Below are 57671 nucleotides of genomic sequence, written 5' to 3' on the forward strand. Positions count from 1 at the left end.
CCTTGGTTCTGTTGGTGGTTGACGTTCTTGGTTACACCCTGGGCGGTTCGCGTCCCCCGGGGCGCCCCCCCCCCCGCGCGGGGGCGGGCCCGGGGGGGGCGGCCCCCCGCGGGGCCCCGCCCGGTCGTCAGCTGTAGATGCCGAACTCCCAGAGGGAGTAGCCCCACGCCGTGCCCCGCTGGGTGAGGTTGAGCTTCACATAGCGGGCGGTCTGCGCGAGGTCGAGGTCGTCGGCGTCCCCGTCACCGGTGGTCGTGGTGTACACCGACCGCCAGGAGTTGCCGTCGTCCGAGACCAGCACCTCGTAGGACTTGGCGTACGCCGGGTCCCACACCAGCTGGAGGTGGCGGAACGACTTCCGCTCGCCCAGGTCGACCTGGATGGACTGCGGGTCGCTCCAGTCACTGGCCCACCGGGTGTCGAGGCGTCCGTCGACCGCCATCGCCGCGGTGCAGGGGCAGCCGCTGCTGCCGGCCTGGGCGGAGGAGGCGGTGGCCGGGCGGCCGAGCGCGATGTTGGTGCCGCTGACCGGGGGCACCACGACCTTCACCGACTTGGTCTCGATGCCGGCGTTGCCGTGACCGTCCTCGGCCTGGATGTACACCTTCCACACACCGAGCCGCGCGGGCGCGGTCACCGCGAAGGTGCCGTTGCCGGTGGACCGCCAGGCGGCCTCCACCAGGGCCTTGTCGCCGGTCGCGTAGTTGCCGCTCAGGTAGATCTTGTACGTGACCGGGTCGTTGTCCGGGTCCCGGACGTCGGCCCGGACGGTGAACTCCTTGCCCGCGGGGGCGCCGCCGGCGTTCTGCACCGTCATGTTGCTGATGACGGGCGGGGTGTTGTCACCGGCGGTGGAGCCGCTGTACGCCTTCTTCAGCGCGTAGTAGGAGAGCCGCTTCTTGCCGTCCGGCACCACGTTGAACCAGACGCCGCCGAAGTCGTGCTCGGTGCCGTAGTGGAAGAAGGTGGCGCCCAGCGCGACACCCTGGTGGCCGGTGACGCAGTTCCACGCCTTGGTGTACCCCTCGGCCTTCTGTACGTCGGTGGGCTCGTCCGGAATGCCGTTGGCGTCGTCCGGGACCTCCCACTCACCGGCCGGGCCGCCCTCGGTGATGATGTAGGGCTTGGTGTAGCCGCCGGACTCCCAGGCGGTGCGGACCGAGCAGATGTCTCCGTAGGAGTTCATCGAGTAGAGGTCCAGGTCGGGGGCGTTGCGCTTGTAGTAGGGCCAGGCACCGGTCCAGGCGTCGGTGGACGTCACCGGGTGGTCCGGGTCGATGGTGTGGATCTTCTTCGCGACGTCGTTGACGAAGCTGGTGTAGGCGTTGCGCTGCTTCTCCAGCTCGTCACCGCTGTAGCAGTTCTGGAGGCCGAGCACCGACTCGTTGCCCACGTTCCACATGAGCACACCGGGGTGGCTCTTGTACGTGTCCACCCACTTGGCGAACTCGGTCAGCGACGAGGACTTGTAGGCGTCGTCGGTCAGGTAGTTGACGCAGCCGCCGCTGCCCGGACCGCCGCCGGGCTGCAGCCAGAAACCGCTGACCACGCGGATGCCGTTGGCCGCCGCCGCGTCGAGCAGCGGCTTGGAGGTGCCGTCGGTGCCCCAGGTGCGGATGGTGTTGACGCCCATGGACTTCAGGTCGGGCATGTAGCGTGCCGCGTCGTTGACGGACGGGCCCCAGGTCAGTCCCTTGACCTGGTACGGCTTGCCGTCGACGGTGAGCTGCCAGTTGCCCTGCGAACCGGTGACGCGGACGGCTCCGCCGGTGCCGGGGTCGGGGTTCGTGGAGCCGGTGGTGCCGTACACCTGGAACTCCCACAGGGAGTAGCCGTAGCCGCCGGCGCGGGCGGTGCCGTGCATCCTGACGTAGCGGCCGGACCCGCTGACCGCGAGGTCGTCGGTGCCGCCGTCGCCGTTGGTGACGGTCTTCAGGGTGCGCCAGTCGGAGCCGTTGTCGGAAGCCTGGATCTCGTACGCCTTGCCGAAGGCGGACTCCCAGGTCAGGACGACCCTGCTGAGGTCGGCCTTGGCGCCCAGGTCCACCTGGAGCCACTGGGGGTCGCTCCACTGGCTGGCCCAGCGGGTGCCGGTGAGGTTGCCGTCCACGGCGGCCGAGGCCGCGTATCCGGCGCCCTCGGACGAGGACGCGGTGGCGGTCTTCCCCTGCGACAAAAGGGATTCCGCGGCCCGGGCGCCCGGCGCGGTCAGCATGACCAGCGACGAGGCGACGAGGGCGAGAAGGGTGATCAGCAGCGTGCCCGCGCGGGGTCTCGCGGGCAGGGCTGAACCGGCTCTGTGCACATTCTCTCCTGGCGGAAGAGTGCGGGACGGGGATCCCGCGGTGGGTTGGGAGAGCGCTCTCCCAGGAGAGTGACGTGTACTCGTCCGGCTGTCAACGATCAGGACACGCCGGGTTCACGGAAATGTGCTCAAGGGGTTACGGAACGAGGTTCCGCCCGGTCTCGACGGGGTGGTGCTCGGGGCGGCCGCCCACCCCTGCGGCCCGCGCCGCCGCGTGCAGCGAGCGCAGGGCCAGCAGGAGGAACCCGATGTCATCGAGGTAGACCGGGTCCGGCAGCAGGTCGACCGGCGAGACGGTGTACAGCACCGCCGCCCAGACGAGCGCCTTGTTGCGCAGCGGGACACCGGCGTCCACCAGCAGCTTCCTGGCCTTCAGGACCCGCACCAGGAGGACGCCGGCGACGGCCAGCATGAGCAGCGCGAGGGCCGCGCCGACGATGATCCAAGCCTTGGTGTCCATGCTTCATCCTGCCCTATCCGGAGCGTTGCGTCCGCTGCCGGTTGCGGCGCTTCAGGGCGCGGCGCTCGTTCTCGCCGAGCCCGCCCCACACCCCGGCGTCCTGGTTGTTCTCCAGGGCCCACCGCAGGCATTCCTGCTGTACGGGGCAGTGCCGGCACACCGCCTTGGCCTCCTCGACCTGGACGAGCGCCGGGCCGGTGCTTCCGATGGGGAAGAACAGGTCCGGGTCCTCGTCGCGGCAGGCCGCGTGCATGCGCCAGTTCTCCATGGACTCTCACTCCTGACGGTCGTGTGCGTCGCGTTTGCCTCGGTACGCTGCGGGTGACCGCCATTTCACCCGCGAAACCCCGTCGGCCCCTTCCTTCGCGTCCTCTTCACGTCCCGCGAAGCTGCGGGGGCGGCGGCTGAGGGGCGATCATGGGAGACGGCGGGCCTGCGTCGGGCACGGTGACGGCTGGGAAGGATCGTCCGTGGGCGGCACTGATGACATGCGGATCGGCTGGGGCGAGGCCCGCCGCGCGGGCGCGCGCCGGTCGTCCGAGAGCGGTCTGCTCGACGTCCTCGGGGTCGCCGCGCTCGTCCTGGACACCCAGGGCCGCATCGTCCTGTGGAGCCCGCAGGCCGAGCGGCTCCTGGGGTACTCCGCCGAGGAGGCGCTGGGCGAGTTCGCCGCCCAGGTGCTGGTCGACGAGGAGCACTTCGAGCTGGTGCTGCGCCTGTTCGGCGAGGTGATGAGCAGCGGCGAGGCATGGGCCGGGGTCTTCCCCGTACGGCACAAGGACGGCACCACCCGGCTGCTGGAGTTCCGCAACATGCGGTTGCAGGACGACCGGGGTGGCTTCTACGCGCTGGGTCTTGCGGCCGACGGGGATGTGCTGCGCCGGGTGGAGCGGGATCTCGCGCTGTCGGTGGGCCTGGTCGACCAGTCGCCGATCGGCCTCGCGGTGCTGGACCCGGATCTGCGCTTCATGTCCGCGAACGCGGCGCTGGAACGGATGGACGGCATGTACGCCGCCGAGCACCTGGGGCGGCCGATCGACGAGGCGCTGTCGTTCCTGGGCCCGGAGGGCCTGGCGACGGCCGCGCGGGAGGTCCTGGACAGCGGTGTCCCGCAGGTGTCGCGCCAGGTGGTCGGCCGCTCCCCCGCCGCACCGGACAGCGACCGTGCCTGGTCGGTGTCGCTGTACCGGCTGGAGGACTCCGCGGGGCGGGTGCTGGGCATCGCCGTATCGCTGATCGATGTCACCGACCGGTACCGCGCGGCGGCCGAGGCGGAGCGGGCCCGGCAGCACCTCGCGCTGATCGCGGACGCCTCGGTGCGCATCGGGACCACGCTCGACCTGGAGCAGACGGCCCTGGAGCTGGCCGAGGTCACCGTGCCGCAGCTCGCCGACGTCGCCGCGGTGGACGTGCTGGACAGCGTCCTGAAGGGGCGCCCCGGGCCGGCGGACGGTCCGCTCCTGATCCAGGCCCTCGCCGTGGTCGCGGCCCGGCCGACGCCCGTGGTGGAGGCGGCGGATCCGCCGGGCCGGGCCGCCCGCTACGGCGCCGACCGCCTGGTCACCCGGTGTGTGCGGACGGCCCGGCCGGTGCGGGTGCCGCACCTCGACGCGGTGACGCTGGCGCGGGTGGCCCGGGACGAGCGGTCGGCCGCCCTGCTCGCCGAGGCCGGTGCGCACTCGTATCTGGCGGTGCCGCTGATCGCGCGGGGCGAGGTGCTGGGGGCGATCGACCTGATCCGGACGGACAACCCGCTGCCGTTCACCGAGGAGGACGAGGCGCTGGCCTCCGAGCTGGCGGCCCGGGCCGCGGTCGGCATCGACAACGCCCGCCTCTACCGCCAGCAGCAGGAGACCGCGCTGACCCTTCAGCGCAGCATGCTGCCGCGCAACCATCACGACCCGGTGGGCCTGGACGTGGTGTCCCGGTACCGCCCGGCCGCCTCGCGGTACGAGGTCGGCGGTGACTGGTTCGACGTGATCGGGCTGCGCGACGACGGGACCGCCCTGGTGGTGGGCGATGTGATGGGCAGCGGGATCAACGCGGCCACCACGATGGGCCGGCTGCGCACCGCGACGCAGACCCTGTCCCGGCTCTCCCTGGAGCCCGCCGAGGTGCTGCGGCACCTGGACGAGATCACCGCCGGTCTCGACCCGTGGTTCGCCACCTGTGTCTACGCCGCGTACGACCCGGGCGCCGGGCGGTGCCGGGTGTCCACGGCCGGGCATCTGCCGCCGGTGCTGATCCCGGAGGGTGGTGAGCCGGTGCTCCTGGACCTGCCGGCCGGGGCGCCGCTGGGGGTGGGCGGGGTGCCGTTCAGCGATGTCACGGTGCCGCTGGGCCCGGGCGACCGGCTGGTCCTCTACACGGACGGCCTGGTGGAGACCCGGGACGACGACATCGACAGCCGCCTGGCGACGCTGCTGGGGCTGTTGCGTACTCCGGACGCCTCGCTCGACGCGACGTGCGACCGGCTGCTTCGCGAGCTGCGGGACCCGGACGGCCACGACGACGTGGCGCTGCTGATGGCCCGGGTCCACGCGTGACGGCGGCGCGGGGTCAGTGCGCGCACCTGCGCCGGATGCGGCACTTCGCGGTGGCGCGGGCGCGGTAGCCGCCGGCGCCGAGGAAGCCCAGGCCGATGCCCAGCATCCAGGAGTCCTTGGCGAGCGCGATGCCGTCCTGCGTCGGCCGCAGACTGCCGGGCTCCCGCATGCCGGGGGTCCGCAGATAGAGGCCGAAGAGGCCGCCGGAGAACCCGGTGAGGGCGAGCCCGGCGAGCCGGGTCGGCACGAACGGGACCAGCAGGGTGGTACCGACCGCGATCTCGGACCAGGCGAGCAACCGGGTGAACCGGGCGGGTTCCAGCTTGCCGAGGAACGGATAGGCGTTGCTGGCCATACCGTGCAGCCCCTGGGCGGTCCCCTCGTCGGCCTTGAGCTTGCCGAGGCCGGAGTTGAGGATGAAGGCGCCGGTGGCGAGGCGCGGCGGGATATCGCGCGGTTCGGGCAACAGCATCATGGCGTGAGCCTCCATGGAACAGGTCGTCGGCCCCCGGTCGAGCCTAGCCAGGGGGTGTCCCGGGCGCGCGTCGAGCGGCCGGGCGGGTGGGCGATACTGGGCGCGGCGGGTACGCGAGAGGGGGCTCAGTGGTCCAACAGCCAACGGAATACGACATCGTGGTGGTCGGCGGCAGCGGGGTGGACACGATCGTCCGCGTCGACGCCCTGCCGGTTCCCCTGGCCGACGCGGTGATGGTCGGCCCGATCCAGGAGTGGCCCGGCCAGACCGGTGGCAATGTGGCGCTCGGCGCCCGCGCGCTGGGGCTCGACGTGGCGTTCCTGGACTGCGTCGGCGACGACTGGATCGGTACACAGGTGCGCGAGCGCCTGGCGAAGGGCGATGTGGAGTTCCACGCGGTGATCTCCCCGGCCGGGACCCGGCGCGCGGTGAACCTCGTGGACGCGACGGGCCGGCGGATGTCGTTCTACGACGCCCGGGACCCGGAGGACCTGCGGATGCCGCGGGAGTTCTATCTGCCCCATCTGCGCCGGGCCCGCCATGTGCATCTGTCGATCACGCACTTCGCCCGGTTCCTGTACGACGACATCGAGGCGCTGGGGGTGGCGGTCTCCACGGATCTGCACGACTGGGACGGGCTGAACGCGCACCAGCGGGAGTTCGCGCTCCGGTCCGATCTGGTGTTCTTCAGCGCGGCGACGACCGGGGAGCGCGCGCCCGCGCTGATGCGGGAGATCCTGCGCGAGGGCCGGGCCGGGGCCGTGGTGGCCACAGCGGGGGCGGAGGGGGCGTACCTCCTCACGCGCGACGGCGGCGACGAACCGGTGCACATCCCGGCGGTGGTGCCGCCGGCTCCGGTGGTGGACAGCAACGGGGCGGGCGACGCGTTCGTCACCGGTTTCCTGTACGGCCGGCTCGACGGACGTGAGCCGGCGGAGTGCGCCCGGCTGGGGGCGGTATCGGGTGCCTTCGCGTGTACGGCTCCGGGCTCGACGGCCATGATCGGCCGGGCGGAGCTGCTGGGGGCGTGAGACGGGTGGGTGCCCCGGCTGCCGGGGCACCCACCCGGACGGGTCACTTCAGGTAGGGGCCCGCGGTGCCGATCTTTCCGGGGCCGTTGAGCACGTACACGCGCATGTTGCCCTTGCCCGGGGCGTCGACGGTCAGCTTTCCGTCGCTGACGACCCGGGTGTCACCGGTGACGGCGTCCTTGTAGGTGCCGTTGGGGATGCCGGTGTACGAGGCGCCGCCCGTGACGGTGACCAGGGCGAAGCTGTCGGTCGCACCGCTGGTGTAGCGGCGCTTGTACGCCATCTGGCCCGTGATGCCCTCCGTGGAGTACTGGCCCATCTGGAGGGCCGGCACCGCCCGGCGGATCTGGTTGAGCCGCTGGAGGTGCTTCACCAGGGGCTGGGCCAGGGTGTTCGCGACCTCACCGGACGCGGAGTCGACCTGGGAGAACGCCGAGGAGGTGACGTTGCCCGCGAGGTGGTCGCCGTAGTAGGCCCGGCCGGTGGTGGCCAGGGGGCAGGTGGGGCCGCAGTCGATCTTCTTGCCGGCCTGGAACTCGATCTCCGATCCGTAGTAGAGGGTCGGGATGCCGCGGAACGTCCACATCAGGGACATGTTCTCGGCCCAGGCGTCGGTGCCGCCCGCGTAGCGTTCGCTGCTCTTGTTGGGCCCGTAGTCGTGGCTGTCGACGTAGACGACGTTGTAGGTGGCGTCGTTGGTGGAGTCGTCGGAGTCCTTGCCGTTGTTGAACGCGTTGGTGGCGTCACCGAAGTTCATGTGCATGCGCATGTCGATGATGTTCATGCCGGAGAACTGGCTGTGGTCCGGGGTGTGGTAGCTGTTGCCGTCCAGGAACGCGTTGGTGGAGACCGGCTGGTTTCCGGTGCCGAGCTGCTCCTCGTAGTCGTACATCTCCAGCGCGGCCTTGGCGTCGTCGGCGTCGTACTCCTTGCGTTCCTTCCAGGTGAAGAACTGCGCCGAGTGGTTGACCGAGCCGCGGTTCCACTTGTCGTTGACGAACGCGCCGACCTCGCCGAAGACGAGGAAGTTCTTCGCGGCCTCGGCGCCGAAGCGCTGGGTGACCCGCTCCTGGATCGCGGGCAGGAAGCGGCGGTTCCAGGTGGTGCGCGGGATGTGCACAGCGGTGTCGATACGGAAACCGTCCACGCCCATGTCGATGTACTTGTCGTAGGCGCCGATCAGGTAGTTCTGCACCGGTGCGGACTCGGTGTTGAAGTCGGCCAGGTCCTCGTGCAGCCAGCAGGAGCGGGAGTCCTCGCCCTCCCAGTTGCCGAGCCAGCAGGTGTGGTAGTACTCCTTCGGGAACATCCCCGATGTGGGGTTGGGCCACTGGCAGTTGTAGATGGTGTAGCCCTCGGCGGACTTGGCGCCGGTGGGCTTGCCCCAGTTGAGACAGGTGTTGCCGGCGGGCTCGGCGGTGGACCACATGTCGCCGTTGTAGTAGGACTTGCCGCTCTTGGGCTCGACGGTGAGTCCGTCGTACTCGAAGCCCTCGTTCTTCTCGTCGTAGTACCAGCTCCACTGCGTGTCGCGGACGCCGTAGACGGTCGGCGTGAACAGGCCCTTGGCGCCCCAGCGCGAGGAGTGGTTGTAGACGACGTCCTGGTAGATCTTGATGCCCTTGGCGTGGGCGGCGTTGATGAGGTCCTGGTAGGAGGCTCCGGCGGACTCCAGGCGGGGGTCGACCTTGTAGAAGTCGTATCCGTGGTAGCCGTGGTAGTCGTAGTCGGACCGGTTCAGGACGACCGGGGTGATCCAGATGGCCGAGAAGCCGAGCCCCTTGATGTAGTCGAGTTTGTTGACCAGACCCTTGAAGTCCCCTCGGAACATGGGGTCGTTGTTGGCCGCGTTGCCGGACTTGACGTCCTGGCTGCCGCCCCGGTTGTTGCTCGTGTCACCGTCGTTGAAGCGGGCGGTGAGGACGAAGTAGATCGGGTCCTCGCGGGGGTCGGTGCCGAGTGGTGTGCCCTGGGCCGCCGCCGGAGGCTTGTCGCCGGTGGTCGCCCTCGCGGGCGCGGAGGCGGCGGAGGTGTTGCCCGCCGCGTCGACCGCCTTGACGGTGTAGGTGTAGGCGGTGTGCTCCTCCAGGCCCGATTCGGAGAGCACGGTGGAGGTCACATCGGTGACGACGCCGCCCTTGGTGCCGCCCGTGCGGGTGACCTGATATTTCGTCACCTTGTTGTTGTCCGTGGCGGGTTCCCAGCTGAGGACGACCGCGACGCCGTCGGCCTTCGCCGTCACTCCGCTCGGCACGGTGGGCGCTTCGGTGTCGGCGGGTTCGGCGGCGCACGGGTCCTCGGCGTCCTTGACGACCGCGCGGTCCTTCACGGTGCTGAGGCCGGCCGGGATCGTGTAGTCGCCGCCGTTGTTGTTGTCCCAGACCCCGTTGCCGTTGTTGAACGCGGCCTTCATCGAGGTCGCGGCGCCGAGGTCGACCGTCCTCTTCACCCAGCCGGTGCAGGCGGGCTCCATGCCGACGCCGGGCACGGCCGTCCAGGCGCCGCCGGTGGGCTGGTAGTGGAGGTTGGTGGTCGTCCAGCCTACGGTGGCGGTGGAGTAGTACACCGAGGCGGTGTGCGCCTCGTCGGCCGGGGTGGGGCTCGGATCGGGGTCACCGCTGTCCGCGCACGGGTCGCTGTGGGCGACGACCCCGTCCTTGACGGTGATGCTCCCGCTGCCCAGGTCGTAGTTCTTGCCCCCGTTGTTGTCCCAGACGCCCGAGCCGTTGTTGAAGGTCGCCTGGATGCCCTCGGCACCGGAGAGGGGGACGGTCTTCTTGACCCAGTCGGTGCAGGCGGCCTCCATGGCCACCCCGGGCACGGAGGTCCACGTGCCGCCATCGGGGGCGTAATGCAGGTTGTAGGCGGCCCAGTTCTTGGTCTTGGTGTAGTAGAAGACGGTGGTCGTCGCGTCGGAGGCCGCGACGGGCTGTGCGTCGAGGCCGGTGTCCGGCAGTACGGTGAGCAGCCCGCACACCGCGGCGGCGGCAGCGGCGGCAGCCAGGGCGCGTCTCAGCGGCCGGTGGGCGTTGCGTTTCATGGTGTCTCCAGGGAAGGGCCACGGCGGCGGCGAAGCCGTGGCGTCCGAGGCACGGGAGGTGGGGCCCGTGCCGTCCCGCCGGAGACCCTGACGCGCCTCAAGGTCCGAGCGAGCTTGTAAATCAAGCCGGAATGTTGCTGCAATCTCTTGCAGAACGGAAGTTACCGGCACATGACAAGCCCGTAAAGAGGTGCGGGGCAGCCGTCTCACGACGCCGGTCGCCCGCGCTCAGAACGGCACGGTCAACTGCGCCTGTACATGCGCGTACAGCACTCCGGCCATATCCGTCTCACCGTTGCTGAGCAGCCATTGGGTCTGGAGTCCGTCCATCAGCGCGATGAGCTGCTGAGCCGCCTCGCGCGGGTCGATGTCCTCGCGCAGCACGCCCTTCTCGCGCGCCTCGGTGTACGAGACGGCCGTGGACCGGACCGAGCAGCGGTACCGCTCCACGAAGTAGGCGTGGGCCGGGTGGTCCGCCGAGGTGGCCTCGGCGGACAGGACGCAGAACAGCTCGACTATGCCGCGCCGCTCCGCGTTGAGCGCCGCGAGGCCGACCAGCCGGCGCAGCCGGTCGACGCCGGTGGGGCGGCCCGCTTCCAGCCACTGGTCGTCCACCGCGTCGCGGTGTTCCAGGACGGCGAGCAGCAGGGATTCCTTGGTCGGGAAGTGGTGCAGCAGTCCGGGATGTGAGATGCCGCAGCGGGTGGCGATCACCCGCAGCGAGGCGCCCCGGTACCCGGCCTCGCCGAACATGGCCATGGCCTGGTCGAGGATCTGCCCGCGTTTGGCCCGGCCCTTCGCGTATCCGCGCCGCTCGTCGCCGGTCACTCTCCACGCTCCCCGGTCGTCTCGGCAGGCACCGCTGCGTATGTTTGCATCCTACTTACTTACCACTAGGTCGGTATTCGGCGTACGGTGGTGCCCGGAGCGCACAGCCTCCGCGTATCGAACGATGAGAACGTCGCCGACGTCGTGAAAGGAAATCCCGTGGGCTCCTCCCTGCCCTATCTCGACCCCCGCCTGTCCATTCCGGAGCGTGTCTCCGACCTGCTGGGCCGGATGACGCTGCCCGAGAAGGTCGGCCAGATGCTCCAGCTGAACGGCAAGGACGGGGTGCGGCAGCATATCGAGGACATGCACGCGGGCTCGATCCTGCACGCCTCGCCCGAACGCGTCCTGGAGGCCGCCGAGCTGACCCGGCGCACCCGGCTGGGCATCCCGCTCCTGGTGGCCGAGGACTGCATCCACGGGCACTCGTTCTGGGAGGGCGCCACCATCTTCCCGACGCAGCTGGCGATGGCGGCGAGCTGGGACCCGGACCTGCTGGAGCGCGTGGCGCGGGCGACCGCCGTCGAGGTGGCCGCGACCGGCGTGCACTGGACGTTCTCGCCGGTGCTGTGCATCACCCGGGACCTGCGCTGGGGCCGGGTCAGCGAGACGTTCGGCGAGGACCCGTTCCTCATCGGCGAGCTGGCCTCGGCGATGGTGCGCGGCTACCAGGGCGAGGGGCTGGACGACCCGACGGCGATCCTGGCGTGCGCCAAGCACTTCGCGGGCTACTCCGAGACCCAGGGCGGCCGGGACGCGAGCGAGGCCGACATCTCGCGCCGCAAGCTGCGTTCCTGGTTCCTGCCGCCGTTCGAGCGGGTCGCCAAGGAGGGCTGCCGTACGTTCATGCTGGGCTACCAGTCGATGGACGGCGTCCCCGTCACCGTCAACAACTGGCTGCTCAACGAGGTGCTGCGCGGCGAGTGGGGCTACACCGGCACGCTGGTGACCGACTGGGACAACGTCGGGCGCATGGTGTGGGAGCAGAAGGTGTACGCCGACCACACCCAGGCGGCCGCCGCCGCGGTCCGGGCCGGCAACGACATGGTGATGACCACGCCCGACTTCTTCGAGGGCGCGCAGCAGGCCGTTGCGACCGGGCGGCTCGCCGAGTCGGACATCGACGCGGCGGTCGCGCGCATCCTCACGCTCAAGTTCGAGCTGGGCCTCTTCGAGAACCCGCGCCACCCCGACCGGGCCCAGCAGCAGGCGGTCATCGGGAGCGCCGGGCACACCGAGCTGAACCTTGAGGCGGGCCGCCGTTCGCTGGTCCTGCTGGCCAACGACGGCACCCTGCCCCTGGACGGCGGCTTCGAGGCCGGGGCGGACGGCCGGGCGGTCGCGGAGGCCGGCGCGGCGCCGCGTACGGTCGCCGTGATCGGTCCCAACGCCGATGACGCGCAGACCCAGCTCGGGGACTGGGCGGGCTCATCCGGTCAGGCGGACTGGCTGCCGGACGGCCATCCGCGCGCCATGATCCGTACCGTCCTCGACGGCTTCCGGGAGCATGTGCCCGCCGGCTGGACGGTCACCCACGCGCGCGGCGCCGACATCCTGACGGTGGGCCCGGACCCGGAGGGCGCGTTCTTCCCGGACGGCCAGCCGCGCCCCGAGATCGTCGTCCCCTGCGAGCCGTCCGAGGAGCTGATCGCGGAGGCGGTCGCCGCCGCCGAGGCCGCCGACCATGTCGTCGCCGTGGTGGGCGACCGCGTCGAGCTGATCGGTGAGGGGTGCTCGACCGCGACCCTGGAGCTGATCGGCGGCCAGATCGCGCTGCTGGACGCGCTCGCCGCGACCGGCAAGCCGTTCACCGTGGTGGTCATCGCCTCCAAGCCGCTGGTGCTGCCGCCGTCCGCGTACCGCGCGGCGGCGATCGTCTACGCCTTCAACCCGGGTATGCAGGGCGGCCGTGCGGTGGCCGAGCTGGTCCTCGGCCTCGTGGAGCCGTCCGGCCGGCTGCCCGTGTCCTTCGCTCGCCACGCCGGGCAGCAGCCCACGTACTACAACCAGCTGCGCGGCCAGCACGGTTCGCGGTACGCGGACCTGACGCAGCGGCCGGCGTTCGCCTTCGGCGAGGGCCTGAGCTACACGACCGTCGCCTACTCGGACCTGGAGGTCCTGACCGACGTCCTGGGCGCGGGCGACACGCTGCGGGCACGCGTCACCGTGAGCAACACCGGCGGACGCCTCGCGCTGGAGACCGTACAGGCGTACGTGAGTGACCTGGTGACGTCCGTGACGTGGGCGGAGAAGGAGCTGAAGACCTACCGGCAGGTCCAGCTGGCCCCGGGCGAGTCGCGCGAGGTGACGATCGAGCTGCCGGTGGCCGCGTGCGCCCTGGTGGACGCCGAGGGCCGGCGGGTCGTGGAGCAGGGGGCCTTCGAGCTGCTGGTCGGCCCGTCGTCGCGCGACGACGACCTGCTGCGGGCGGGCTTCACCGTCAAGGGCTGACCCGTCGCGGGAGCGGTCGGGCGGGAGCGGTCGGCTGGGTGCTCAGGCGCCCGGTCCGCCGCTTCCGCTGCCGCTTCCGCGCAGCCGTTCCAGGTCCGAGGGGCGGACCTGGATGACGAACAGCGCGATCAGGGCGGCGGCGACGGCGAAGGCCGCTGCGGCCAGGAACGAGGTGGAGACGCCCGATGCCAGGACCTGGTCGCCCCAGGGGCTGGGGAGCTGCCCCGTCTTACGGAACTGGGCGAGCTGCGCCGGTGTCGCCTCGGCCATGAACTTGGGCACCTGGTCGGTCGCCTCGTTGCGGCTGGCCGTACCGAAGACGGTGACCAGGATGGACAGGCCCAGCGATCCGCCCACCTGCTGCGTGGTGTTGAGGATTCCGGAGGCCGCGCCCGACTCGTGGGGCGCGACGCCGGAGAGGGCCATCAGCGTCAGCGAGACGAACTGCAGGCCCATGCCGAGTCCGAACACCAGCACCGGGCCCAGCAGACTGCCCAGGTACGAGCTGTGGACATCGGTCTGCGTGAGCCAGCCGAGCCCGATCGCCGCGAGAACCGCACCCGTCACCATGAAGGGCTTGGGTCCGAACTTCGGCAGCAGCTTCGAGGTGAATCCGGCGCCGATCGCGATGATGACGCTGACCGGCAGGAAGGCGAGCCCCGTGCGCAGCGGGCTGAAGCCGAGGATGTTCTGCACGAACAGGGTCAGGAAGAAGAACATCCCGAACATCGCCGCCGCGAGGCTCAGCATGATCCCGTAGGTGCCGGCGCGGTTGCGGTCGCGGAACATCCACAGCGGGGTGATCGGCTGCCGGGACCGGCTCTCGTTGACGATGAACAGGCCGAGCAGCACGACCGCCGCGGCGAACGCGAGCAGGGTGAGGGTGTCGCTCCAGCCCTCCTCGGAGGCGCGGATGAACCCGTAGACGAGGCTCACCATGCCCAGCGTCGCCGTGAGGGCGCCGAGGATGTCGAAGTGGCCGGGGTGGCGTTCGGACTCCTGGATGTAGCGGCGGGTCGCCAGCACGATCAGTGCGCCGATGGGCACGTTGACGAAGAAGATCCACCGCCAGTCCAGCCACTCGACCAGCACGCCTCCCGCGAGCAGTCCGATGGCGCTGCCGCCCGCCGATACGGCCGCGAACACCCCGAACGCCCTGTTGCGTGCGGGGCCTTCGTGGAACGTCGTCGTGATCAGGGCGAGCGCGGTCGGCGACGCGATCGCGCCGCCGACGCCCTGGAGGGAGCGGGCGGCGAGCAGCTGCCAGGATTCCTGGGCGAGTCCGCCGAGCAGGGAGGCGATGACGAAGAGGGCGACGCCAGCCATGAAGACCCGGCGCCGCCCCAGGATGTCGCCGATCCGCCCGCCGAGCAGCAGCAGGCCGCCGAAGGTGAGGGTGTAGGCGTTGATCACCCACGAAAGGTTCTCGGTGGAGAAACCGAGGGATGTCTGGATGTGTGGCAGAGCGATGTTCACGATGGTGATGTCGAGGACCACCATCAGTTGGCACGAGCAGATGACCAGCAGGGCTATGGTGCCGCCGCGGTCCCTCCGGGGGGTTGCGGTGGCCTGCGCGGGTGTCGCGTGGGAGCCGGTCATGGGTTCGGTGCCGCTGGTGTGCGGGGAGTGAACGTGGTCGTTCACTCCCCCGACGTTAGACCTGGGTGAGGGTCGTCGCCAATCGATCTCTGGGGGCTGGGTGGGAGAGATCGGCTGGAAGTGGCGGACTATTCGAACGCCGCTGCTGCCTCCTTGAGCGCCTGCGCCACCGCCTCCGGGGAGTCCGGGCCCGGGTCTCCCGGGGTGTACGTCACCGCGCGCAGGCGGCCTTCGTACGGGAAGGAGCGGTGGCGTTCGTAGAGGGGCCAGGAGATGGGGGATTTGCGGTCCACGCCGATGCTGATGCCCTGGAAGGGGGCCATGCCGATGAGCTGGTGGACGCTGGGCGGGGTGGCCCGGGTTTCGCCGTCGGCCTCGATGCGGAAGCTCCAGCGCAGGCCGCGCTCGGCGGTGGCCACGACACGGACGGTGTGCTCACCCGGTGCGAGCGGGCCCGCGTCCGTCTCGTGGAGGACGCCGTATTCGTTGTACGCGAAGTGCAGGTGGCCGTTCTCCACGTACAGGCTGTAGCCGCCGCCCTGGTCGCCGTGCGAGACGAGGACGCCCTCGCCCGTCTCCTCGATCGCGACGGTGATCTCGAAGGAGCGCAGCGAGACCAGCCGGGAGGAGCGGTAGCGCTCCAGTTCGGGGGTGCCGGGCAGCAGGGTCAGGGGGCGCGTCAGGCGCTGTTCGGCGGGGTTTCGGCGGGCCAGGGCGCCGCTGCCGTCGGGGAGCGGGAAGACGCCGTTGCGCCAGGCGGCCTTCTCCCAGGCCGCCGAGAGTTCCTTGACGAGGCCGGGGTGTTCGGCGGCCAGGTCGTGGATCTCGGTCGGGTCGGTCCTGATGTCGTAGAGGGCCCACTCGGAGTCGTCGTAGGGGGTGCCGGGGCGGTGCAGGGTGACGAGTTTGCGGCCGTCGCGGTAGTAGCTGCGGTTGCCGGTCATCTCGCAGTACTGCTCGGGGTGGGTGGAGAGGTGTTCCGGGTCGGCGAGTACGGGGGCGAAGGTGACGCCGTCCGGTTCCTGGAGCGGGACCCCGCGTCGGCGCTCCGGCCGTTCCAGGCCGGCGAGTTCGAGGAGGGTCGGGGCGATGTCGGTGACGTACTGGTACTGCGGGCGTGTGCCCGGGGTGAGGCGGCCCTCGCGGGCGCCCCTCGTCCAGGACAGGACGAAGGGGACCCGCACCCCGCCCGCGTACGTGTGCCCCTTGTAGAGCCGGAACGGGGTGTTGGAGGCCATGCCCCAGCCCCGCGGGTAGTGCACCAGGCTGCGCGGGCCGCCGATCAGCTCGGGGTCGCGGTCGACGTCGGGGGTCCAGTCCTCGGGCAGGGCGGGGTGGTGGACGAAGCGGCTGAAGTAGGAGCGGGTGCCCTCGGCGCCGCCCTCGCCGGTGCCTCCGTTGTCGGAGGTGAAGACGATGATGGTGTTGTCGAGCTCACCGAGGGCTTCGAGGGTGGCGGTGAGCCGGCCGAGGTTCTGGTCGATGTTGTCGACCAGCGCCGCGTACACCTCCATGTAGCGCGCGTACAGGCGCTGTTGCTCCTCGGTGAGGCTGTCCCACGCGGGCACGTCCTGCCCGGCCTCGCTGTTGCGTGCGGGGAGTTCGGTGCCGGGCGGGAAGAGGCCGTCGGCGATCTGCGCGGCGAAGCGGCGTTCGCGCAGCGCGTCCCAGCCCTCGTCGTAGCGGCCCCGGTGGCGGGCGATGTCCTCCTCCTTGGCCTGGAGCGGGCCGTGGACGGCGTTGTGCGCCAGGTAGAGGAAGAAGGGTTTGTCCGGGTCGTGGGCGCGCAGCGACTTCACCATGGAGATGGCCTGGTCGGTGATGTCGTCCGTGTAGTAGTAGTCGTCCGGGAACTCGTCGATGTCCAGCGGGCTGTTGTCGCGCACGAGTTGGTGCGGGTGGAAGAGGCTGGTGAGCCCTTCCAGGACGCCGTAGTACTGGTCGAAGCCCTTGCGCAGCGGCCAGTTGTCGCGGTCGTCGGCGGCGTTGGAGGCGGAGTCACGGACGAGGTGCCATTTGCCGACGGCGTAGGTGGCGTAGCCGGAGTCGTGGAGGAGTTCGGCGAGGGTGGGGATGTCGTCGGCGATCTCCATGCCGTAACCGGGGAAGCCCGGGTCGGAGTTGGCGACCATGGCGTAGCCGACGCGGTGTGGGTTGAGGCCGGTGAGCAGGGCGGCGCGCGCCGGGGAGCACAGCGGCATGGTGTGGTAGTTGCTGAGCCGTACGCCGTCCTCGGCGAGGGTGTCGAGGACGGGGGTGGGGATCTCGGAGCCGAACGGGCCGATGTCGCTGTAGCCCATGTCGTCCACGAGCACGACGACGATGTTCGGGGCCTTCTCCCCCGGTGTCCGGGGCGCCGGCCAGGCCGGTTCGGAGGCGGCGAAGGTGCGGCCGATGCGGCCGGGGAAGCCGTCGTAGGGGTCGCGGCGGGTGCTGGTGGTCATCGGCGGGTGGCTCCGTCACGGGTCGGGGTGGGCGGCGGGCTGGGGTGGGTCATGCGAGGGCTCCCGTCTTCTCGGCGTGCTCGGTCCGGGCCGCCGGGGGTACGGGCTCGGGCGCGGCGGCGAGCAGGGCGCGGGTGTACGGGTCGCGGGGGTACTCGCACACCTCGTCGGCGGTGCCGGTCTCCACGATCCGGCCCCGGTGCATGACGGCGATGCGGTGGCTGATCTGCCGGACGACCGCGAGGTCGTGGGCGATGAAGACGAGGGAGAGGCCCAGGTCGCGCTGGAGGTCCGTGAGGAGGCCGGTGATCTGGGCCTGGACGGACACGTCGAGCGCGGAGACGGGTTCGTCGCAGATGAGGACGGACGGCGCGGGGGCGAGCGCGCGGGCGATGCCGATGCGCTGGCGCTGGCCGCCCGAGAAGGAGCGCGGGTGGCGTCCGGCCACGGCCGGGTCCAGGCCCGCCAGTTCGAGGAGCTCCGCCACCCGTTCCCGGCGCGCGTCGCGGTCCCCGATGCCGAACGCGACGAGGGGTTCGGCGACGATCTCGCCCACCGTCATGCGCGGGTTGAGCGAGGCGTAGGGGTCCTGGAACACCATCTGGACCTGGCGGCGCACCGCGTGCAGGGCCCGGCGCGAGGGCCGGGTGATGTCGTCGCCGCGCAGCCGCAGGGTGCCGCCGTCGGCGGTGTGGGCGTGGGCGAGGACCCGGGCCAGGGTGGACTTGCCGGAGCCGGACTCGCCGACGATGCCCAGCGTCTCGCCCTCCCTGAGCGTGAGCGACACCCCGTCGAGCGCGGGCTCCCCGCGTCGCCGGGCGCCGCGTCCCCCGTACGTCTTGGTGAGGCCGTCCGCCTCCAGGACGACCGCGCCGGGCTCGGAGCGGTCGATGCGGGCGGGCGGGGCCGGGGCGGGCAGGGGTTCGGTCCGTCCGGCGGCGGGGAGGCAGGCCACCCGTACGCCTTCGGCCACCCGTGTGAGCGGCGGGGTCTGCGTGCGGCAGCGGTCCTCGACGAGGGTGCAGCGGTCGGCGAAGCCGCAGCCGTCCCCGAGGAGGGTGAGGTCGGGCGGGCTGCCGGGGATGCCGGTGAGCCGGGTCCCGGCCGGGGTGGCGAGGCGCGGCACGGCGGCCAGGAGTCCGGCGGTGTACGGGTGGCGGGGGCGGGTGAGGACTTCGGCGGTGGGCCCGTCCTCAACCACGGTGCCGCCGTACATGACGAGGACCCGTTCGCAGGCGCGGGCGACGACGCCCATGTTGTGGGTGATGAGGACGAGGGCGGTGCCGGTCTCGCGGTTGAGGTCGCCGAGCAGGGTGAGGATCTGGTCCTGGACGGTGGCGTCGAGTGCGGTGGTCGGCTCGTCGGCGAGGAGGACGTCGGGTTCGCCGGCGAGGGCCATGGCGATGAGGATGCGCTGGCGCTGGCCGCCGGAGAACTGGTGCGGGTGGTCGTCGGCGCGCCGGTGCGGGTCGGGGATGCCGACCCGGTCCAGGAGTTCGACGGTACGGGCGCGGCGGGCGGCCTTGTCGTGGTTGCCGTGGGCGCGGAGGGCCTCGTCGATGTGGCGGCCGGCCGTGAGGACGGGGTTGAGGGCGGTCATCGGGTCCTGGAAGACCATGCCGATGCGGGCGCCGCGCACCGCGCGCAGTTCGGCCTCGTCGGCGGCGGCCAGGTCGCGGCCGTCCAGGCGGACCGTGCCGGTGGTGATGCGGCCGGTGCCGGGCAGCATGCGGTTGAGGGCGAGCGCGGTGGTCGACTTGCCGGACCCGGACTCGCCGACGACGGCCAGGGTCTCGCCCCGGCGCAGGGTGAAGGAGACCCCGCGCACGGCGCGCAGCGGTGAACCGTCGGGGGCGGTGAACTCGACGCCGAGGTCTCGGACTTCCAGCAGCTCGGGGGCGGTCATCGGCGTATCTCCCGGTTGAGCGCCTCGGCGATGAGCGAGAGTCCGAGGACGAGCGCGGTCACGGTGATCAGGGGCCCCGCGGCGAAGTGCGGGGACTGGGCGAGATAGGGCATGGACTGGCCGAGCACGGCGCCGAGGGTGGGTTCGGGCGGCCGGACGCCGACGCCGAGGAAGCTCATCGCGCCCTCGATGAAGACGGCGACGGTCAGCGAGACGGCGATCTGCACGACGAGCGGGTCGGCCGCGTTGGGCAGGATGTGCCGGACCAGCACCCGGCTGCTTGAACCGCCGCCGACCCGGGCGGCCGTGACGTACTCGCGTTCCCGCTGGACGAGGACACCGCTGCGCAGCAGTCGGCCGAAGACGGGGACCTCGGCGAGGGCGATGACGAGCACGACGGGTACGCGTCCGGGGCCGAGGATCGCGGTGACGGCGAGCGCCAGGATCAGCCCGGGGAACGCGAGGAGCAGGTCGAAGACGCGCTGGACGACGGTGTCGGCGACCGGGTGTGCGGCGGCGGCCAGGGCGAGCAGGCAGCCGAGGGCGGCACCGGCGGGCACGGCGATCGTGATGATGGTGAGGTCGGTGCGGATGCCGTACAGCACCCGGCTGAGCAGGTCGCGCCCGAGGTCGTCGGTGCCCAGGAGGTGTCCGGCTGTCCCGGGTCCGGCGAGGCTCTGGCCGCTCTGGTCGGTGGGCCCGTGTCCGGCGAGCAGTGGTGCAAGGAGTCCGGCGAGGACCACCACGCCGACGAGGACGAGGCCGGTGCGGGCGCGGGCGGTGGACAGGGCGGTGCGGTAGGGGTGGCGGGGGCGGGCCGTGGCGCGCGGCTTGCGGGCGGCCGGGGGCGGCGCGGCGGCGAGGAGGTCGGTCGTCTGGGTCATCAGGGTTACTCCCACCTGATCCGGGGGTCGAGCCAGGCGTACACGAGGTCGGTGAGCAGCTGGACGAGGACGAAGACGGCGACCAGGAGCAGCAGCAGGTCCTGGACGACCGGGTAGTCGCGGCGCTGCAGGCCCTGTTCGGCGAGTTGTCCGAGGCCGGGCCAGGCGAAGATCGCCTCGACCAGGACGGCCCCGCCGAGTAGGTTCCCGACCTGCATGCCGAGCAGGGTGACGACGGGCGGCAGGGCGTTGGGCAGGGTGTGGCGCCACAGCAGGCGGCGCGGGGCGATGCCGGCGGCGGTGGCGGTGCGGATGTAGTCCTCGGCGAGGCCGCGTTCGATGCCGTCCTTGAGGTAGCGGCCGAGCACCGCGGCGCTCGGGAGCGCCAGGCAGAGCGCCGGCAGTACGAGGTACTGGGCGGCGAGGTCCGGGGCGGTCAGGAAGGCGACCCGGCCGCCGGGCGGCAGTACGGGGAGCGCCACGGCGAAGACCAGGACGAGCAGCACGCCGCTGACGAAGGGCGGCACGGCCAGGGCTGCGGTGGTGATCACGCGCACGGCGGCGCTCAGCCACCGGTTGCGCGAGGTGGCCCCGATGACGCCGAAGGCCGTACCGAGCACGATCACGAACAGGAGGGCGGCGACGGTGAGTTCGGTGGTGGCGCCGAGCCCGTCGCCGATGAGGTCGGCGGTCTGTCCGCCGATCGCGTACGAGGGTCCGAGGTCGCCCTTGAGGAGCGAGCCGATCCAGTGGGCGTACTGGGAGAGCAGGGGCGCGTCGAGGCCGAGCCGTTCGCGGATCGCGGCGACGGTCGCCGTGTCCGCGTCGGGTCCGGCGAGCGCGGTGGCGGGGTCGCCGGGCACCAGCCTGAGGATGGTGAAGATGACGAAGGAGGCGGCGACCAGGACGAGGAGGGCGGACGGCAGCCGCCGGAGCAGGTAGCTGCGCATGTCACACCAGGTAGGCGTTGTCGAGGTTGAGGTAGGAGAACTTGTTGAGCGTGACGCCGTGCAGCCGGGCGGCGGAGACCTGGAGCTGTCCGCGCACGACGAGGTCGATGAGGAACGCCTCGTCCAGCAGGATGGAGGAGATCTTCTGGTGCAGGGCGTTGGCGGCGGCCGTGTCGGTCTCGGGCTCGGTCCATGCCTCCCGCACGACCTTGGTGTAGGTGGCCGAGCGGTACTTGGAAGTGTTCTTGGCCTCGTTGAAGGGGTACGCGCTGACGGCGAGGGTGGAGGGCTGCACCTGGGCGAATCCGTGGCCGAGGGACCACAGGGCGGGCATGCCCTGCGAGATCAGCTTCTTCTGCGCGGTGGCCCCGTCGGTGGGCTGGAGGGTGGCATGGACGCCGACCTGCTTGAGGTCGTACTGGATGGACTCGGCGATGGCCGTCTCGCCGGGCAGCGCGATGTGCAGCATGGGCAGGTCGAGCCTGGTGTGCCCGGCGGACTTCAGGAGTTCCCGGGCCTTCGCGGGGTCGTGGGTGTAGTGGGTGCGGTTGGCCTCGCTGTACGCGGGTGAGGACTTGGGCCAGGGTGCGGCGGAGGCGAGGCCGTATCCGCCGAGGGTCTGGGCGACGAGCCGGTCCCGGTCGACAGCCCAGGCGAGGGCTTGGCGGACGGTGCGGTCGTTCAGCGGGGCGACCGTGGTGTTGACGCCCAGGTAGATGGCGCCGGCGCCGGTGTCGTAGTCGCTGATGGTGAGCCCGTTGTCGGTCTTGACGACGCCGAGGCTCTTGCCGGGCACGTCGAAGGAGAGCTGCGACTGGCCGGAGCGCAGGGACGAGATCAGCGCGTCGGCCTGGGCTATGACCCGCAGTTCGACGCCGTCGAGGTAGGGGCGGCCGGGCTGCCAGTACGTGTCGTTGCGGGTGAGGCTCAGACCGGCGCCGGGGCTCCACTTCTTCAGCTTGAACGGGCCGGTCCCGATGAACTTCTTTCCGGCGACGGCCTCCTCGACGCTCTCCGAGTCCGTGATGATCATGAACTCGAACAGGTCGAAGAGGTTGTTGACCGGGTGCGCCAGCTTGAGCACCAGCTCGTGGTCGCCGCGCTTCTCGAATCCGGTGATCGTGGCGGCCGTGCTGCGCAACTGGGCCGCGCGCACCGGGTTCTGAAGGTTCTTCACCGCGAAGATGACGTCGTCGGCGGTGAACTTGCGGCCGTTGTGGAAGGTGACGTCGTCGCGCAGCCGGAGCGTGATGCTGCGTCCGTCCTTGGCGTACGTCCAGGAGCTGGCGAGTTCGGGTTTCGGGTGGAGGCGGTCGTCGTAACGGGTGAGGGTGTTGTAGATCAGGCGTTGCTGAAGGGACTGGCCGCTCTGCGCGAACAGCAGGGCGGGGGTGAAGTCGGCGTTCACGGCGATGTTCAGCACGCCTCCGCGCCGTGGTGCGGCGCTCGCGCCCTGCGGGGCGGACGAGGTCTCCGACACGGCCGAGCGGCAGCCCGCGAGGCCCAGTCCGAGGAGCAGGGCGCCGCCGCCCGCGGCGCGCAGCGTGGAGCGCCGGGACGGTCCGGAGGGCGTGAGGGGGTACAGCTCGGTCATCGATGCCTGCCTGTGACGGGGGGAAAAGGGAAGGGAGGAGCGCGCGGCGGAGCACGTACGCGCATTCGTTCCGCTGCGGGAGGAATGGAGCGACGGGGATGCGCTGCGCGAAAGGCGCACCGGACCGGGGCCGCTGCGGCGGCCGTACGGGATCGGCGCGGGTAGGCGTGAGGAGCTCCCGCGACGCACGGGAGCGAGGAGGCCGGAAGGGAGAAGCGATTCCCGGGTCTCAGCGGGTGGTTGTCACCCGTGAGAAGTCAGCGGGGCGGGGGCCATTCGGCCACTCGCCGCGGTCCGGGTCAGCGGCGGACGGCACAGACCGCGCTGGCCTGTCGACAGAGGTCGACGTGCCTGCGGGAGACGAGGCGCTTGTCCGGGTTCACGGGAGCAATATGACAGCGGCCTCGCCGGACGGTCAACCTGCGTTGTCCGCATCCTGGTACGAAGCGCTTACGGCCCTCCAGGGGCAGGTCACCGCACCGCGGCCGCCAGAGGGCTTCTGAACAGGGGGTTCAGGACGACGGCACCGGCCGCGACCGGGAGGACGGCCGTCCCGGCATGCGGACTGACGATGCGTTCGGGGTCCCGGCAGACGTGCGAGTGGTCGACCGCGGCGCCCCTGATCTCCTCCAGGTACTCCGGATTGGTCAGGCTGGCGTGCTCGGTGACGACCACGAGGTCGGGGTTGAGGACGTCGAGCAGCAGGGCCGTCGCCCGGCCCACCGCGCGGGCCCGCTCGCGCAGCAGCCGGTCGGCGCGCCGGTCTCCGGCCGCCGCCGCGTCCACCACCAGAAAGGCGTCGGCCCAGGGCACGATGCCGCGTCGCACGGCGGTCCTGGCCATCGCGGTGTTCGAGGCGGTCGCCTCCAGGCATCCCGAACGCCCGCAGGGGCAGACCACCGTGGAGTCCGGCACCGGCAGGTGAGCCACGTCCCCCGCACCGGATCCGGGCCCCTGGTGCACCAGGCCGGTGATACCGAGGGCCGCGTCGACCACGTTGCCGATGAACAGGTGGACCAGGCTGCGCCGCGCCTCGGGCCGGCCGAAGAGGATCTCGGACTGGGCGACGGCCCGGGCGTGGTTGTCGACGCGCACCTCCAAACCGCTCAGGCCACAAGCGAGTTCGGCGGCGAGCGGGCGGCCGGCCCAGCCGAGCGAGGCGTGCCGCACCGCCGTGCCCGAGCCCGGGTCGACCCAGCCGCCGAGGGCCGCGCCGACCCCCAGCAGCGGCCGGTCGCGGCGGACGTCGTCCAGGAAGGCGCGCAGCCCGCGCACGATCCTCGGCGGCAGGTCCCCGGCCGGGATGCCGTCGTGCGGGAAGGTGCGCCGGTCGAGCAGCCGGCCGCGCAGGTCGAGCAGACCGAAGGTGGACGCGGGCACCCCGATGTGGACCCCGGCGACCAGGGGACCGTCGCTCTCGCCGGTGTGCAGGTCGACCGGGATCTGGGGCCGGCCCACCCCGTTGCCACCGCTCAGCTCGGGCAACTCCCTTACCAGGCCCAGCCGTACGAGGTCGGTGCACTGGCGTGAGACGGCGGCCTGGCTCAGCCCGGAGCGTTCGGCGATCGTCCGGCGGGCGACGGGGCCGTGGTCCAGGACGGTGCGCAGCACGGTGGCGGCGTTGGTCTCGCGCCTTCCGTCACCGGTCGCGCGGAAGAGGCGGGGGGCGGCGGTCATGGGGGCCTTCCTTCGGTCCTGCGCCCGGTGGGCGCTCGCAACGTTACGGCGGCGTGAATTCGCACGGGGCCGGTGACCGGGCCCGGGGGCGGCGCCCGCGCACTGCCGGGGCTCATGGGCGAACTCCCAGGCCAGGGAAGGTTTTCGGCCGCCCTTCGAAGGTGTCCGGCGACGCCGTGCAGGCGCCGATTGAACCACTGCCGTACGCCCTGCGGAGTGCCGGCGGGTGCTTGACGTACCCGGCGGGGCGCTGCGAGTCTCCGGGACATGTTCGCGACGGCACTCACCGATGCGCGGCCCGCCCGCGCCGGCCGCCCCGCTCCCCAGCCCGGGTGTCCGGGCCGCTGTACCGCCGCCTGACCTCACCGGCGTACCACCACCGCACCGCTCTCTCTCCCGGCCCGGCGACTCCGCTGAGCCGGCAACTCCGCGCACCGTCGCTCCGGGCAGTGCACCGTCTCCGCCCGTGGGCGCATCCCGCCCCAATTAATTCCGCTCCACAATTAATCGGCTCGCCGCCGGCCGCGCCCCAGCGCCCGGCCGCGACGGGCAACCTCGAAGGGAATCCCATGTCCTCCACCACCACCGCCGCCCCCGCCGTCACCGTCCAGCAGCTCGGCGGCCGTATCGGCGCGGTCATCTCGGGTGTACGGCTCGGCGGCGATCTCGACCCGGAGACGGTCGCCGCCGTCCGGGCCGCGCTCCTCGCCCACAAGGTCGTCTTCTTCCGGGAGCAGGACCACCTGGACGAGGACAGCCACGAGGCGTTCGGCCGGCTGCTCGGCACGCCCGTCGCCCATCCGACCGTGCCGTCCGCCGACGGACGGTATTCGCTCGGCATCGACTCCGACCACGGCGGCCGGGCCAACCAGTGGCACACCGACGTCACCTTCGTCCCCGCCTACCCGGCCTTCTCCATCCTGCGGGCCGTCGTGATCCCCCCGTACGGCGGCAACACCCTGTGGTCCAACACGGCCGCCGCCTACGCGGAGCTGCCCGAGCAGCTGCGCACCCTGGCGGACGGGCTGCGGGCCGTCCACTCCAACGACTACGACTACGCGGCGGTGCGGCCCAACGCCCTGCCGGAGGCGCTTCAGCAGTACCGCGAGGTGTTCACGTCGACCAAGTTCCTCACGGAGCACCCGGTGGTCCGCGTGCACCCCGAGACCGGTGAACGCGTCCTGCTGCTCGGCAACTTCGTGCAGCGGATCAGCGGCCTGAACGGGCGCGACTCGCGGGCCCTGGTCGACCTGTTCCAGTCGCACATCGAGCGCCCGGAGAACACCGTGCGCTGGGACTGGCAGGTGGGCGACGTGGCGATCTGGGACAACCGCGCCACCCAACACTACGGCGTGGACGACTCCGACACCCACGAGCGCAAGCTCCGCCGCGTCACCATCGACGGTGACGTGCCGGTCGGCGTCGACGGCCGCTCGTCCACGCTCATCAGCCCCGAGGCGGTGCCGGACCCGTCCTTCGGCATCCCGTCCGGCGCCTCCACCACCGAGGCGACGACTGCGTGAGCGAGCACTCCACGGTCCCGGAGGGCGGCGTCCCGGCGCCGCCCTCCGGGGCACGCCCGCAAGTGATCGTGGTCCTCACCGACCAGCAGCGCTGGGACACGGCCGGGGTGCACGGCAACCGGGCCGGTGTGACGCCCGAGTTCGACCGCATCGCCCGCGAGGGCACCCTTTTCGAGCAGGCGGTCACCCCCAACCCGGTCTGCGCACCAGCCCGTTCGTCGCTCCAGACCGGCCGCTACCCGACAGCCACCGGTGTCTTCCGCAACGGTCTGCCGCTCCCCGGGGACATCCCCACGCTGGCCGGTGAGTTCACGGCGGCCGGATACGCCACCGGCTACATCGGGAAGTGGCACCTGGCGGGCGACGACAACCCCGACGGGCCGGTACCGCCCGCTCTGCGGGGCGGCTACGGCGCATGGCTGGCGTCCGACCGGCTTGAATTCACCTCGGACGCGTACCGCACGGTGGTGCACGACGAGGACGGCGAGCCGGTGCGGCTGCCCGGCTACCGCGCGGACGCGCTGATCGACGCGGCGATCCGGTTCGTCGTCGATCACCACGACCGGCCGTATCTCCTCTTCCTGTCGCTGCTGGAGCCGCACCACCAGAACCCCACCGACGACTACCCGGCCCCGGCGGGCTACCGGGAGCGCTACGAGGGCGCCTGGCTGCCGCCCGACCTGGCCGCGCTCTCCCCGGGGGCCGAGCAGGGCGGGGCGCACCGCCACCTCGCTGGGTACCTGGGCCAGATCAAGCGGGTCGACGAGGGGGTGGGCCGGCTGCGCGACGCCCTGCGGAGCCTGGGCACCGAGGAGAACACGGTCCTGGCGTGGACGGCGGACCACGGCTCCCACTTCCGTACCCGCAACAGCGAGTACAAGCGCTCGGCCCACGAGGCGTCGGTCCGGGTGCCGCTGGCGGTCACCGGGCCCGGCTTCAGCGGCGGCGGGCTCGTCCGCCGACCGGTCAGCACGGTGGACCTGATGCCGACCCTGCTCGCGGCGGCCGGCCTCCCGGTCCCGCCGGGCGTCCAGGGGCGCTCCCTGCTGCCGCTGGCCGGCGGGGGCCTCGATCCGGAACGGCCCGGTTCGGTGTTCGTCCAGATCAGCGAGGACCGGGTGGGGCGTGCGGTGCGCACCTCGCGCTGGAAGTACGCCGTGGAGGCGCCGGGCGCGGACGCCTGGAACGACCCGGGCGCGGACCACTACACGGAGACGGAGCTGTACGACCTGGCGGCCGACCCGTACGAGCTGGACAATCTCGCCGGCCTGGAATCGCACCGCGCGGTCGCCGATGAACTGCGCCGTGAGCTCCTGGACTGGCTGGCGCGGATCGAGGGCGCGAAGCCTGCGGTCGTACGGGCCCCCGCGCGCCCGTCCGGGCAGCGCCGTGCGGAGTCCTTCCCGGCGGGCACTCCGTGGGAGGGGGTCCGGTTCGGCCATCGCCCGCGCGGGTGACATCACGGGCGGCTCGGCGCCGCGCCCGCCGGGGCCGGGGGCGGCCGTGCCGGGATGTCCCGCCGCCCCCCTGGACTGGACTTGCCGGTCCATTTTTGCCTTTCTACGGTGGCGTCACCGCGGCACACCGGTCGCGGCGACGGCTCACGGAGAGGTACACCCGATGCACGCGATCCGCATCACCGAGCACGGCGGCCCCGAGGTCATGGCCTGGACCGAACTGCCGGATCCCACCCCCGGCCCCGGCGAGGCCCTGGTCCGGCTCGGGGCCGCCGGCGTGAACTTCATGGACGTGGGCGCCCGCAAGGTGGGCGGCCCTGGCTGGGCCGCACCGACCGTACTGGGCGCCGAGGGCATGGGGTACGTGACCGCACTCGGCGAGGGCGTCGAGGGGCTGGCCGTCGGCGACCGGGTGGCCTGGTACTACCACCCGGGCAGCTACGCGGAGCTCCTGGCCGTCCCGGCGGACCGGCTGGTCAAGGTGGACGACGAGGTGTCGGACGAGACGGCGGCCGCGGTGATGATGCAGGGGCTCACGGCGAACCACTTCACCACCGAGACGTACGCGATCCGCCCCGGCGACACGGCCGTGGTGCACGCCGCAGCCGGTGGCGTGGGGCTCATGCTGACCCAGATGATCAAGGCGCGCGGCGGCCGGGTCATCGGCCTGGTGTCCCGCCCGGAGAAGGCGGCCGTCGCCGAGAAGGCCGGCGCGGACCATGTCCTCGTGTCGTCCGGGGCCGGGTTCGAGGACCGGGTGCGCGAGCTGACGGACGGCGAGGGCGCCCATGTCGTGTACGACGGCGGAGGCACCTCGACGTTCCGGTCCTCGCAGCTGGCCCTGCGGCTGCACGGGGTGCATGCCTACTACGGCCCCTTCATGGGCGTACCGTCGCTCTCGGTGACCGATCTGCCGAGCAGCATCCTGCTGTCGTACCCGACCGTTCAGGACCACGTCCCCACCCGGGAGGCCCTGGTCGCCCGGACCGAGGAGGTCTTCGCGATGGTGCGGGCGGGGCAGGTGTCCCCGCTCATCGGCGGGCGGTACGCGCTCTCGGACGCGGCGCGCGCCCACAGCGACCTGGAGTCCCGCCGGACCACCGGGAAGCTGCTGCTGATTCCCTGAGCGCGCGCCCGGCCCGTACGACCGTGAGAGCCCGTACGACCGTGAGTGCCCGTACGACCGTGAGAGAGGGAGAGACATCGTGCCGCTGACCCCCAAGGGCGCCGCGACGAAACAGCGCATCGTCGAGGGTGCCGCCGCGGCGATCCGGCGGCAGGGTGTGTTCGCACTGACGCTCGACGACGTCCTGGCGCTCACCTCGACCAGCAAAAGCCAGCTGTTCCACTACTTCCCGGGCGGTAAGGACGAGTTGATGCTGTCCGTCGCCCACCACGAGGCGGACCGGGTGATCGGCGACCAGCAGCCCGAGCTGGGCGCCCTCACCTCGTGGCCGGCCTGGCTGAGCTGGCGCGACAAGGTCGTGGCCCGCTACCGCGAGCAGGGCCGGGAGTGCCCGCTCGACATCGCGGTCTCCCGGATCGGGCCGGCGTCGTCGGGCGCGCAGGCCGTCGCCACCGAGCTGCTGGAACGCTGGCAGGACGCGCTGGCCGCAGGAATCCGACACATGCAGTCGATCGGGGAGGTCGATGCCGACCGGGACGCGGACCGCTCGGCGGCGGCCCTGCTCGCCGGGATCCAGGGCGGGGTGGTGATCCTGCTGTCCACCGGCAGCCTGAAACACCTGGAGGCGGCTCTGGACCAGGGCATCGCCGATCTGCGCCGCCGGGCCGGCACCGTAATCGAAAGGCCGTGAGCGGGGACGGCTGCTAAGATCGACGGGCCGTTCAGCGTGTACGAGGAGACCAGACATGGCAGGCGACGACGACATCTCCGGGTGATCCCGGAGCCCCATAGCCGCAGCGGGCGCCCAGGGCGCCGCGCAGTGGCCATGTCGTTGTTCCCTCTGTCTGACCATTCCTCCGGGGCCGTGGTGTCTCCCGTCCCCGGATGCACACGTGAGGTCCCCGTATGTCCGACGCATCCCTCATCTGCTCGAACCTCTCCTTCTCCTGGCCTGACGACACTCCGGTCTTCGCCGGCCTGTCCTTCAGCGTGGGCAGCGGCCGCACCGGTCTCGTCGCCCCCAACGGATCCGGGAAGAGCACGCTGCTCAAGCTGCTCGCCGGCGAGCTGCGCCCGAGCTCCGGTTCCGTCACCGTCGACGGCACGCTCGGCTACCTCCCGCAGAGCCTCCCCCTGACCGGTGACCTGTCGGTCTCCGAGGTCCTGGGCGTCGACGCGGTGATCCGCGCGCTGGACGCCGTGGAGTCCGGCGACGTGGACGAGAAGCACTTCGCGGTCATCGGCGACGACTGGGACATCGAGGAGCACACCCGCGCCCAGCTCGACCGGCTCGGCCTGGACGGCATCGCCCTGGACCGCGGCATCGGCACGCTCAGCGGAGGCCAGGTCGTCTCGCTCGGCCTCGCGGCCCAGCTGCTGAAGCGGCCGGACGTCCTCCTGCTCGACGAGCCGACCAACAACCTCGACCTGGAGGCCCGGCACCGCCTCTACGACACGCTGGAGTCGTGGAACGGCACGCTGCTACTCGTCAGCCACGACCGCGCGCTCCTGGACCGCATGGACCGCATCGCCGAACTCGGCACATCCGAACTGCGGCTGTACGGGGGCAACTTCACGGCGTACGAGGAGGCCGTGCGGGCCGAGCAGGAGGTGGCCGAGAAGAACGTCCGCAACGCCGAACAGGAGCTGAAGCGGGAGAAGCGCGAGATGCAGCAGGCCCGCGAACGGGCCGAGCGGCGCGCGAGCAACGCGGCCCGCAACCTCAAGAACGCGGGCCTGCCCCGCATCTTCGCCGGGAACATGAAGCGCGGCGCCCAGGAGGCCGCCGGCAAGTCCGGCCAGACCCATGCCGCCCGGGTCGGCGAGGCGCAGGCCCGCCTGGACGAGGCGGGGCGCGCGGTACGCGACGAGCAGCGCATCACGCTCGACCTGCCGGACACCGATGTGCCGGCCGGCCGCACCGTGCTCCTCGCCGAGCAGCTGCGGGTGCGCCTCGGCGGCCGGGAGCAGTTCTCCGGCGAGGGCGTCGACCTGACGATCCGGGGCCCCGAACGCATCGCGCTGACCGGGCCCAACGGCGCCGGCAAGAGCACCCTGCTGCGGCTGGTCAACGGGGACCTGGAGCCGGCCGGCGGGTCGATCAGGCGCGCCGACGGGCGGATCGCGTACCTCTCGCAACGGCTCGACCTGCTGGACCTCGGGCGCTCGGTGGCCGAGAACTTCGCCGCGTACGCGCCGCACCGGGAGGAGGCCGAGCGGATGAACCTGCTCGCGCGCTTCTTCTTCCGCGGCGACCGCGCCCATCTGCCGGTCGGCGTGCTGTCGGGTGGCGAGCGGCTGCGGGCCACGCTGGCCTGCGTCCTGTGCGCGGAGCCGGCCCCGCAGCTGCTGCTCCTGGACGAGCCGACGAACAACCTGGATCTGGTGAGCGCCGGCCAGCTGGAGAGCGCGCTCGCCTCGTACCGGGGCGCGTTCATGGTGGTCAGCCACGACGAACGGTTCCTGGAACGGATCGGGGTGGGCAGGTGGTTGCGGCTCGCGGACGGGGAACTGCGCGAGACGGGGGCACCGGAAGCATGAGTCGCGCCCTCCTCGCCCACGAACTGGTCCGCGTCCTCGGCACGAAGCGTGTCCTGGACGGGGTGTCTCTCACCGCGTCTCCCGGCGACCGCATCGGCCTCATCGGTGAGAACGGGGTCGGCAAGTCGACACTCCTGCGGCTGCTCGCCGGGGTGGACGAGCCCGACGCGGGGCTGGTCACCCGGCCCGCCGATGTGGGGTTCCTGCACCAGGAGATGCCTTACGACGCGGACTCCACCATCGCCGGTGTCCTGGACGACGCCCTGCGCGAGGCCCGGGCGGACCTCGCGGAGCTCGACCGGCTGTCCGGGCTGCTCGCCCGTACTCCGGAAGACTCGCCGGAGCACGCGCTGCTCCTGGAGACGTACGGCGGACGGCTCGAACAGGCCGAGGAGCGGGAGGTCTGGGACGCCGACCGACGCGCGGCCGTCGTGCTCGACGGGCTCGGGCTCGGCTCCCTGCCGCACGGGCGGACGCTCCGCTCGCTCTCGGGCGGCCAGCGCGGCCGGCTGGCGCTCGCCGCGCTGCTGGTGCGCCGGCCGACCGCCCTCCTCCTTGACGAGCCGACCAACCATCTGGACGACGAGGCCGCCGCGTTCGTGGAGGAGCAGCTGCGCGCGATGCCCGGGCCGGTGGTGCTCGCCGGGCACGACCGGGCGTTCCTGGACGCCGTCTGCACGGACCTCGTCGACCTCGATCCGGCGGTGGACGGGCCCGTGCGGTACGGCGGCGGGTACAGCGCGTACCTGGCGGAGAAGCGGGCGGAGCGGGCGCGCTGGGAGTTCCGGTACGCCGCGGAGCAGGAGGAGATCGGGGAGCTGCGCCGGTCGGCCGCGGTGACCGCGCGGCAGGTCGCGCCCGACCGGGGGCCCCGCGACAGCGAGAAGATGGGGTACGGGGTGCGGGCCGGCCGGGTGCAGAGCCAGATCGCGCGCCGGGTGCGCAACGCCACCCGCCGGCTGGACGAGGCGGAGCGCCGCCAGGTCGCCGAGCCGCCCGAGCCGCTGCGGTTCCGGTACCCCGAGCGGGCCGAGCCGCCCGGGCCGGGCACGCTGGTGTCCCTGCGCGGGGTGCGGTTCCCCGGCCGGCTGGCCGTCGACGAGCTCGACGTCGAGGCGTCCGACCGCCTGCTGGTGACGGGCGGCAACGGCACGGGGAAGTCGACGCTGATCGCGGTGCTCGCGGGCCGGCCGGTGGCGGCCGGTGAGGTGGTCAGGCGGCCGGGCCTGTCCGTCGGGGTGCTCGCGCAGGACAGCGTGTTCACCCGGCCGGACCGTACCGTCGCCGACACCTACGTACGGGTGCTGGGCGCCGACCGGGCGGAACTGGTGCCGCTGCTCTCGCTCGGGCTGCTGCGCGAGGCGGACCTGGGCAAGGAGGTGCGGCAGCTGTCGGCGGGCCAGCGGCGCAGGCTCGCGCTCGCGCTGCTGATGGCCCGCCCGCCGGAGCTGCTGCTCCTGGACGAGCCGACCAACCACCTCTCCCCCGCGCTCTGCGACGAGCTGGAGGAGGCGCTGGGCCCGGGGCCGGGTGCGGTCGTGGTCGCCAGCCACGACCGCTGGCTGCGGCGTCGCTGGCGGGGGCGCGAAGTGCGGCTGGGTGATTAGGGGCGGTCGGCCGCCGCTCGCAGGACGCGGTCCGGGCGGATCGGCAGTTCGCGGTGGCGTACGCCCGTCGCGTGCCACACCGCGTTGGCGATCGCGGCGGCGACGCCCACGATGCCGATCTCGCCGATGCCCTTGATGCCGACGGGGTCGCCGGGCACCGGGTCGTCGACCCAGTCCGCCTCGATGAGGGGCACATCGGCGTGGGAGGCGACGTGGTATCCGGCGAGGTCGGCGTTGACGTGCCCGCCGGTCGCCGCGTCGCGGACCGCTTCTTCGTGGAGCGCCATGGAGAGGCCCCAGGTCATGCCGCCGATGAGCTGGCTGCGGGCGGTGAGGGGGTTGACGATGGTGCCCGCCGCGAAGATGCCCAGCAGGCGGCGGGCCCGTACCTCGCCGGTGGTGACGTCGACGGCGACCTCGGCGAACTGGGCGCCGAATGAGTGCCGTTCACGCTGCGGCAGGGCGGCGATGGCGTCGGCGGTGTCCGCGCGGGCGGTGATCCCCTCGGCCGGGAGGCCGCCGCCCAGTGCCAGCCGTTCGCGGAGGTCGGCCGCCGCGAGGCGCACCGCCCAGCCCCAGGAGCGCGTGCCGGTGGAGCCGCCCGCGATCATGGCGTGGCCCAGGTCGCTGTCGCCGATGCGCACCTGGACCAGGTCCGGGTCCACGTGGAGCGCGTCGGCGGCGACGAGCGTCATGGCGGTGCGGGCTCCGGTGCCGATGTCCGCCGCGTTGATCCGCACGGTGTAGGTGCCGTCCGCCTCGGCGGTGACGGCGGCGGTGGAGCGGCCGACGCCCGAGGGGTAGGAGGCGGCGGCCGTCCCGGTCCCGATGAGCCAGCGGCCTTCGCGGCGCAGGCCGGGGCGCGGATCGCGGTCCGCCCAGCCGAACCGGCGGGCGCCCTCCTCGAAGCAGGCGAGCAGGTTGCGGCTGCTGAACGGCAGGCCCGAGACCGGGCCGTTGGCGGGTTCGTTGCGCACTCGCAGGGCGATGGGGTCCACGCCGCACTTCTCGGCGAGTTCGTCGAGGGCCGACTCGATGGCGAAGGAGCCGGGTGCCTCGCCGGGGGCGCGCATCCAGGTCGGCGTGGGCACGTCGAGCCGTACGATCCGGTGCCGGGTGCGGTGCGCGTCGGCGTCGTACAGGACGCGGCCGAGCACGGCGCTGGTCTCGATGAACTCGTGCACGCCGGAGGTGAGGTTCAGCGCCTCGTGGTCGAAGGCGCACAGCCGTCCTTCGCCGTCGGCCGCGACCCTGACGCGCTGGGCGGTGGGACTGCGGTAGCCGACGAGCGAGAACATCTGACGGCGGGTCATGACGACGCGTACGGGCCGGTGCAGTGCCGTGGTCGCCATGACGGCGGCGACCTGATGGGCACTCAGACCCTTCGATCCGAAGGCGCCGCCGATGTGTTCGGAGCGCACGCGGACCGAGGCGGGGTCCAGGGAGAAGAGCTGGGCGAGTTCCCCGGCCACCCAGGAGCTGCCCTGGTTGGAGTCGATGAGGTCGAGCCGGCCGTCGTCCCAGCGGGCGGTCGCGGCATGCGGCTCCATCGAGCAGTGGTGTTCCTCCGGTGTCGTGTACTCCGCGTCCACGACGAAGGCGGCCCCGTCGATCCGCTCCCGGATGTCCCCCTTGTCCGTGTCGGCCCGCACCGTCGGGGAGTCCTCGGGCCGGTAGGCGTCGTCGCGTCCGGCACGGAACGCCACGTCGTGCGGTTCCTCCTCGTAGCCGACGACCAGGGCCTCGGCGGCCTCCCTGGCCTGTTCGGGGGTCTCGGCCACCACGAGGGCCACCGGCCAGCCCACGAACGGCACCCGGTCGTGCTGGAAGAGCCCGACGACCGGGTTGGGCCGGCCGAGCATGCCCACGTAGCCGGTGTCGACGCGCGGGGCGTTGCCGTGGTGGAGCACGGTGAGCACGCCCGGCATGGCGAGCACGGGTTCGTCCGCCACGGCGGTGATCCGGCCCCGGGCGATCGTGGAGAGGACCAGCCAGCCGTGGGCGAGCCGGGCGAAGGGGATCTCACCGGAGTAACGGGCGGCGCCGGTGACCTTGTCGCGACCCTCGACGCGGGCGCGGCCCGAGCCGACGACCCCGGAGGCGGTGGTGGTGCCGGTCGTCGTGGTCATCGGGCGGCCTCCTCGGTGAGTCGGGTGAGCTCGGCGACGACGAGGTTGCGCATCAGCGTCACCTTGTAGCCGTTCTCGGGCAGGGGCCTGGCGGCGGCCAGTTCGGCGTCGGCCGCCGCGGCGAACGCGGCCTCGTCGGCCGGGCCGCCGGTCAGGACCCGTTCGGCGGTCCGGGCCCGCCACGGCCGGGAGGCGACGGCCCCGAAGGCGAGACGGACGTCGCGCACGACACCGTCGTGTACATCGAGGGCTGCGGCGACCGAACCGATCGCGAAGGCGTACGAGGCACGCTCGCGCACCTTGCGGTAGCGGGAGTGCGCGGCGGCCGGAGCGGGCGGCAGTGTGACGCCGGTGATCACGGCGCCGGCGGGCAGCGCGGTCTCGATGTGCGGGGTGTCGCCCACGGGCAGGTAGAACGCCTCGATCGGCAACTCGCCGGGGCCGTCCACCGTTTCGAACGAGACGACCGCGTCGAACGCCGCGAGGGCGACCGCCATGTCGGAGGGGTGCGTGGCGACGCAGTGCTCCGACGCGCCGAGGACGGCATGGTTGCGGTGGTCGCCGGCGAGGGCGGGGCAACCGGTGCCGGGGGCACGCTTGTTGCAGGGTTTGGCGAGGTCCGCGAAGTAACCGCAGCGGGTGCGCTGGAGGAGGTTGCCGCCGACGGTGGCCATGTTGCGCAGCTGCCCGGACGCGCCGGCGAGCAGCGCCTGGGCGAGGGCCGGGTAGTGGCGGCGCACGTCGGGGTGGGCGGCCAGGTCGCTGTTGGTGACGGTGGCGCCGATGCGCAGGCCGTCGTCGGGACTGAACCCGATCTCGTCCAGGGGGAGTTCCCTGACGTCGATGAGGAGGCTGGGGCGCTCCACGCCCGCCTTCATCAGGTCGACCAGGTTGGTGCCGCCGCCGAGGAGCCGGGCGCCGGGGTCGGCGCGGAGGAGGGCCACCGCTCCGGTGACGTCGTGGACCCGTTCGTAGCCGAACTCCCTCATACAACCGCCTCCTTGGTCTGGTCGGCGGCGCGGGCGACCGCCTGGACGATCTGTGTGTACGCCCCGCAGCGGCAGAGGTTGCCGCTCATCCGCTCACGGATCTCCTCGGCGGTGAGCGCGGGCGCCCCGGCCTCGGGCCGTACGTCCTCGGTCGCGGCGCTGGGCCAGCCGGCGGCGTGCTCCTCGATGACCGCGAGGGCGGAACAGATCTGGCCCGGGGTGCAGTAGCCGCACTGGTATCCGTCGAGGTCCAGGAACGCCTGCTGCACGGGGTGCAGGCGGTCGCCGTCCGCGACGCCCTCGATGGTGGTGATCTCGCGCCCTTCGGCCGCCACCGCGAGCTGGAGGCAGGCCACGGCCCTGCGGCCGTCGAGCAGCACCGTACAGGCGCCGCACTGGCCCTGGTCGCAGCCCTTCTTGGTGCCGGTCAGGTCGAGGCGTTCGCGTAGCGCGTCGAGCAGGGTGGTGCGGTGGTCGACGGTCAGCGTGTATTTTTCGCCGTTGACGCGCAGGGTGACGGCGCTGGACGTCGATGGGGCCATGATCAGCCTTCTTTCGCATGGGCTGGACCGCCCCGCACGCGACGGTGTGCGGGTGGGGGGCCGACGGAAGCCGGTCGGTCAAGTGGCCTGATCCGGCGCTGCGGTGGAGGCAAGCGGACAGCTGTCCGCTTGGTTGTCGAACCTAACGCGCGACTGTCCGGCGAGCAAGGCCGTCCCCGGCCGTGGCTCGGGAGGGGGGGGAAGGGTGCGGGACGCGAGGAGCACGCCCACGCGGCCGGACGCGCAGCGCAACCGCGAGCGCATCCTGGCCGTCGCGCTCACCGAGCTGACCCGGGCCGCGGACACCCCGGTGAGTGTGATCGCGCGGAAGGCGGGCGTGGGCCAGGGGACCTTCTACCGCAACTTCCCCCACCGCGAGGCCCTGGTCCTTGAGGTCTACCGGTACGAGATGCGGCAGGTCGCCGACGCGGCGGCCCAGCTCCTCGCCGACCGCCCGGCCGACCGCGCCCTGCGCGAGTGGCTGGACCGCCTCGCCCGGTACGCGATGGCGAAGGCGGGCCTGGCGGACGCCCTGCGCTCCGCGACCAGCGGGCACGGCAGCCTGGCGCAGGTCGGCCACGGCCCGGTGACCGAGGCCATCACGGTCCTGCTGACGGCGAACGAGGCGGCGGGCACGATACGCGTGGGGGTGACCCCGGACGACTTCCTCCTCGCCATAGCGGGCCTGTGGCAACTGGACCCGCACAGCGACTGGCAGCCCCGCGCCGCCCGCCTCTTCGACCTGGTGACGGACGGGCTGCGGGCGGGCGCGTCCGGGGTCGAACACATGCGCCGTCACCCGGATCAACGGGACTCCGGCTAGCCGATGTTGACGACGCACGCCCACTCGGGCGGCGAGTCCGGTACGTAGTCCGGATCCTCCTCGTCCCAGGAGTCCCGGTCCGCCCGGTCGAAGAGCCCCACCACCGTCCGGCACGCCGGCTGGACGGTGGGCCACGGGGTCTGCCCGTCGGTCAGGGCCACGACGACATCGGGCCGGGGATGCGTCCGCAGCGCCTTGGCGAAGCCCGTACGCAGATCGGTTCCGCCGCCGCCCACCAGCGGAATGCCCTCCGCGCTGCACAGCGGGTGCACGACCCGGGCGGCCGCGTCGCAGGACAGGACCCTGACCAGGTCCCGGCGCCCGCCCACGGCACGGGTGATCGCGGACACCTCAAGCAGCGCGCTGCCCAGTTCCGCGTCGCTGACCGAGCCCGAGGTGTCGATGACCACGGACACATGCGGTGGTCTGCGCCGCAGGCTCGGCAGGACCACCCCGGGCAACCCGGCCGAGCGCCGTGAGGGACGCCCGTACGAGTAGTCGTCGCCCGCGCCGGGGCCGGACACGGCCGACCGGACGGCGGCCCCCAGCAGGTCGCGCCACGCCTGGGGCGGGTGGAACGCCTCCTCCGCCCACCGCTTCCACGCCCTCGGCGCATGGCCCGGGCGGCCGGTGATGCCCTGGGCCACCCGGAAGCGCACCGCGTCCCGCTCCTGCTCACTGAGCCCGTGCGCGCCGTCGGGTCCGAGGTCCCACTCCCGGTCGAGCCCGTCGGAGCCGCTGCCGCAGTCCAGCCAGGCGAAGTCCTGCGTGTGCGGCCCCAGCCGGAACAGGTGCAGGTACTCCTCCATCAGCCGCCCCTCGGGAAGCCCCAGCGTCGCGGGCCACACGGCTCCCTCGGGGGCGGCCAGCCCGTCCCCGTACACGTCGTCGTTGATCTCGCAGTCGGCCGCGATGTTCATCCGCAACCGCACCCCGGCACCGGTCAGTGCGTGTCGGCGCGCGAACCGGTCGCCGCGCCCGTGGTGGTCGCGCAGCAGGTGCGACACCTCGTGCACCCACACCCCGGCGAGTTCCTCCACCGGTGTGCGGTCCACGAACAGCGGCGATACGTAGCACCGCCAGTGGCGGTCGACGGCCATCGTCGGAACGCGCCGCGACTCGACCACATGGAGGGCGAACAGCGCCGTCGCCAGGAACGGGCGGGCCCTGACGGCCTGCAACCGGGCGGCGAAGAGCTTGTCGCGGTCCAGCTCGACCCCGGTCACCGGCCGCCCTTCGTCGCCACGGCGGCGCGGGCCGCCGCGTCCTCGGCGCGCCGGGACACCGACACGACTCCCGCCAGCGCCTCGATCGACGCGGGCACGTCCCACTCCTCCCGCCTGAGCGTGGCGAGGGTGGTCGCCGGGACGACGACCAGGTCCGGTGCTCCGGTCTCGACCGCGCGCACCAGAACCGTCCAGGCGGCGTCCCAGCGCGACCGGTCGAGGCGTTTGCGCACCGCCGCGACCACCCCGTCGAGCACCGCCTGCCGCAGGTCCCCCCGCTCGGGCAGCACGACGGACGCCGGGTCGGCGAGGAGTGTTTCGGGGTCCGGGAGGTCCATCCGGTCGATGGCAGCGAGGAGTTCGAGCCCCGGCCCGTCCCCGACCGTGCCCCGGACGAGCAGCGAGAGCACATCGCGGGAGACTCCGGCGGCGGTGGCGAAGGCGATCAGGGTGAGCGTCATGTCCCAGCTCCGGGGAGACGGCCAGGCGCCGCCCCTGCGGGTCTCGCCGCTGGGCAGCCGGTGGACGAGCGCGGGACGGGCCGCGAGAAGCCCGCACACCGCCCGGCGGGCGAAGTCGACTGCCTCGGCGAGGCGTTCGGGCTGGAGCCGGGGCAGGGTCGCCCGGGGCCAGGTCCCGCCGAGACCGCGTACGACGACGTCCTGGTCATGGGTCCACTGGAGGTGGACGAACCGGTTGGCCAGCGGCGGGCTCAGCTCCCAGCCGTCCGCCGCCGACGAACGCGGGTTGGCGGCGGCCACGATCCTTACACCGGGCGGCAGTTGAAGCGCCCCGACCCGCCGCTCCAGTACGAGTCGGAGAAGGGCCGCCTGCACGGCGGGCGGGGCCGTGGACAGTTCGTCCAGGAAGAGCAGGCCGCGCCCGGCCCGGACCAGCCGCACGGCCCAGTCCGGCGGCGCCATGGGGACGCCCTGCTCCGCCGGATCGTCCCCGACGACGGGCAGCCCGGAGAAGTCGGACGGCTCGTGCACGCTGGCGATGACCGTAGTGAGCCGCAGCCCGAGGTCGTCGGCGAGCTGGGTGAGGGCGGCGGTCTTGCCGATGCCCGGCTCACCCCACAGCAGCACGGGCAGGTCGGCGGCGACGGCCAGCGTCAGGGCCTCCAGCTGGGTGTCGGGGCGCGCTTCGGTCGTCGTGTCGCGCAGCAGGGCGGTCAGCGCCCCGGCGATGTCGAGCTGGGAGGCCGTGGGCGGGGCGGAAAGGGTGCTTACGGGCATGGGTCATCACCTTGTGAGTCGTGGTGGGCAAGTGCGAGTGCGGGGTGCGCGCGCACCCGTCAGCGCGCCCCCGCCCGACGTGGGCGCGTGCGGCGTGCGGGAGCGGGCGGAGGGACGGGGTGGCAGGTGCTGGGGCCGGGTTCGATCAGGTCGGCGCGGTACAGGCCGTAGGTGATCCTGCGGAGCGCCGCCGTCTCCAGTTCGTCGCGGAGTGGGCCGTCCCGGAGCTGCGCGCCGTGGCCGAGGAGCCCTTCGACCACGGCGAGGGCTCCGGCGATGTCGCCGTGGTCGAGCCGTTCCCGTACCCCGGTGAGGCAGTCCGGGCGGCGGTGGGCCTCATCGATGGCCCGGAGGCACGGCAGCGGGGTGCCGGTCAGGGCGACCAGCAGTTCCTCGCGCCGGATCTCGGCCGGGTCGTGGTCCAGGGCCGACAGCACCCCGTCGACCAGGCCGATCCGGTGCCGGGCGCCCCGGCAGTCCACGACGCGGGGGTGCCCGGCGCCCGCCGGAACCGGTGGCGGACCGGCCGGTGCGTGCCCGGGGGCGAGCGCGGCCGCGACGAGCGGGTGCAGCCGGTCGGCCGCGATCGCGCCGGACCGCAGGAGTTCGAGGTCGGGCAGCGCCCAGGTGGCGGCGTCGGGGAGCACCAGCGGAGAGCGGCCGGCGTCCGCCCCGGCGTCCGCGAGCCGCAGACGGCCGTCCGCGGTCGCGTGCAGCAGCAGCCGGTGCCGCCCGCCCAGCCGTACGGTGACGGGGCCCGAGGTGCGGCCCTCGGCATCGAGCAGCAGCGCGGCCTCCGCCGCCCAGCGGCCGACGGCACAGCGGCGCCCCGGAGGCAGCCGGCGGAGCAGGTCCGGGTCCGTGGCGCCGTCGACTCCGGAACGTATCCGCAGGTCAGCAGCGTTGCGCGCGTCCCACAGCTGGCGGTGCAGGTCGAGCCGGAACCGCCGGCTGGGGTACGGGTGCGGATGCAGGCGTACGGTCCCGGAGCCCGTGCCGTCCCACAGGCCGAGGCTGATCCGCTGCCCTGCATCCGCCCAGGCAGGCGGTGTTCTGGCCACCAGGTGCACGGAGGCCGGGGCACGAGCGGTCCCGGGACGCGGCTCGGAGTCGTACCGCGCGAGCGCGATCGTCAGCCCGGGGCGCAGCAGTCCGCGCGGGGCGATCCTCGGCATGTGCCAGCGCAGCAGGTCCGGTGCCAGGTGGCGCAGGTCCGCGCGTACGCGGGCGGCGAGTTCGCGCCCGTACGTGCGGGCCAGGGCCCGGGGCGTGAAGTCGACGTCGACACCCGCGGCGGCGCACGCGCCGGCCCAGTCGCCGGTACGACGTCGGGCGGTGGCGGTTTCGATCATGGAGGGCGGCACGGCGAACTCGCGCACGCGCAGCCAGAAGGACAGGAAGGGATCCTCGTCGGGCCGGTGAGTGGTCATCAGCACTCACCTTGCGCGGACGGGGCCCCCAATCTTTGGAGAGAGTGAGTCGTCATCGCGGCACAGCGTAGCGTCCGGACGCCGGTCGCGCAGCCCTTATTCGGTGAGACCGGCGGCGAGCGTGGCCCCCAGCTCCCAGCACGCCTCGGTGTCGGCCCTGCCCGGCTCGCCCGTCACTTTCACGGCCTCCGCCGCCCGGCGCCAGCCGAGGCCGGTGGTGATCGTCTCGATGCCGCGCACGGCGCCCGTGACGTCATTGCCGCCGTGCACGTAGTAGCCGAAGGGGCGGCCCTGCGTGGTGTCGAGGCACGGGTAGTAGATCTGGTCGAAGAAGTGCTTGAGCGCCCCGGACATGTAGCCGAGGTTCGCCGGGGTGCCGAGGAGCAGCCCGTCCGCTTCGAGTACGTCGGAGGCCGTCGCGGCGAGCGCGGCGCGCCGTACGACGCGCACGCCCTCGATCTCGTCCGTCGTCGCACCGGAGACGACGGCCTCGAAGAGGGCCTGGCAGTTCGGCGAGGGCGTGTGATGCACGATCAGGAGAGTGGGCACAGCACCGAACCCTGCCGTCCCCCTTCCTCCGTCGCAAGCCGGACGCGCGTGGTGGGCTTCGGTGTCAGGAGCGGTGGCCGAAGAACTCGACCTCGGCGACCGCCACCCGGCGGCCCTTGCCGGTGCCGTACGCGGAGTCGACCGTGAGCCGGACGCGGACGGTCTGCGAGCCCCGTAGGTCGAACGTCTGCTGACCTGCCTGGTCGGCGAGCCGGATCGTCTTCGTGCTCTTGGTGCCGTCCCGCGCGGTCAGTTCGGCGATGAGCCTGGCCGGCCGGGCCTGCGTCAGATACTCGTCCGTACGCGTCGAGGTGCCGGAGAACACCACCATCTTCCGCAGCCGGACCGGCGCTTCGAACGCGCACTCAAGGAACTCCCCCGCCCCGCCGCCGGTGGCCTTCGGTGCCCAGTACCGGTTGTTGAAGCCGTCCACGGCGGCGGCCGCGGCATGCCCCGGAGCCGCGCTCGACGCCTTGCACGCGGAGGGCGGCATCGCCTCCGGCGCACCGGTCTCCTCCTTGGCGAGGCCCAGCAGCCCGGACAGGTGCGGCAGCGCGAACCACACCCCGGCCAGGACGAGGAGCAGCGCGAGGGGAATCCCGAGCCTCGGCCCCCGCCTGCGGCGTCGCGGACGCGCCCCGGCCGCGTGGCCCCTCGCCGGGTCCCGGCGGAAGAGGCGGCGCCACCAGGGCGGACGCGCCTCGGGCGGGGGTCCGGGGTCGAGGAGCAGGGCGCACCGGACGCACAGGGTGCGGTCGGGTGCGTTCTCGGTGCCGCAGCCCGGGCAGCGCACGGGCGCGGCGGCCCTGACCGGCGCGGCGGGCGGCTCGGGCCCCGACGCGTCGGGCGTCCAGGCCGCGGGGCCGGGCGGGGTGTCCGGCCGGTCCCCGGGGCGGCGGGGGGCGGCGGGCTGTGCGGGGGCGGACGGCGGACGGCGTGCCGGGTCGGGGCGGTCCGGGTCCTGGGCGCGGAACGCGGGGCCCGGCGGGCGCTGCGGGGGGATGGCGGGGAGGGGGTTCACCACGTGGGGCGGGAGCGGCGGGGTGGGGGCGGCCGGGCGGGGTGGGCGCGGGGGTAGGGAGGTCGGGGGCGCCGGCTCCGGCGGTGCGGGGGCCGGAGGCGCGGGCGTCGGGTTCACGGGGGTCGGGGGCGCCGGGACCGGAGGCGCGGTGGTCGGGGGCACGAGGTCCCGGCGCGGTTCCGGAGCCAGGGGCGGGGCCGGGACGGGCGGCGGCCCCGGCTCCGGCGGATCGATGGGTGCACGAGGCGCCGGCGGCGCGGGCTCGTCGCCCTCCTCCCACGCCAGAAACGCCTCGCACGACACGCAGAATTCGCGCCCCGGTTCATTCCTCGTCCCGCACGACTCGCAGATCACCGCGTCGCACCCCCCGCGCCCTCGTCCGAGGGCAGGATCTCCAGCGTGTAGCCCACGTGGGCCGGCACCTCCGTGCCGATGAGTTCTTCCAGCCGGGCCCGGTCCACGGCCCGGCCGCGCCCCTCCCTGACCCGGATCGTCACCCAGGGGCGCGGCGCGCCCGGAAGCGTGGTGCCGGTTCCGGTGGACCAGGCGGTGCCGCCGCTCTCCGTGATCTCCGGGTCGGCGCCGGTCGCCAGGCGTATCGCCTCGGCGAGGCCGCCCGCCGTCCCGCGCCGGGCGTGCCGGGCCACCGCGCCGCGTACCGTCTCCCGGCGCCGCTCGACCGGTCCGTCCTCGGGGGACTCCGCCGCCACCCACTGCGCCAGCCAGACCAGGAAGTCGTCGGGGGCGCTGCGCGGGTCCAGGTGGGCGGGGAGGTTGTCGATGGTGAGCAGGACCGGGGCGAGGACGTCGTCCAGCGCGGTGAGGAAACGGCGGAGGAAGTCCTGCTCCAGGTAGACGGCGGGGAGTTGGTCGATGAGGGGGTGCGGGGTGGGGAGCCCGGGGACGCCGGTGCGCATGGATCAGGCTCCCCTCACGCGAAGCTGGTGCTCGTAGCTGAAGACCAGCGCGTGCCGGTCGAGCGGGATCTTGGTGGTGGCCTCGGTGCGCTCGCCGGTCACCGGGTCGGCGCGGTAGAGCCGTACGTCCTCCACCAGGTCCACGCCAGGCACTCGTTGGAGCACGGCGAACGCCTCGCCGGACTGGACCGGACGCCCGAACGGCCAGCCCTGCCCGCCGGGCCCGCCGGTCAGGGCGTTGAAGTACCCGTACAGCGCGGCCAGTGCCGCGTCGCGCACGCGGTCGCGGTCCGCGCCTGGCTCGGCCTGGACCGAGGCGACGACGGTGACGCCCTGGTAGAACGGCGGTTCCACGACGAGGCGGGCGCCGATCGGGCGGCGCTCGTCCAGGTGCCCGGCGATGAGGCGCAGGGTCTGGGCGGGCGGGACCAGCTCGTCGAACTCGATCCGCCCCTGGTCGTCACTGCGCCCCGCCGGCACGACGAGGAGCCGTACGCCCTGCGCGCTGGCGCCGCTCTCGTCGCCGTCGGCCCCGGCCCGGATGCAGTGGACCCGGGCCGCGTCCGGGGCGACCTCGCGGGCGAGGAGTTCGTAGTCGTGCGGGACGACGGCCCGGTGCAGGGTGCGCAGGGTCATCGGGCCGCGCACCCGGGCGCTGTCGACGCTCTCCCCGTCGACGCCGCCGAGCGCGGGCCTGCGGTTCTCGACGCGGGCCACGTACGGGAGCGCGCTGCGGAGGATCTTCAGGGTCGACCGGGCGACGTTGCCGCGCAGTCCGCCGCCGGTGCGGTACGAACGCGCCCTGACCGTGGCGCCCTTGGCGGGGACGGCCCCGTAATAGCGGATGGAGCCGTCCCGTTCACGTACGGCGGGGCCGAACTCGACGCGGCCCGAGTTGGGGTCGAGGGTGAAGTGCCGGTCCTCGGGGCCGGAGTGTGCGAAGTCGTCGACCCTGGTCCAGCGGGTGTACTCCGGTTCGGGGCCGCTCGCCGGGTCCGCGACCTCGACCACGAAGTCCCCCGGCACGACGGGCGAGCGCGCCAGGGTGAACGCCTGCCCCGGTACGCCCTCCGCCGCGCCGAGCACCTCGTCGGTGATGGTCTCGGCGTGCTCGGCCGCGACGGTGGCGCCGATGGTGAAGGCGGTGACCGACCGGACCACGGGCGGCGCCAGGTAGGTCGGGCGGCCGGGCTCGGCCTCGATCAGGCGGCAGCGCAGCCAGCCTCCGGTGCGGCGGACGACGGCGGCGGGGGTGTGGGTCCTCGGCAGGTGCAGGATGAGTTCGCCGGACCGGTTGAAGCCGCCGGTGTCGTCCTTCTCGACCTCGCAGGCCGCCCAGGTGGTGCCGTCCCACGCCTCCCAGACCAGGGGCGGGCGCAGCGGGTCCACACCGACGCCCTCGACGCGGCAGTCGAGCCGCAGAACGACGACGCCGGCCGGCACGGCGGCCGACAGGCCCACGTAGAGGCAGTCACCGGGGGCGGGCGTGGCGCCGAAGCAGGCCACGTCGCGGCCGATGGCGAGCTGCTCGGTGCGGTCCACCACCTCCTCGGCGGCCGGCCAGGTGGCGAGGTGGGCGAACGAGCAGGGCACGACGGTGAGTTCGGACGTGGTGGTGAAGACGACCGCCTCCTCCGTCTCCGTACGGACGGTCGCCACCTCGGTCCCGGCGCGCACCACGACGGGGTCGGGGCGGGGCGCGGACAGCCGGAAGGTCACATCGGTGCGCGCGGCGGTCGGTGGGTGCAGCCGTACGCCGATCAGGTCGAGGAAGGTGAGGTAGCTCTTCTCCGGCACCCGGTTCACCCGGTAGACGAGCTGGTCGACCATCGTCGCGAACGCCTCGATGAGCGTGACGCCCGGGTCCGACACATTGTGGTCGGTCCACTCCGGGCAGCGCTGCTGGACCAGGCGTTTGGCCTCGTCCACCAGGCCCTGGAAGCGGCGGTCGTCCAGATGGGGACTGGGCAGCGTCACGCGCCGGCCTCCTCGTCGTCGGGGTTCGTCTCCGGTCCGTGCTGGGGGATCACGTAGAACGGGAAGACGAGGTTGCGCGGGTCGTTGGAACCGCGCACGGTGTAGCCGATGTCGATGTAGAGCACCCCGTTGTCCGCCTCGTCGAAGCGGACGGTGACGTCGGCGACCTCGATGCGCGGTTCCCAGCGTTCCAGGGCGAGGCGCACCTCGTACGCGAGTTGCCCGGCCGTTCCGGCGTCGGCGGGGGCGAACACGTAGTCGTTGACGGCGCAGCCGAATTCGGGCCGCATCGGGCGCTCGCCGGGCGAGGTCGCGAGGATCAGCCGGATCGACTCCTCCAGTTCGCGTTCGCCGCGCACCAGCGCGATGGACCCGGTGGCGTCCGTGCGCGGCGGGAAGGCCCAGCCGGCTCCGATGAACTGCTCTCCCATGTGCGTTCAGCCTCCGATCAGCACGGTGGCGCAGCCCGAGAGGATCGGCGCCCCGCAGCCGCTCAGGTCACCGACGCGGGCGGCGGGCCTGCCACCGATGAACACGCTCCGGCTGCCCGGGGGCGCGATCGGGGACGGCGGGTGGCCGAGCGGCGATGCGCACTGGTGGAGGGTGCCGACCGTGGCCGCCGGTCTGCCGCCGATCAGCACCGAGACCACCCCGGGCGGCCCGACCGTGCCGGGGTGGCCGGTGGGGTCGCCCACCCGGGCGGCTGCTGCTGACGGCATGCGGTGCGCTCCTGTTCGCTGCGAATGTGGTGGTACGTCAGTTGAGCTGGATCATCGGCGCGTTGACGGAGAGCGAGCCGCCGCTCTTCAGGTCCGTGCGCCGGCTGCCGTCGACCGTGACCTGGCCGCCGTGCACCTCCACCGCGCCGTCCGTGGAGAGGGCGACTTTGCCGTTGCCGCCGTTCAGGGCGACCCCGTTGCGGGAGGTGAGGGTGACGCTCTCGCCGGTGAGGGTGAGCTCCCCGCGTCCGGCGTCCAGGGAGACGCCCTTGGCGGCCGTGACGGAGACCTGTTCCTTGGCCTCGATGGTCACGCTGCCGTCGCTGTTGATGACGACGGCGGTGCCCCGGCGGTCCAGGTCGATGGTGAGTTTCCCGTCACCGGTGCGCAGCCGTACACCCTGCGGGCCGTTGGCCGCGTCCAGGAGTTCGAGCTGGTTGCCGCTCTTGGAGGCGAAGGCGCGGCGGTTGACGGCACCGGTGGTGGGGTCGACCAGGTCGCCACCGCCCGCGTAGGAGGCGCCGGGGGTGCCTGGCGTGCCGGACGCACCTGAGGTCCCCCCGCCGGGCCGGTCCTTGCCGTTGTACAGACCGGCCAGCACGTACGGCCGGTCCAGGTGCCCGTGCTCGAAGCCGACCAGCACCTCGTCGCCGACCTCGGGGATGAACGCCTCGCCGCCGCCCGTCCCGCCGGACTGCGCGGTGCGCGCCCAGTCGCTCGCGTACTCGTCCGACAGCCAGGGGAAGCGCACCTTCACCCGGCCCGAGCCCTCCGGGTCCTGGGTGTCCGTGACCGTCCCGCTGACCAGCCCGGACCAGCGCGGGCCGGTCCCGGACGCGCCGGAGGCCCCGGTGAGCCCGAACAGCGAGCGCTCCTGCTGTCCGGACACGGTGATCCAGGTCTCGTAACCGCGTACGGCGTCGAAGACGTGGCGCGAGGAGGTGACGGTGTAGCGGCCCTCGAAGGGCGCGCCGACCGCGTTGAGCGCGACCGCGCTGCCGGCCGTGACCTCGGGGTTGCCCCGGATCACCGCTTCCAGTTCCGCGAAGGAGCCGGCGATGCGCTCGGCCAGTGCCTTCGCCGCCTGGTCCACCTGTGCCTGGGTGCCGTACGCGGTGTCGGTGACGACGAACCGGGCCTCGCCGAAGGGGGCGGTGACGTCGGCCGCCGTGACGCCGAGGTCCAGCGTGGCCGACTTCCCGGCGGGCGACCGGCCGACCAGCGGTTCCTTGGCGCCGATGTCCCAGCCGCGCACCTCGACCTCGGAGACCTGTTCGGCGGCCGAGACACCGGCGCGGCAGCGGAGCAGGTTGCTGCCGAGTTCGAGGACGAGCGGGTCGCGCTCGGCGCGCGCGGAGCTGTCCGGCGCCCCGCTCGCCTCGGCGGGCCGGGTGATGTGCAACTGCCCTTCGCGCACGTATGCCTGGGCGCCCGCCTCCTCGGCGAGGCCGCGCACGAACTCCCAGTCGGTGACGTTGGGTTGGGCGATGTGCTCGATGACCGGTCCCGCGATGTCCACGGTGCCGGGTTTGAGTCCGGCGCGCTGGGCGACCTGGCCGCAGATGTCGGACAGGGTCATGTTCTGGTAGCTGGCGACGCGCCGGCCCCGCAGCAGGCGGTGCGCCGCGTCCAGGCCCCGGACCACGGTGAAGGTGCCGGTCTCGTCCAGCTCGACCTCCAGGGCGGTGACCGCGCCTTCGAGGAGCGGTTTCGGCGCGGTTCCGCCACCGGCCCGGGCGAGGAGCCGGGCCTCGCTGCCGATCTTCAGGCCGGTCTGTTCGAGCAGGACGCGGTCCGGGTCGCGGAACCGGAGCAGGAAGAGGTCGGGCAGCGTACGGCTGTCGTCCACATACCCCTCGACCAGGGTGTTGAGGAACTTCGCGGGCAGCGGGCGGCCGTCGAACTCCACCACCAGCGCGCTGGAGACCCCGGGGCGCGTCATCGGCCCGCCCCCCGGCCGCCGTTGCCGTCCAGCCGGCTCAACTCGTCCAGTGCGGGCAGCAGCAGCTGCGTGCCCGGGGCGAGCCTGATCGGGTCGTCGATGCCGTTGGCCTCGGCGATGACCCGCCAGGCACCCGCGTCGCCGTACTCCCGGTGGGCCAGGGAGGGCAGCGAGTCCCCCGAGGCGACCCGGTGCACGCGCCGGGCAGCCAGCGCCCCGGAGGTGGGGTTCTGCCCGGGCGTCTCCCCGCTGATCTCCTCCATCGTCACCTGGCACACGGCCCGGATCGGCACGCCCGACGTGGTGAACAGCGTGTATTTCGCGGCCACTTGACTCACGTAACCGGGGAAGCCGGTCAGTCCGCCCCAGTGGAACACCACCCACGGCGGCGAGGACCGCTGCTGCTGCCTGGTCTCGTTCGTCGGTACGCAGCACGCGAACAGCTGCTCCACCGCCGTCACGACCCGGGTGTCCTGGGTGTCGCCCGCGTCGAAGAACATCTCGACGGTCAACTTGCTGGGCTGCGAGCCCTGGTACTCCGGCGGCCCGGAGCTCTTCGCACCCTTGGCCGGGGTGCGCTTCCAGGAGGCCGCCTTCGTCAGGCTCAACTCCTTGGGGTTGAACTGGAAGTCGATCCGCCCGCACGGCCCGCCGGGGGTCAGCCCGCCCCCGGTCGGCGGGGTCCGCAGCTCCAGGTAGGCGTGCTCCAGCTTGGGCCTGGCCGAGCCGCCCTTCGCGGCGGACGCCACGCCGGAGGTCCCGGCCGCGCTGAAGGCGATAGGTCCCGAGCTCACTCCGCTCAGCCCTCCATCACATAGCCGTGGTGGGCGATCTCGATCGTCTCCATCGCGACCTTGGGCGACTCCGGGTTGAACGACGGCCCCGTCCAGCGCACCGGCACGACTTCGAGCAGCCCCCACTGGGCGACCTTCCGGCCGTCGCCGGTCCGCGCCTCGATGTGCGCGGTCTTGCGGCTGAACCCGGTCGTCATGGTGGCGAACCAGCGCGCCACCTTCTCCGTCTCCCTGGTGAGCGGACGCGACAGCTTGACGTTGGAGTACTTCAGCCGGGTCGGCAGCTGCCACACGTGCCCGTTGTTGCCGCCCTCCTCGCGCGTCTCCAGGACGACTTCGCAGCCCAGCCCGTCACAGGTGTTGAACGACCCGAGCTCGATGTCGTCGATCGTCACGACGAAGCAGACGCTGACTGCGGGGTCGTCCGGGGCGTTGGCCATGCGCGTGCCTCTCGATCAGTGACGGGTGTTGATGAGAAAGCCGGAACGCTCGCGTTCGAGCCGCAGGTCGGCCTTCAGCAGTCTGCTCAGGGGCGCGTAGAGCGCCCGGACGAGTTCGTCGGTGACGGGTGGCGCCTGCGGCGTCCCGTCCGGGCTCGTGGAGGTGGTGGTCGCCGGCGGCTGCTCCGCGATGGGCGGCTCGGGTTCGGGTCCGGGCTCCGGACCGGGTTCCGGCAGGGGCGGCGGCGGGGGCTCCTCTGCGGTCTCCGAGTCCCGCTGGACGACCGGCCGCGAGGTGCCGTCGCGGGGTGCGGACGCGAAGACGACGCCCCCGTCGGCCATCCGCTGCGCCACCCCGGCGGCCACGGCGACCGCCCCGGCGGTCGGGAAAGAAGCGGGCACGCGTGGCCCCCGGCCGGGGCCCGGATCCGGCATGACCGGCAGCGGGGTCGCCTGCCGCTGTACGGGGGTGACCTCACGCTGCAACGGTGCCGCCGGGGCGCCGGACACCCCCGGTGTTCTCGGCCCTGCCGATGCGATGCCCGCGCCCGGGTCGGTCGCGGTCCAGCGCACGGCCACGGCGGGCGGCGGACCCGGGGGCGCGGGCACGAAGGGGGACGGCCTGGGTGCGCTGTCGTCGGCCCCCGCGCTCTCCGCCGCGCGCTGGACGGCCGGGGTCCCGCCGGGGGCGTCGGCCGTACGGAGGGTGAGGGGCCGGTCCCCGAGCAGGGGTGCGGTGGGGCGGTCGGGGGCTGCTAGTGGCGGGGTGGTCGTCCGCTGCACCGGGGCGGCGGGCTCCTGGCGGTCCGGTGTCGCCTCGGGCGCGTGCGCGCCGCCCTCCGGCTTGAGCGGGGCGTCGCCCAGGAGCGGCGCCACGGGCTCCGTCCCGGTGGGGGCCTCGGGGGAGCCGGGCGACTCGGTGGCCGGCGGGTCCGTGGTCCCGCCGGGGCTGGGCACCACCGGGTCAGCGGTGCGGGCGTGGACCGGCAGCGGGGCGCTGTCGCGCTGCACCTGGGGTGGAACCAGCTGCGAGGGCGGGACCGCCTTGCGCTGGGCCGTGGGCGGCAGGCCGGGGAGCGGCGCTCCGAGGCCCCCCGTGCGGCGGGGCGCGTGCTGCGGCGGCGCGGGTGGCACGTCGGAGGTACGTTGCACGCGCGGAGGCCCCGACGCCAGGGGGTCGGGCTCGGCGGCGTCCATGTGAGGCGTCGGGCCCTCGGTGTGCCCGTCAGGGGCTACGAGGGGCTGCTCGCCGACCAATTCGCGTACAGGCAGACCGGCGGCGGCCGGGGCCGGTCCGGCCGAGGTGAGGTTCGGCAGGCCGTCCCCGTACGTCCGCTGGACGGCCACCGTCCACGCCCCACGCCGCGCGGGCATCGGCATCTCGACGGCCCGCTGGACCGGCGGGGGCGGGCTTCCCGGGGCGGCGTCGACCACACCGCGTACCAGACCGGCGGGAGCCTCGGGGCTTACCAGATGCCCCAAAGGCGTGCCCAGCGACGTGTCCTGACGTGTCGTCAATCCTGCCTCGAACCCGGCTGGGTTGGTCAGCAGATCCTGGCCCGTGACGGACCGCTGAACGGGTGCCAGACGGCTCACGTCCACCCGGTCGGACCGGTCCGGCCCCGCCGGGCCGGGAGGCCGCGAAAGCGGGGCGTTGGCGGAACGGCCGCCGCGCAGCCAGGACATCAGCCCCATGGTTCCTCGTCCTCCTCCGTGCTCCTGGCTACTGCCCGTTGAGGCGGGCGACCTGTGCGACGAACTTCAGGCGTTCCGGGTGTTCCAGGTCCAGCAGGTCGTCGAGCGGCCAGTGGAAGTGGTAGGCGAGGTACGCGACCTCCTCGTAGAGCAGGTCGGCCGCGTACGTCACGATTCCCCCAGGCGACCGCCGGCGAGATCCACCGCGAACTCCTCGTCGCAGGACGGACAGGTGACGGCCGCGCGGGTGTGCCCCTCGGCGTTGATCCGGCGGTAGAAGTCCTGGAGGAATGCCAGGTCCGACGCGAACAGGTCCTCGATGACGCCCGGATGGATGTCCTCGACCGTCCCGATCCGGGTCACCACGCGGGAGATCAGCACGACCGAGAGGTACGCGGAGTTCTCCCGGACCCGGTCGTCGCGCAGCGGCACCAGCTCGTCCCGGGCGGTCGCCAGCCGCATCACTCCGCTGCGGTGCACGGTGCCCGACTCGTCCACGTAACCGCGCGGCAGCTCGAAGCTGAACTCGGTGCGCAACGGTTCGGACCGGCCCGTGCCCGAGTCCCGTCCCGGAGGTTCCTGGAACTGGACCGTACGCCGCATCAGTCGAGCTCCATGCTCTCGTACGTGATCGCCAGCTTCTCCGTGAGCACCGAGGTGTCACCGGCCTTGAGCGTGCCGATCTCCAGCGACTTGGGCCAGGCGTTGATGAGCTTGTACCGCTTGATCGGCAGGCCCTCGTAGTCGTACACGATGACCGCGCCGTTGCGGCGGGCGCTCGTCATGCGGCCGAAGCGGGAGTCCTTGATCCAGCGCTCGAAGCTGTTGTCCTCGGTCAGGCCGCGCGTGACGGTCACCTCGCCGGCTTTGGGGCGGCCGGGCAGCTTCTTGATGGCGTACTTGCCGTCGGCGGTGTTCTGCTTCAGCTCGATGACGTCCTGCTCCATCTTCAGACCACTGACCTCGGTGATCTGCTTGATGACGACGCTGTCGAATTCGAGACCGAAGGAGTGCCCGACGGAACTGTCGAGATCGGGAAGTGGCACCACAGGCTCCTTACGCCAGGTTCGGGAACGGGCCGGTCACTGAAGGGCGGCGTGCGCCGGTCACTCGTCCACGCCCCCGGTGCCGCCGGTCAGCTGGGAGAGCCGGAAGACGACGAACTCGGCCGGTTTGACGGGCGCGACGCCGATCTCGCACACGACCTGCCCCGCGTCGACGCTCGAAGGCGGATTCGTCTCCCGGTCGCACTTGACGTAGAACGCCTCGTCTGGGGTGAGGCCGAAGAGCGAGCCCTTGCGCCACTCGTTCACCAGGAACGCGGAGACCGTGCGCCGGATACGGGCCCACAGGGCGTCGTCGTTCGGCTCGAAGACCACCCACTGGGTGCCGGCGAGGATCGACTCCTCCAGGTAGTTGAAGAGCCGCCGCACGTTCAGGTAGCGCCAGGCCGGGTCGGAGGCCAGGGTGCGGGCGCCCCAGACCCGGATGCCGCGTCCGGGGAAGGAGCGGATGCAGTTCAGCCCGATCGGGTTGAGCAGGTCGTGCTCGCCCTTGGTCAGCTGCGTCTGCAACGCCACAGCCCCGCGCACCACTTCGTTCGCCGGCGCCTTGTGCACCCCGCGCGAATCGTCGTTACGGGCCCAGATGCCGGCGATGTGCCCGCTCGGCGGTACGAGGGTCGCGCGACCGGACGCCGGGTCGGCGACGCTGATCCACGGGTAGTAGAGCGTGGCGTACTTCGAGTCGAAGTTCGCCCGGTCGGTGCGCCATGACCGGACCTGCTGCGGTGTCAGGCCGGGCGGCGGGTCCAGGATGGCGATCCGGTCACCCATCAACTCACAGTGTCCGATGAGCGCTTGCTGCACGGCGACGACCGATTCCAGGTCGAGCAGGCCGCGTTCGTACGCACCCATGAGGTCCGGTACGGCGATCATCGTGACGTCGTCCACCGCTTCGAGGCCGCCCAGGCCGGTGCGGCGGTCGGCATCGCCGACGTACACCTCGGGGGCGAGCGCGCCCGCGCTTCCGGCGGGCGGGGCGGCGGGGGCGAGGGTCACCGACTGGGGTGCGGGGCGGGCGGGAGCGGCGCCGCGCCCCGATTCGCGTATCTCGATCAGCTCCGACTTGGCGTTGACCCGGGTCGCGACGTTCTCCTTGCTCCGCTTGGTCGTCACGGAGGGGTACGTCTCCGCGACCTGGCCGTCGCGCTTCACGATCAGCTGGAACACGTCGGAGGGCGGGTCGTCGCCCTCGGCCTCCGCGACCTCCACGCTGATCTCGCCTGCCACGCCCGGCTTGGGCTTCACGGCGTACGGCCCGACCTGGACCTCGGAGCCGGCCGCGAGTTCGCCCTCCGCTCCCCCGGCCACCGTGTCCGAGCCGTCGCCGATGCGGACGACGTAGCAGATGCCGCCGCCGTTGGCGAAGAAGCCGTAGACGCCGGCGGCGAGGTACGTGCCGTCCACGAAGTCGCCGAAGGTGCTGACGAACTGGCTCCAGTTCGTGATCAGCGTCGGCTCGTCGAACGGGCCGCGCTGGGCGAACCCGACGAAGGCGGCGACCGACGTGCCCACCCCTTCGATCGGCCGGGAACCGGACTCGACCTCTTCGACGTAGACGCCCGGGGACAGGTACGACGGCATATGGGCCTCTCCTTGACGTGCTCCTCGACGTGCTTCCCACCCCGTCGCGTGACCGCTGCCCGACCGGGGAACACCGGCGATTCTCGCCACTTCGGCGATCACCGGGAACGGATGGTCGGCCGCCCCGGCGTGCATGGGGAGCTGCCCGAAGAGGCAAGGAGGCGGCGCCGGGCGCACCGCACGGGCCTGCCCCTCCCCCGTCCCGCCGGTGCTCCCTCCGCCCCCGGGGCGCCCGGCAGCCTGGCTAGCCACCGTGTGCGGGCGGAGCTGTGCTGGCGGGAGGGGACGTATGAAGGGGGTTCCCGAGAAGTCGCCCGCCGCCTCCGCCGCCGGGTCCCGCACCGGCTCGCCTCGTACGGAAGCGGCTCCCGCTCGTACGGAGGAGGCTCCCGCGCCCGGCCCTGCGGCGGCACCGGACCGCCGCAGTCTTCAGCGGTTGCAACGTGCCGCCGGCAACGCGGCCGTCTCGCGTCTCGTAGCCCAGCGCTACACCGCGCCCGTCAAGCCGTCGCCCGCCCAGGCCCCGGGGTTCCGGGGCGTCAAGGCGGACATCGCGGCGAAGAAGCAGCGGCTGGGCCGGCACCGGCCGGCCGCGACGGAGTCGAAGGCGTCTCAGGATGCCGCCGTGGCGCCCCCGGACGACAAGGAGGCGCAGGGCAAGGCGGCCAACGCGGAGAAGATGAACGCCGCGAAGCCGGGTGAGTTCGACAAGAAGGCGTTCATCGACGCGGTGAACAAGGCCATCGACGCGCAGGCGCCGAAGAACCTCGACGACGCCGACAAGTTCTCCGAGTCCGGCAAGGCGGAACGGGTCAAGGCCGAGGTCGACGGCGAGGTCTCGGACGGCAAGGAGGCGTCGGCCAAGGACATCGACACGGCGACGAAGGCCCCGCCGGACACGGCGGCCGCGAAGGACAAGCCCGTCACGCCGCTCACCCCGGACCAGCCGCCCGGCAACCCCGGGGCGCCGTCCGCGGCGGCCGCGATCCCCGAGAAGCAGCCGGCGTCGGTCACGGACTTCTCCGAGGGGCCCGCGCAGAACGACAAGGCGATGGCGGACGCGGAGGTCACCGAGGAGCAGCTCGCCAAGGGCAACGAGCCCGAGTTCAACGAGGCCCTCAGCGCCAAGAAGACCGCCGAGGCGGACTCCGCGAAGGCTCCGGCGAAGGGCAGGTCGGCCGAGAGCCGGCAGCTGTCCGCCGCGAAGGCGGGCGCCGCGGCCTCCGGCGCCACCGCGATGAGCACGCTGACCGCGACGCGCGCCCAGGCCGGTCAGAAGGTGGACGGCGGCAAGGGCGAGACCAAGTCGAAGGACGAGAAGAAGCGCGCCGAGGTCACGGCGAAGCTCCAGAAGGTCTACGACGGCACGAAGAAGGATGTCGAGGCGACGCTGTCCGGCCTGGACAAGAAGGTCGACGCGGCGTTCACCTCCGGGGAGAAGGCGGCCCGGGACGCGTTCACGGCGGACCACAAGCGCCGGATGAAGCAGTACAAGGACAAGCGGTACTCCGGCTGGACCGGCAAGGCCCGCTGGGTGAAGGACAAGTTCGCGGGCCTGCCCGAGGAGGCGAACAACCTTTACCAGGAGGCCCGCAAGCTCTACGTGTCCCGGATGCAGACGGTGATCTCGTCGGTCGCCGACATCATCGGCACCGAGCTGGGCAAGGCGAAGGCCCGGATCGCCAAGGGGCGGGGTGACCTGAAGGCGGAGGTCGACAGGCTCCCCGCCGATCTGCGGCAGTTCGGCGAGGAGGCGGCGAAGGACTTCGCGGGCAAGTTCGACGATCTGGAAGCGTCGGTCAACGAGAAGTCGGAACAGCTGGTCCAGGACCTGGCCCAGAAGTACACGGCGGCGCTCAACAAGGTCGATGAGGAGATCAAGAAGCTCCAGGAGGCCAACAAGGGGCTGATCGACAAGGCCAAGGACGCGATCGTCGGCGCGATCAAGACGATCAACGAGCTGAAGAACCTCCTCCTGGGCATCCTCGCCAAGGCGGCCGGCGCGATCATGAAGATCATCAAGGACCCCATCGGCTTCCTGGGCAACCTGGTATCGGCTGTCGGCGCGGGTCTGAACCTCTTCCTGACGAACATCGCCGACCACCTGAAGACCGGGGTCGTGTCGTGGCTGCTCGGCACGGCGGTGAAGGCGGGCCTCGAACTCCCCCAGAAGTTCGACATGAAGGGCATCATCCAGCTGATCGGCTCGCTCCTGGGCCTGACCTGGGCCAACATCCGGGCCCGGGTGACCCGCAAGGGCGTTCCCGACCAGGCGATGACAGCGGTCGAGTCGTCGGTCCCGGTTGCCCAGAACATCGCCCGCGAGGGCCCGGCCGGCGCGGTCAAGGAGATCCAGGAGGAGGCGGGCGACCTCAAGTCCACGATCCTGGAAAAGCTGACGAGCTACCTGATCCCCACGGTCATCATCGCCGGCATCACCTGGATCCTCTCCCTCCTGAACCCCGCCTCCGCGTTCGTCCGCGCGGTCAAGGGAATCATCGACATCGTCACGTTCGTGGTGAATCAGGGCGCCCAGATGGTGGAGTTCGTCAACTCGGTCCTGGACGCGGTGGTGGCGATAGCCAACGGCGGCAAGGCCGGCGTCCCCAAAATGGTAGAAACCGCCCTGGCCGCAAGCGTCCCCCTCCTGATCGGCTTCCTGGCGTCCCTCCTGGGCATAGGCAGCCTGGCCGCAAAGGTCAAGTCCGTCTTCCACGCGGTATCCCGCCCGGTGAACCGAGCCATCGACAAGATCGTCAACTTCATCGCCAAGAAGGGCAAGGCGCTCTGGGCGAAGCTCAAGGGAAAGGGGCCGGGGCGGGACAACAGCCCGCAGGGCAAGCAGAAGCGCCTGGACAAGGGCTTGGACGCCGCTGTCGCCGCACTTAACAGGTTCAGCGATCGACCCGTCGGACGTCGTGCCCTCAAACCCGTTCTGGCGGGCATCCGCGCGCGCTACGGCATGAAGTCGCTCGAACCAGTCGAAGACGGCGAGCACTGGTCCGTACGCGGAAAGGTCAATCCGACAAGCACACGCGGCACACGCGCCCCGCGCCCCATGACCGATGAAGAAGCCCTCAAGAAGGTCCAGGACAGCCTCCCGGAAGCGGCCAAGACATACGTCAAGGCGGCCCACGACGAGTGGTGGAGGCTCTACATAACCAAGGTCAAGGTGCAGACGGGTGGGGGTGAGTCTTCCTCACTGTGGGCCAGAAACGACATTGACAGCACCACACAGGGCGCTTACCAGCTAACTGAAACCACAGCCTTCCAGAAGGCGCTGACGCCCTACTTCACGTCGAACGAGTTCAAGAAGTCCGGAAACTTCCACTGGTACACATTCCGGAGAATCGGAAGCCCCGCCAAAACGGAGTTCCTGGGCAAACTCGGAGCTCCCGTGCCCGAAGAACTGAAGAACAAGGGACTGACGAAGGTGCGGCAGGTCGACCCCGGCGGCACGAACAACGCCGGCCTGGTCGAGCAACTCAATGAGCTGGGTTCCCACTCCTATCAGCAGGACATAGGCCCTTACGGCCGCCTCAACCTCCCTTCCGCGGGTAAGTCAGAGCACACCAACTTCTACCCGGAGCACATTCATCTGGACGCAAACAGCGAGCGGCGCATCACGACGTACACCACTCGCGCCGGGAAGAAATTCAAGATCACCGAAACCGATCCCAGTCGCGATACCCAGCTCAAAGTCCAGGGTTTCGACCTCCAAGTGAAGTCCGACGGCGGCCCTCGCGGCGTCACACAGAACTCCCCCGGCTACATAGGAGGGGAGGATTTCAACCGATCGCACGCTGTCGCAGATGTTTTCGGCGGCTCCGGCTACCGGGACGGCCTCAATATCGTCACCACCAGCGACACATACAACCAGGTGACCATGCGGGCGGCCGAACGCCGGATCGAGACGGAAGTAGCCGTATTCGCGGGAGACCCGGCAAGGATAGGCGAGGTCTCTCTCAACCTCACCGTGACGATCACATTCGGGGAACTCCTCAAGGATTACTTCGAGGCGAAGATCCGATCCCTTCCCGACTTCCAGAACGGGGACGCCGCCGCCGAGAAGGAACTGAGCGACATGATCAAATCCATGTTCAAAGAGCCAGCCAGAAGGGTAACGGAGACCACATACGAGTGGACCATTT

The 57671-nt window shown here is 72.3% G+C and carries 45 protein-coding genes (1 of these 45 running past the window's edge); 11 read left to right on the plus strand and 34 right to left on the minus strand.

Annotated elements, in window-relative coordinates:
- Window positions 1-127 precede the first annotated feature (127 nt).
- The 3 genes from ACIQZN_RS19235 to ACIQZN_RS19245 form a co-directional block, all read right to left on the minus strand.
- A complete protein-coding gene (locus tag ACIQZN_RS19235) occupies window positions 128-2305 on the minus strand; it encodes a discoidin domain-containing protein (RefSeq protein ID WP_403994912.1) in 2178 nt (725 codons plus the stop codon).
- A gap of 136 nt (window positions 2306-2441) precedes the next feature.
- Entirely contained in the window at window positions 2442-2765 is a 324-nt protein-coding gene (locus ACIQZN_RS19240; RefSeq protein WP_403994915.1) for a YkvA family protein, read from the minus strand.
- 13 nt (window positions 2766-2778) lie between these two features.
- Window positions 2779-3033 (minus strand): WhiB family transcriptional regulator, encoded by a 255-nt coding sequence (locus tag ACIQZN_RS19245; protein WP_403994918.1) that lies wholly within the window; start codon window positions 3031-3033, stop codon window positions 2779-2781.
- A gap of 220 nt (window positions 3034-3253) precedes the next feature.
- Between ACIQZN_RS19245 and ACIQZN_RS19250 the strand changes: the two genes are divergently transcribed.
- On the plus strand, window positions 3254-5311 hold the full coding sequence (locus ACIQZN_RS19250; protein ID WP_403995128.1) for a SpoIIE family protein phosphatase: 2058 nt from the start codon (window positions 3254-3256) through the stop codon (window positions 5309-5311).
- A 13-nt stretch (window positions 5312-5324) separates the two neighbouring features.
- On the opposite strand, the gene ACIQZN_RS19255 is transcribed toward ACIQZN_RS19250, so the two are convergent.
- On the minus strand, window positions 5325-5786 hold the full coding sequence (locus ACIQZN_RS19255) for a hypothetical protein (RefSeq protein ID WP_403994921.1): 462 nt from the start codon (window positions 5784-5786) through the stop codon (window positions 5325-5327).
- Window positions 5787-5944: 158 nt separating this feature from the next.
- Between ACIQZN_RS19255 and ACIQZN_RS19260 the strand changes: the two genes are divergently transcribed.
- Entirely contained in the window at window positions 5945-6817 is an 873-nt protein-coding gene (locus ACIQZN_RS19260; RefSeq protein WP_403995131.1) for a carbohydrate kinase family protein, read from the plus strand.
- 43 nt (window positions 6818-6860) lie between these two features.
- Here ACIQZN_RS19260 and ACIQZN_RS19265 read toward each other — a convergent pair whose 3' ends face one another.
- Window positions 6861-9857 carry a carbohydrate binding domain-containing protein gene (locus ACIQZN_RS19265; protein ID WP_403994924.1) on the minus strand — a complete coding sequence of 999 codons (2997 nt, stop codon included), beginning with the start codon at window positions 9855-9857 and terminating at the stop codon, window positions 6861-6863.
- A 228-nt stretch (window positions 9858-10085) separates the two neighbouring features.
- The gene (locus tag ACIQZN_RS19270; RefSeq protein WP_403994927.1) at window positions 10086-10685 is read right to left on the minus strand and encodes a TetR/AcrR family transcriptional regulator; all 600 of its coding nucleotides are present in this window, start codon (window positions 10683-10685) and stop codon (window positions 10086-10088) included.
- Window positions 10686-10844: 159 nt separating this feature from the next.
- On the opposite strand from ACIQZN_RS19270, the gene ACIQZN_RS19275 reads away from it, so the two are divergent.
- Complete coding sequence (locus ACIQZN_RS19275) at window positions 10845-13136, plus strand: glycoside hydrolase family 3 N-terminal domain-containing protein (RefSeq protein WP_403994930.1); 2292 nt, start codon at window positions 10845-10847, stop codon at window positions 13134-13136.
- 42 nt (window positions 13137-13178) lie between these two features.
- Here ACIQZN_RS19275 and ACIQZN_RS19280 read toward each other — a convergent pair whose 3' ends face one another.
- The 8 genes from ACIQZN_RS19280 to ACIQZN_RS19315 form a co-directional block, all read right to left on the minus strand.
- On the minus strand, window positions 13179-14735 hold the full coding sequence (locus ACIQZN_RS19280; RefSeq protein WP_403995134.1) for an MFS transporter: 1557 nt from the start codon (window positions 14733-14735) through the stop codon (window positions 13179-13181).
- Window positions 14736-14863: 128 nt separating this feature from the next.
- The gene (locus tag ACIQZN_RS19285; RefSeq protein WP_403994933.1) at window positions 14864-17179 is read right to left on the minus strand and encodes an arylsulfatase; all 2316 of its coding nucleotides are present in this window, start codon (window positions 17177-17179) and stop codon (window positions 14864-14866) included.
- Window positions 17180-17228: 49 nt separating this feature from the next.
- Complete coding sequence (locus ACIQZN_RS19290; protein ID WP_403994936.1) at window positions 17229-19085, minus strand: dipeptide ABC transporter ATP-binding protein; 1857 nt, start codon at window positions 19083-19085, stop codon at window positions 17229-17231.
- The gene (locus tag ACIQZN_RS19295) at window positions 19082-19969 is read right to left on the minus strand and encodes an ABC transporter permease (protein ID WP_403994939.1); all 888 of its coding nucleotides are present in this window, start codon (window positions 19967-19969) and stop codon (window positions 19082-19084) included. Before ACIQZN_RS19295 ends, ACIQZN_RS19290 begins: the two co-directional genes overlap by 4 nt.
- Before the next feature lie 5 nt (window positions 19970-19974).
- Window positions 19975-20919, minus strand: coding sequence for an ABC transporter permease (locus ACIQZN_RS19300; protein ID WP_403994942.1), 945 nt, complete (start codon window positions 20917-20919; stop codon window positions 19975-19977).
- A gap of 1 nt (window position 20920) precedes the next feature.
- Window positions 20921-22513, minus strand: a complete 1593-nt coding sequence (locus tag ACIQZN_RS19305; RefSeq protein WP_403994945.1) for an ABC transporter substrate-binding protein — start codon at window positions 22511-22513, stop codon at window positions 20921-20923.
- A 299-nt stretch (window positions 22514-22812) separates the two neighbouring features.
- Complete coding sequence (locus ACIQZN_RS19310; RefSeq protein ID WP_361031313.1) at window positions 22813-22896, minus strand: putative leader peptide; 84 nt, start codon at window positions 22894-22896, stop codon at window positions 22813-22815.
- A gap of 88 nt (window positions 22897-22984) precedes the next feature.
- Window positions 22985-24190, minus strand: coding sequence for an ROK family protein (locus tag ACIQZN_RS19315; protein WP_403994948.1), 1206 nt, complete (start codon window positions 24188-24190; stop codon window positions 22985-22987).
- A 569-nt stretch (window positions 24191-24759) separates the two neighbouring features.
- Here ACIQZN_RS19315 and ACIQZN_RS19320 point away from each other — a divergent pair.
- The 6 genes from ACIQZN_RS19320 (at window position 24760) to ACIQZN_RS19345 (ending at window position 32444) form a co-directional block, all read left to right on the plus strand.
- Window positions 24760-25713: a TauD/TfdA dioxygenase family protein gene (locus ACIQZN_RS19320; RefSeq protein ID WP_403994951.1), complete on the plus strand. Its 954-nt coding sequence runs from the start codon at window positions 24760-24762 to the stop codon at window positions 25711-25713.
- Window positions 25710-27170, plus strand: coding sequence for a sulfatase-like hydrolase/transferase (locus ACIQZN_RS19325; protein WP_403994954.1), 1461 nt, complete (start codon window positions 25710-25712; stop codon window positions 27168-27170). The genes ACIQZN_RS19320 and ACIQZN_RS19325 overlap by 4 nt, the downstream gene beginning before the upstream one ends.
- A gap of 163 nt (window positions 27171-27333) precedes the next feature.
- On the plus strand, window positions 27334-28296 hold the full coding sequence (locus tag ACIQZN_RS19330) for a quinone oxidoreductase family protein (RefSeq protein ID WP_403994957.1): 963 nt from the start codon (window positions 27334-27336) through the stop codon (window positions 28294-28296).
- 79 nt (window positions 28297-28375) lie between these two features.
- Window positions 28376-28987 carry a TetR/AcrR family transcriptional regulator gene (locus tag ACIQZN_RS19335; protein WP_403994960.1) on the plus strand — a complete coding sequence of 204 codons (612 nt, stop codon included), beginning with the start codon at window positions 28376-28378 and terminating at the stop codon, window positions 28985-28987.
- Between the two features lie 215 nt (window positions 28988-29202).
- Window positions 29203-30837 carry a ribosomal protection-like ABC-F family protein gene (abc-f, locus tag ACIQZN_RS19340; protein WP_403994963.1) on the plus strand — a complete coding sequence of 545 codons (1635 nt, stop codon included), beginning with the start codon at window positions 29203-29205 and terminating at the stop codon, window positions 30835-30837.
- Window positions 30834-32444: an ABC-F family ATP-binding cassette domain-containing protein gene (locus ACIQZN_RS19345; protein WP_403994966.1), complete on the plus strand. Its 1611-nt coding sequence runs from the start codon at window positions 30834-30836 to the stop codon at window positions 32442-32444. Before abc-f ends, ACIQZN_RS19345 begins: the two co-directional genes overlap by 4 nt.
- On the opposite strand, the gene ACIQZN_RS19350 is transcribed toward ACIQZN_RS19345, so the two are convergent.
- From ACIQZN_RS19350 to ACIQZN_RS19360, 3 genes are read right to left on the minus strand one after another with little or no spacing between them, the layout of a single operon-like run.
- Window positions 32441-34573, minus strand: coding sequence for a xanthine dehydrogenase family protein molybdopterin-binding subunit (locus tag ACIQZN_RS19350; protein ID WP_403994969.1), 2133 nt, complete (start codon window positions 34571-34573; stop codon window positions 32441-32443). The two genes, ACIQZN_RS19345 and ACIQZN_RS19350, sit on opposite strands and share 4 nt — an antisense overlap.
- The gene (locus ACIQZN_RS19355) at window positions 34570-35562 is read right to left on the minus strand and encodes an FAD binding domain-containing protein (protein ID WP_403994972.1); all 993 of its coding nucleotides are present in this window, start codon (window positions 35560-35562) and stop codon (window positions 34570-34572) included. The genes ACIQZN_RS19350 and ACIQZN_RS19355 overlap by 4 nt, the downstream gene beginning before the upstream one ends.
- Window positions 35559-36104, minus strand: coding sequence for a (2Fe-2S)-binding protein (locus ACIQZN_RS19360; RefSeq protein WP_403994975.1), 546 nt, complete (start codon window positions 36102-36104; stop codon window positions 35559-35561). The genes ACIQZN_RS19355 and ACIQZN_RS19360 overlap by 4 nt, the downstream gene beginning before the upstream one ends.
- Before the next feature lie 205 nt (window positions 36105-36309).
- Between ACIQZN_RS19360 and ACIQZN_RS19365 the strand changes: the two genes are divergently transcribed.
- The gene (locus ACIQZN_RS19365; RefSeq protein ID WP_403994978.1) at window positions 36310-36927 is read left to right on the plus strand and encodes a TetR/AcrR family transcriptional regulator; all 618 of its coding nucleotides are present in this window, start codon (window positions 36310-36312) and stop codon (window positions 36925-36927) included.
- On the opposite strand, the gene ACIQZN_RS19370 is transcribed toward ACIQZN_RS19365, so the two are convergent.
- The 17 genes from ACIQZN_RS19370 to ACIQZN_RS19450 form a co-directional block, all read right to left on the minus strand.
- On the minus strand, window positions 36924-38153 hold the full coding sequence (locus ACIQZN_RS19370) for a VWA-like domain-containing protein (RefSeq protein WP_403994981.1): 1230 nt from the start codon (window positions 38151-38153) through the stop codon (window positions 36924-36926). The genes ACIQZN_RS19365 and ACIQZN_RS19370 overlap by 4 nt on opposite strands.
- Complete coding sequence (locus tag ACIQZN_RS19375; protein WP_403994984.1) at window positions 38150-39391, minus strand: AAA family ATPase; 1242 nt, start codon at window positions 39389-39391, stop codon at window positions 38150-38152. The genes ACIQZN_RS19370 and ACIQZN_RS19375 overlap by 4 nt, the downstream gene beginning before the upstream one ends.
- Window positions 39392-39450: 59 nt before the next feature.
- Window positions 39451-40821, minus strand: a complete 1371-nt coding sequence (locus ACIQZN_RS19380) for a hypothetical protein (protein ID WP_403994987.1) — start codon at window positions 40819-40821, stop codon at window positions 39451-39453.
- A gap of 96 nt (window positions 40822-40917) precedes the next feature.
- The gene (locus ACIQZN_RS19385) at window positions 40918-41370 is read right to left on the minus strand and encodes a flavodoxin family protein (RefSeq protein ID WP_073967101.1); all 453 of its coding nucleotides are present in this window, start codon (window positions 41368-41370) and stop codon (window positions 40918-40920) included.
- 64 nt (window positions 41371-41434) lie between these two features.
- Window positions 41435-42394: an NADase-type glycan-binding domain-containing protein gene (locus tag ACIQZN_RS19390; protein WP_403994991.1), complete on the minus strand. Its 960-nt coding sequence runs from the start codon at window positions 42392-42394 to the stop codon at window positions 41435-41437.
- Window positions 42395-42741: 347 nt separating this feature from the next.
- Complete coding sequence (locus tag ACIQZN_RS19395) at window positions 42742-43308, minus strand: phage tail protein (RefSeq protein ID WP_403994994.1); 567 nt, start codon at window positions 43306-43308, stop codon at window positions 42742-42744.
- Between the two features lie 3 nt (window positions 43309-43311).
- On the minus strand, window positions 43312-45285 hold the full coding sequence (locus tag ACIQZN_RS19400; protein WP_403994996.1) for a putative baseplate assembly protein: 1974 nt from the start codon (window positions 45283-45285) through the stop codon (window positions 43312-43314).
- Window positions 45282-45716, minus strand: a complete 435-nt coding sequence (locus tag ACIQZN_RS19405; protein ID WP_403994999.1) for a GPW/gp25 family protein — start codon at window positions 45714-45716, stop codon at window positions 45282-45284. Before ACIQZN_RS19405 ends, ACIQZN_RS19400 begins: the two co-directional genes overlap by 4 nt.
- A 6-nt stretch (window positions 45717-45722) precedes the next feature.
- On the minus strand, window positions 45723-46004 hold the full coding sequence (locus tag ACIQZN_RS19410) for a PAAR domain-containing protein (RefSeq protein ID WP_018099786.1): 282 nt from the start codon (window positions 46002-46004) through the stop codon (window positions 45723-45725).
- Window positions 46005-46041: 37 nt separating this feature from the next.
- A complete protein-coding gene (locus tag ACIQZN_RS19415; protein ID WP_403995003.1) occupies window positions 46042-47946 on the minus strand; it encodes a VgrG-related protein in 1905 nt (634 codons plus the stop codon).
- The gene (locus ACIQZN_RS19420; RefSeq protein ID WP_403995006.1) at window positions 47943-48740 is read right to left on the minus strand and encodes a peptidase M23; all 798 of its coding nucleotides are present in this window, start codon (window positions 48738-48740) and stop codon (window positions 47943-47945) included. Before ACIQZN_RS19420 ends, ACIQZN_RS19415 begins: the two co-directional genes overlap by 4 nt.
- Before the next feature lie 5 nt (window positions 48741-48745).
- Window positions 48746-49180 (minus strand): phage tail protein, encoded by a 435-nt coding sequence (locus ACIQZN_RS19425; protein WP_403995009.1) that lies wholly within the window; start codon window positions 49178-49180, stop codon window positions 48746-48748.
- A 15-nt stretch (window positions 49181-49195) separates the two neighbouring features.
- Window positions 49196-50875, minus strand: coding sequence for a hypothetical protein (locus tag ACIQZN_RS19430; RefSeq protein ID WP_403995012.1), 1680 nt, complete (start codon window positions 50873-50875; stop codon window positions 49196-49198).
- Between the two features lie 28 nt (window positions 50876-50903).
- Window positions 50904-51047 carry a DUF6760 family protein gene (locus ACIQZN_RS19435; RefSeq protein WP_018099790.1) on the minus strand — a complete coding sequence of 48 codons (144 nt, stop codon included), beginning with the start codon at window positions 51045-51047 and terminating at the stop codon, window positions 50904-50906.
- Window positions 51044-51478, minus strand: a complete 435-nt coding sequence (locus tag ACIQZN_RS19440) for a hypothetical protein (protein ID WP_403995017.1) — start codon at window positions 51476-51478, stop codon at window positions 51044-51046. The genes ACIQZN_RS19435 and ACIQZN_RS19440 overlap by 4 nt, the downstream gene beginning before the upstream one ends.
- Entirely contained in the window at window positions 51478-51921 is a 444-nt protein-coding gene (locus ACIQZN_RS19445) for a phage tail protein (protein WP_143616868.1), read from the minus strand. The genes ACIQZN_RS19440 and ACIQZN_RS19445 overlap by 1 nt, the downstream gene beginning before the upstream one ends.
- A gap of 60 nt (window positions 51922-51981) precedes the next feature.
- The gene (locus tag ACIQZN_RS19450) at window positions 51982-53520 is read right to left on the minus strand and encodes a phage tail sheath family protein (RefSeq protein WP_403995021.1); all 1539 of its coding nucleotides are present in this window, start codon (window positions 53518-53520) and stop codon (window positions 51982-51984) included.
- Window positions 53521-53809: 289 nt separating this feature from the next.
- Between ACIQZN_RS19450 and ACIQZN_RS19455 the strand changes: the two genes are divergently transcribed.
- Window positions 53810-57671 carry the 5' portion of an HPC2 multi-domain protein gene (locus ACIQZN_RS19455; protein ID WP_403995024.1) on the plus strand. 98 nt of this gene lie beyond the right edge of the window, so only the first 3862 of its 3960 coding nucleotides appear in the window; its start codon is at window positions 53810-53812; its stop codon lies off the right edge, out of view.

Origin of the sequence: Streptomyces sp. NPDC097595, assembly GCF_044761525.1 — a bacterium.
Classification (GTDB): domain Bacteria; phylum Actinomycetota; class Actinomycetes; order Streptomycetales; family Streptomycetaceae; genus Streptomyces; species Streptomyces drozdowiczii_A.

Coding starts and splice junctions, on each gene's coding strand:
- ACIQZN_RS19345 (WP_403994966.1), top strand. CDS start 30,834: ATGAGTCGCGCCCTCCTCGCCCACGAACTGGTCCGCGTCCTCGGCACG.
- ACIQZN_RS19380 (WP_403994987.1), bottom strand. CDS start 40,821: ATGACCACTCACCGGCCCGACGAGGATCCCTTCCTGTCCTTCTGGCTG.
- ACIQZN_RS19315 (WP_403994948.1), bottom strand. CDS start 24,190: ATGACCGCCGCCCCCCGCCTCTTCCGCGCGACCGGTGACGGAAGGCGC.
- ACIQZN_RS19305 (WP_403994945.1), bottom strand. CDS start 22,513: ATGACCGAGCTGTACCCCCTCACGCCCTCCGGACCGTCCCGGCGCTCC.
- ACIQZN_RS19250 (WP_403995128.1), top strand. CDS start 3,254: ATGCGGATCGGCTGGGGCGAGGCCCGCCGCGCGGGCGCGCGCCGGTCG.
- ACIQZN_RS19300 (WP_403994942.1), bottom strand. CDS start 20,919: ATGCGCAGCTACCTGCTCCGGCGGCTGCCGTCCGCCCTCCTCGTCCTG.
- ACIQZN_RS19425 (WP_403995009.1), bottom strand. CDS start 49,180: ATGGCCAACGCCCCGGACGACCCCGCAGTCAGCGTCTGCTTCGTCGTG.
- ACIQZN_RS19265 (WP_403994924.1), bottom strand. CDS start 9,857: ATGAAACGCAACGCCCACCGGCCGCTGAGACGCGCCCTGGCTGCCGCC.
- ACIQZN_RS19355 (WP_403994972.1), bottom strand. CDS start 35,562: ATGAGGGAGTTCGGCTACGAACGGGTCCACGACGTCACCGGAGCGGTG.
- ACIQZN_RS19360 (WP_403994975.1), bottom strand. CDS start 36,104: ATGGCCCCATCGACGTCCAGCGCCGTCACCCTGCGCGTCAACGGCGAA.
- ACIQZN_RS19405 (WP_403994999.1), bottom strand. CDS start 45,716: ATGGGAGAGCAGTTCATCGGAGCCGGCTGGGCCTTCCCGCCGCGCACG.
- ACIQZN_RS19430 (WP_403995012.1), bottom strand. CDS start 50,875: ATGGGGCTGATGTCCTGGCTGCGCGGCGGCCGTTCCGCCAACGCCCCG.
- ACIQZN_RS19245 (WP_403994918.1), bottom strand. CDS start 3,033: ATGGAGAACTGGCGCATGCACGCGGCCTGCCGCGACGAGGACCCGGAC.
- ACIQZN_RS19410 (WP_018099786.1), bottom strand. CDS start 46,004: ATGCCGTCAGCAGCAGCCGCCCGGGTGGGCGACCCCACCGGCCACCCC.
- ACIQZN_RS19240 (WP_403994915.1), bottom strand. CDS start 2,765: ATGGACACCAAGGCTTGGATCATCGTCGGCGCGGCCCTCGCGCTGCTC.
- ACIQZN_RS19255 (WP_403994921.1), bottom strand. CDS start 5,786: ATGATGCTGTTGCCCGAACCGCGCGATATCCCGCCGCGCCTCGCCACC.
- ACIQZN_RS19350 (WP_403994969.1), bottom strand. CDS start 34,573: ATGACCACGACGACCGGCACCACCACCGCCTCCGGGGTCGTCGGCTCG.
- ACIQZN_RS19295 (WP_403994939.1), bottom strand. CDS start 19,969: ATGACCCAGACGACCGACCTCCTCGCCGCCGCGCCGCCCCCGGCCGCC.
- ACIQZN_RS19280 (WP_403995134.1), bottom strand. CDS start 14,735: ATGACCGGCTCCCACGCGACACCCGCGCAGGCCACCGCAACCCCCCGG.
- ACIQZN_RS19395 (WP_403994994.1), bottom strand. CDS start 43,308: ATGCGCACCGGCGTCCCCGGGCTCCCCACCCCGCACCCCCTCATCGAC.
- abc-f (WP_403994963.1), top strand. CDS start 29,203: ATGTCCGACGCATCCCTCATCTGCTCGAACCTCTCCTTCTCCTGGCCT.
- ACIQZN_RS19375 (WP_403994984.1), bottom strand. CDS start 39,391: ATGCCCGTAAGCACCCTTTCCGCCCCGCCCACGGCCTCCCAGCTCGAC.
- ACIQZN_RS19450 (WP_403995021.1), bottom strand. CDS start 53,520: ATGCCGTCGTACCTGTCCCCGGGCGTCTACGTCGAAGAGGTCGAGTCC.
- ACIQZN_RS19415 (WP_403995003.1), bottom strand. CDS start 47,946: ATGACGCGCCCCGGGGTCTCCAGCGCGCTGGTGGTGGAGTTCGACGGC.
- ACIQZN_RS19330 (WP_403994957.1), top strand. CDS start 27,334: ATGCACGCGATCCGCATCACCGAGCACGGCGGCCCCGAGGTCATGGCC.
- ACIQZN_RS19440 (WP_403995017.1), bottom strand. CDS start 51,478: ATGCGGCGTACGGTCCAGTTCCAGGAACCTCCGGGACGGGACTCGGGC.
- ACIQZN_RS19290 (WP_403994936.1), bottom strand. CDS start 19,085: ATGACCGCCCCCGAGCTGCTGGAAGTCCGAGACCTCGGCGTCGAGTTC.
- ACIQZN_RS19285 (WP_403994933.1), bottom strand. CDS start 17,179: ATGACCACCAGCACCCGCCGCGACCCCTACGACGGCTTCCCCGGCCGC.
- ACIQZN_RS19320 (WP_403994951.1), top strand. CDS start 24,760: ATGTCCTCCACCACCACCGCCGCCCCCGCCGTCACCGTCCAGCAGCTC.